This window comes from Proteus sp. G4380, from assembly GCF_963885725.1.
Classification (GTDB): domain Bacteria; phylum Pseudomonadota; class Gammaproteobacteria; order Enterobacterales; family Enterobacteriaceae; genus Proteus; species Proteus mirabilis.
Genome location: NZ_CAWPAV010000067.1, coordinates 1 through 41,539, shown reverse-complemented (window position 1 = coordinate 41,539; position 41,539 = coordinate 1). Strand labels below are relative to the sequence as shown.

Below are 41,539 nucleotides of genomic sequence, written 5' to 3'. Positions count from 1 at the left end.
CAAAATAAACAGAGACACACGGCTATTTTCTGTTAGTATACAGGCGGGTGCTTGGATCATTTTGGTTCAAGCATTTGCAAGGACCAAAAAGACGAAAGCCCCGAATTCTATTTACATAAAATTCGAGGCAGTCTCAAGTCCCAAACAACTTGATTCTGTCTCCTTTAACAAGGAGTGTCAAGAGAAATGACTAAGCTTGCCCTTATTGGGCTGATTACTGTATGTATTACAGTTTTGTGTTTTACTCTACTGAGACATGAAAGATTGTGCTCTTTTAATATCAGCAGCGGTAACACCCTAGTTCAAGCGAATTTATCTTGCGATAAATAGCTTTGTGGGGGAATTTTCCCCCACAATTTCTCGCCCAACGTTGTTGCGCCTTGTGTTCACAAGCACCCTACTTTAAATAATCATATCACTTACATTCAATACTAATGCTAGTGTTTTATATTAAAATTTCTCATAAATGCATATTAATGCAATGGTTGTTAGAGACAAATAGGTGAGCTAATAAATTATTGTCTATTCTATTTATAAGATGGTAAGAAAGAATAGGACGATAGCATTATGAAAATATCACATTTCTATCGATGGATAGTATTCATCATACTCACAATATTGGCTCTTTACTTTACTGTACTCGGAGGGTATTTAGTTTCATTAGCAGGATCGCCTTTTTATCTCTTTACCGGTGTCATGCTTCTTATTATTGCAGCTTGCTTTTTAAGTCGAAGGAAAAGCACCCTATTACTCTTTAACTTTCTATTTTTAATAACGATTGTCTGGAGTATCTGGGAGTCAGGATTTGATTTTTGGGCACTTGCCCCTCGCTTAGATATTATCTTTATTCTAGGCTTACTCCTTATTCCTTTCACACTCAATAATAATGTTTACACTTGTCGTACCAATAAAATTGGCTTATTCACACTATTAGCCACTACACTTATCATTATATTAGGTAGTTCACTAACCGATCCTCATGCCATTAATGGTCAATTTACACAACAACAACCCACCAACTCTATATCTCCTATCGGAGTAAATGATAATGACTGGCCCGCTTATGGCAGAACGCAAGCCGGAATACGCTATTCACCATTAACTCAAATCAACAGTGATAATGTTGATAAGTTAGTTGAGAAATGGACTTTTCATACCGGTGATGAAAAAAGAGCTAATGATGCCGTTGAGATAACCAACGAAGTTACGCCTATAAAAATTGAAGATAATCTCTTTCTATGTACACCTCACCAATATTTAATTAGCTTAGATCCCGCAACAGGTAAAGAGAAGTGGCGTTTTGATTCTAAATTGCAATATAACAAAAGCTTCCAGCATATGACTTGCCGAGGGGTTGCCTATTATAATCAAAATAATAGTGCCGAATTTGCCAAAAGCCTCGACGTTCGCCAACCAAGCATATCAGATGAATGTCCTGAAAAAGTCTTTCTTCCAGTCAATGATGGCCGCCTAATCGCAGTTAATGCGCAAACGGGTAATGCATGCCGTGATTTTGGTCAGAATGGAGAAATCAATCTGTTAGCTTCTATGCCTTATGCTTATTTGGGTGGATATAACCCAACATCTCCCCCAATCGTCACCGGTAATACTATTATCATTGGTGGCTCTGTTACTGATAACTTATCAACTCAAGAGCCTTCTGGTGTGATCCGTGGCTATGATGTTAATAGCGGAAAATTAATATGGGTATTTGATACTGGCGCAGAAGATCCCAATGCGATGCCAGGTAAAGAGACTCAATTTGTTCATAACTCCCCTAATGCATGGGCGCCTTTAGCTTATGATGCACAAACGGATGTGGTCTATATTCCGACAGGAGTAGGTACACCCGATATTTGGGGAGGCGATCGTCATCCATTAAAAGAGCGTTACGCTAATTCAGTTTTAGCACTAAAAGGGTCGACAGGCGAGCTATTGTGGCATTTCCAAACCACCCATCATGATTTATGGGATATGGATGTTCCTTCGCAACCATCACTGGTTGATATCAAAACTGATAAAAATGAAACAATACCTGCCATTTATATCGTCACGAAAACAGGGAATGTGTTTGTTCTTGATAGAAGAGACGGTACACCTATTGTTCCCGTAACAGAAAAACCGGTCCCTACTAGTGTCAAATATGGTCCACAAACACAAGGTGAGCATTACTCACCCACTCAGCCTTTTTCAGCACTTAATTTAGCACCAAAAAATAAGTTGCAAGGTTCAGATATGTGGGGTGGCACAATGGCAGACCAGCTGTTATGTCGTATCGCTTTCCATCAGTTAAATTATGAGGGAATTTATACACCGCCATCAGAAAACGGTACGCTTGTTTTTCCTGGTAACCTCGGTATTTTTGAATGGGGCGGTATTTCTGTTAATCAAGATAGACAAGTCGCGGTAATGAACTTTATTACCTTGCCTTTTATCTCAAAACTTTATTTAAAAGATCCTCAAGACAGTCAAGCAATTGACGCAGGCCACGGAGAGCAAGGTTTACAACCCATGACGGGAACACCTTATAGTGTTGATATTCATCCATTCTTATCACCACTAGGATTACCTTGTAAACAACCCCCTTGGGGATTTGTTGCTGGTGTTGATTTAACAAAAAATGAGCTTGTTTGGCAACAACGATTTGGCACCATTAGGGATAGTTTGCCTAATTTAGTGGAATTACCACCATTAAAAATTGGTGTTCCTGGGCTAGGAGGCGCTATCTCAACCGCAGGTAATGTGATGTTTGTTGCTGCTTCTCAGGATAATTATATTCGAGCATTTAATGTGACGAATGGCAAAATGTTATGGGAAGCACGATTACCCGCAGGTGGACAAGCAACGCCAATGACCTACTCTATTGGAGGCAAGCAATATGTGGTCATTATGGCCGGCGGACATGGTTCATTTGGTACTAAAATGGGCGATAGCTTAGTGGCCTATGGGTTACCTGATAATTTATAGCTTTAAGTTATCAACAATATCAGGCGATTGTTATTTTCAATCGCCTTTTTATTATTTGCTAACACTCACAACCTAGCTTAATCAACTAATACCCGTTGATTGGTTGCTCCCCATAAAATTGACATTTCGGTAAACAATGCACCACTGATATCTTCAATTTCTTCTGCGGTAATTTCGCTATTACCTTGTTTGCCAAAAAATACAACTTCATCACCTGGTTTGATATTGTTAAGACTGGTAATATCAACCATAACGGTATTCATTGATGTTTTTCCTAAAACAGGTACGCGTTGCCCAGCAATTAACGCATGCCCCGCATTACTAAAAACGCGACGGTAACCATCTGCATAACCTACAGGAATATTGGCTAGTACTGAGTCACGTTTTAATGTGTAAGTACGATCATAGCCAACCGTATTACCTTTAGGATAATAATTGATTGAAGCAATGTTGGATTTAAAGGTCATCACACGTTTATAGTCTGTACTCGCAATGGTATCACCATAAAAAATACCTCCCACACGTACCATATCCAGCCATGACTCAGGCACGGTAATTGTCGCAAAGGTATTTGCCATATGTAATGTGACATTGTTACGCTCTAATCCCATCACCTCTAACACTTGCTGAGATTGTTGCTTAAAACGAGCCAGATCTTCCCTTACTTTATTAGCATCTTCTTCGGGATAATGAGACATAATACCAACCACTTTTAGGTTAGCTAATTGAGAAATTTGTTTTGCTTTTTCAAGCCCAGATTTATTATCGACCTCTAAACCATTACGAGACATGCCACCTGAATTTAATGCTAAATGAATAGGAATGACTTTATTTTGTTGCTTGGCAATAGCATCTAATCTTTTTGCCATATCAAGATCACCAATTAACTCTTCTACGTTATAGTTGGTTGCCTGTGCCATTTCTTGTTCTGTCGCATTACGTACTCGCATTAAACGGCCTTTAAATCCTAAATCACGTACTTCTTTTAATTCTTGGTTATTTGTTACACCAATACATTGCACATTATTTTCTATCATAATTGGGGCAACTAACGATAAATCATGCCCATAAGCATCTCCTTTTAACACTGCACAAAGAGAGGATTGCTTACCTAATAATGATTGGACTTTTTTTACATTAAAGTCGAGTGCACTTCGTGAAATTTCAATCCATGAATTATTGACAATAGCAGGCTGAACTTGAGCCACTTGAGTTGCTGGTGGATTATAATTTACAGGCTGTTGGCAAGCAGTAATAACGAAAAGTGGTAATAACGCAAGATATCGAATAGCTAAAGACATCTTCTTTCTTCCTTAGTGATTATGATGTTAAACCTATTTTTATAATTAATTAGGCACAAAAATATACACATAGTGAATATTCACTTAGGATAATAGCATTATTATTCAGATAATAAATATAAAAATTCATCTCTGCATAAATGCCAATAAGAGAGAGGATTTAAATACACTATTTCTACCAAAAAAATGCCCGACGGGTTAAAAAGTCGGGCATTTATTAAAATTCCACTAATAAGTAATATCAACGTCGGTAGTATTAACGAACAATAATCCCTAATAGAATACCAATCACACCGAAGTCTGCATCACTAAATGTGGTATTGGCGATACCAATATCACCAAGTACAGGTAATAAAAATACGGGTAAGAAAGTAATCAATAAACCTTGAGCAAAAGCACCTAAAATAGCACCTCGGCGTCCCCCTGTGGCGTTACCAAATACGCCTGCAGTTGCCCCCACAAAGAAATGAGGTACCACCCCAGGTATAATCACAGTCCAATCTAAAGCATAAAGAATAAACATGCCAATGACACCCGCTGCAAAACTACTCAGAAAACCGACTAAAACGGCATTAGGTGCATAAGGAAATACCACGGGACAATCAAGCGCAGGTTTTGCATTGGGAACTAACTTATCAGAAATGCCTTTAAATGCAGGAACAATCTCTGCAATCACCATACGTACACCTTGTAGGATAATATAAACACCTGCCGCAAAGGTGATGGATTGCATTAAGGAGAACATAAACCAGTTTTTACCACCACTAACTTCACGAACAAAAGTGTCACCGGCAAATAAACACGTAATAATAAAAATTATGCCCATGGTGAAAGCGATCGCAACTGGCGTATCACGCAAAAAGAGTAAACTCTTAGGTACATTCATCTCTTCCGTTGAATGCGCTTTGTTGCCAAATTTACTACCAATAAAACCAGATACAACATAGGAGATAGTAGAGAAATGGCCTAATGCGACATCATCAGAGCCGGTGATCTTTTTCATATAAGGATGTGCAATGGCTGGGAAAAATACCATTGATACCCCAACAACTAATGAACCTACTGCAACTAATACCGCCCCTTCTAAACCCGCTGTTGCCAAAATCACCGCGACCATCATCGACATAAATAAAGTGTGGTGACCCGTTAAGAAAATATATTTCCACGGTGTTAAGCGTGCAATTAATATATTGATTAACATGGCAAAGAACATAATCAGTGCCATCTCTTTACCAAAGCTTTTTTGTGCAATAGAGACAATGGCTTCGTTATTAGGTACAACACCTTGAATGCCAAATGCATGTTGGAAAATCGTTGAGAAATCACCAAGCGAGTTAATGACTAAACCTGCCCCTGCACCTAAAATAACAAAACCCATAATGGTTTTAACGGTGCCCTTAATACATTCTGTCGCAGGTTTTTTCTGAGCAATTAAACCAATCAATGCGATTAAACCCACCAATATAGCAGGCTCTGAAAGCACATCGCTCATTAGAAAGCGGAAAAAGTCCATACTAGGCTCCTTATAGCGCGCCTAATTCACGTAATGCGGTCGAAAGTTTCTCTTTCATCGCGACTTTATCAATCATATTATCTAAAGAAACAATTTTGCCATTAACCGCTTGAGCATTAAGTTGTTCCGCAATATCACGAGTTCCCACATAAATATCACTCGGTGTCCCTTTTGCCGAACCTAAATCGACATGATCAACATCAGCATTGACGGCCAGATCTTTTAAAATACTTTTGATGCTCATTTCCATCATTAAGCTACTGCCTAAACCATTTCCACATACAACGGTAATTTTCATCATATTCCCCTTGGTTATTTAAAATTGAATTAATAGTGATTAATAACAGCCAATACTTCTGCCTTACTTTTTGCTTGCAACAAAGTGTCTATATCATCTTGGTTATCAAAAAGTTCAGCTAATTTCACAATGGCATTAATATGGCTATCGTTATCTGTTGCCGCTAAAACAATTAAAAGTTTCACCGGATCATTTTCATCAGCACCAAATTCCACCCCTTTTTCGATGATAGTTAATGCTAAAGAGAGCTGATTAACCCCTTCTTCAGGACGTGCATGAGGCATAGCAATACCTGGCCCTAATACATAATAAGGGCCTATTTGCTCGTGTGATTTATAAATCGCATCAACATAACGAGGCTCAATACAACCTTTGTCAATTAATGGCTGACAGGCGATTTTAATTGCTTCACGCCAATCTTTGACTTGTGGGATCACTTGTACCACATCCGGTGTTAATAATGTTTTAAGCATATTTATAACCTCAGTAAGGTGCTTTTTTGATCTCTGTATTAAGGATAATAATCACTAATGGTAGCGCTATCTAGATAGATTATGTGTAATTGTGATAGCGCTATCATTTTGATGAAATGTTAATTGCGAACAAGTGCAACAATTGACACTGTATTGTTTCTGCAGAGTGGGAAAATTTCAGGTAGGATCTGCGAATTAAAAATAAAGCCGAATAAATCTGATCACGATGATAAAAACACGTAAACGCCGAAATACAGGTCGCGTCACTTTACAAGAAGTTGCTAAACATGCCGGAGTCGGTTCAATGACCGTATCTCGCGCATTGCGTACGCCTGAATTAGTGTCGGATAAATTAAGAGAAAAAGTTAACCAAGCAGTGGCAGAGTTGGGATATATCCCCAATGCCTCAGCAGGGGCCTTAGCTTCCGCTCAAAGCCATATTATTGCTGTACTACTGCCCTCTTTTACTGATAAAGCCAGTGCTGATTTTATGCAATCATTGCAGCAGATCCTCAGCCGTCATCATTATCAAATATTAGTGGGATGTTATGAATATCAGCTCCATAAAGCAACTGATGTGATTAATATGCTATTACAGAGTAACCCTGCCGCATTAGTTGCCTTTGGCTCCCAATTAAGTGATGTACAGTTCTTACATATCAGTAATGCCAATGTGCCTGTTGTCAGTGTCGCGAGTCAATCTAATGAGCAATCTGCAATAAGTATTGATTGCGGTTATGAAAAAGCGGCATTTGATTTAACCCATTATTTAATTCAGCAAGGTAAACGTTGTGTCGGCTATGTTGGTGCGCTACAAGGACAACGTTTACACCACCAGCAAATTACCGGCTGGTCGCGTGCTTTATTAAAAAATTATTTAAATGCTGAGCAAAGTGTTACTACGCCCGACCCCGCTTCTATGGCATATGGTCGACAAGCATTAACAGAGATTTTATTACGTCAGCCCGAACTAGATGCCGTTATTTGTAGCCATGAGAGTATTGCTTTGGGAATGATGTTTGAGTGCCAACGAAGATTAATTAAAATTCCCCAAGATCTCGCTATCGCCTGCTTAGAAGGCTCTGAAAATAGCGCCCAAATAGCACCTTCCCTGACATCTATACATTTTAATTACCATAAAATAGGTAAAGAGGCAGGTAAGCACCTAATTGCACTATTGCAACATTTACGTGATGAGGTTGATAACGCTATGTTTGAAAATACCGTTATCAACTATGCTTATCGTTTAGAACTCGGACAAAGTACCCCTTAGTCAGTGGTTTCTTTTGTGTCCAAGCGAGTACTATTATTTCGCGTTAACCATAGAGAGAGTGCTTTAAGTGAATCAGGGGTAAATTCATCACAACGTTCCGTGATTTCTAAGGGAGTAAGCCAGCATACTTCCTCGATTTCTTCTGGCTGTAATGCAAATGGCCCATGTGATACACAACTAAATAAGCTTCCCCAAACGCGGCAACTCTCATCGTCATAATAGAATTGTCCATGTTCGGCAAAAGGAACCCCGGCAATACCTAGCTCTTCTTCTGCTTCACGACGTGCACTTTCGAGTGCATTTTCACCTTGTTGTACTACACCACCCGCGGTTGCATCTAACCAACCTGGATAGAAATCTTTTGTTTCAGTACGGCGTTGTGCCAAAATTTTTCCCATGCCATCGTGCACGACAATATAAGTTGCTCGGTGACGTAGGTTTTCTGCTCGCATTTGTTGACGTGTTGCTTGTGCAACAACTTCATTTTTTTCATCAACAATATCAACCCACTCGACCACTGCCGTATTTTCTTGTTCCATCCTCAACAAACCTTTTTTAATCGATGCTAAACGATCGTAATTTTTATCCTGAATATACCAAAATCACCATATTTCACCACTATAATAATCATAGGTAATTTGCTTTATTCATCTTGCGATTTTTTGCTTTTTATGATGTTACTAGGCAGACTGTAAAATATACGCTATTGAATATCACCTTATTGCGGAGGTTTTTATGATCGATCTTTATTATGCAAACACCCCGAATGGCCAAAAAATTACGCTTTTCCTCGAAGAAGTCGCCATGCCTTATACTTTGCATCATGTTGATATTGGCAAAGGTGATCAATTTAAACCCGAATTTTTAGCTATTTCACCCAATAATAAAATTCCTGCTATTGTCGATAATGCTCCCGCTGACGGTGGTGAGCCACTCTCTATTTTTGAATCAGGTGCTATTCTTATCTATTTAGCAGAAAAAAGTGGCAGATTACTTAGCCATGATCTGCGAGAAAAAATGACCCAACTGCAGTGGCTATTTTGGCAAGTGGGGGGATTTGGTCCTATGCTTGGACAAAATCATCACTTTACGCGTTACGCCCCTGAAAAAGTACCTTACGCAATCAATCGTTATACAAAAGAGACCGAGCGTTTATATCAGGTGTTAGAGAGCCGACTCGCTCAATCTCCTTATCTTGGTGGAAACGATTATAGCATTGCTGATATAGCCACCTATACTTGGGCTCGTTACCATGACACACACCATATTGATCTAGCAGATTATCCTGCGGTAGAAAAATGGCTAAATACAATAAGCCAACGTCCAGCAGCCAAAAAACTGTTTGGTTAGTGACTAATCTCACCTATCAGGATGATACAACCTTAATTAGGATAGAGTAATCAGGAGGATGGTGATGAATATACTTATCACAGGTGGAACCGGATTAATTGGCAGAGCACTTATCTGCCAACTCGCATTAGATAAACATAATATTACCGTACTTTCCCGTTCGCCACAGAAAGTCTACTCTCATTTCTGTAATGAAATGGCGTGTTGGACTCATTTAGATGATAAAGAAAACTTAAACCAATTTGATGCAGTGATTAATCTTGCTGGAGAACCAATTGCAGACAAACGCTGGACACCGGAGCAAAAACAAACGTTAGTTAATAGTCGATGCAAATTAACCCAAAAGCTGGTGGATTTAATAAAAGCCAGCGACTCTCCCCCTAGTGTTTTAATTTCTGGCTCTGCAGTGGGTTTTTATGGTGATCAAGGTGAAAATAATGTCACTGAAGAGACGCCACCTAAGGATGAATTTACTCATCAACTCTGTGCCAAATGGGAAAATATTGCACTCGATGCACAAACGCCATTAACACGGGTGTGTTTGCTACGTACTGGTATTGTACTCTCTACAAAAGGAGGGGCATTACCTAAAATGAGCCCGCCTTTTAAATTAGGTTTAGGGGGAAAATTAGGTAATGGTAAGCAATATATGCCATGGATACATATTGATGATATGGTCAATGCCATCGTATTTTTACTTAATAATAACAATACCCAAGGCGCCTTTAATCTGACAGCCCCTCATCCAGTACAAAATAAAGCATTTACCACGACTTTAGCTCACGTACTGAAACGCCCTGCATTTATGACGATTCCTGCCACAATATTAAAATTAATGATGGGAGAAAGTGCCACATTAGTTTTAGGTGGGCAACAAGCGTTTCCTAAGAAACTGCTCGATGCAGGATTCAGCTTTCGTTACCCACAACTGGAAGGCGCTTTAGAAGATATTATTCGCCATAAAAAATAGTCACTCGTCACACAGGGGATCAACGGGCAGGTTTATCCCCTTGCCAACGCTGAAAAAGATCATCCGGCAAGTCAATGTCAAATTGATCAAGCACTCGATTTACTGTCTGATTAACAATGTCATCGATCGTTTTAGGCTGAAAATAAAATGCAGGTACTGGTGGCATAATGATGGCACCAAGCTCAGCAGCTTGAGTCATTAAACGTAAGTGCCCTAAATGTAACGGTGTTTCGCGTACACATAGCACTAATTTACGTCCTTCTTTTAACACGACATCAGCGGCACGTGTCACTAACGTATCAGTATAGCTATGTACAATACCGGAGAGGCTTTTAATCGAACAAGGTAAAATAACCATACCATTGACCCGAAACGAGCCTGAAGAGATAGTCGCCCCTATATCTCGATCGTCATAAATAATATCAGCTAAAGCATGAATATCTTTGAGAGAATAATCCGTTTCTAATGAAATGGTACGACGCGCCGCTTGACTGATCACCAAGTGAGTTTCTACGGTTGGCACGGATTTAAGTATTTCTAATAAACGAATACCATAAATTGCGCCACTGGCACCTGTTAGCCCGACAATCAGCTTTTTCATTATAATCCTCAGAATATATATCTTTGTTAATCATTATGATGATTAACCCTCAAAAAACAAGCGCCGATGTAGTGTTACGCTAGCATCGACGCTTGATAAAGGTGGCTATTTTAACGGAAAATTAGCCTTCGTTATAGATTTCTAAGTTCTCAGCTTCATGTTGATCACGAATTTTATGTTCATCATCACGACGTAAATTTTCAAGGTAATCTAAATAGCCTTGATCAATATCTTTTGTGATATAGACACCATCAAATACAGAGCATTCGAATTGGTTGATATCTGGATTTTCTTCTTGAACAGCGGCAATTAAATCAGAGAGATCTTGAAAAATAAGTCCATCAGCACCAATCAGTTTACGTATTTCATCCACTTCACGCCCATGAGCAATTAATTCATTGGCATTAGGCATATCAATACCATAAACATTAGGGAAACGCACTTCTGGAGCGGCTGAGGCAAAATAAACTTTTTTAGCCCCCGCTTCTCTCGCTAACTCAACAATTTGCTCTGATGTTGTGCCACGTACGATGGAGTCATCGATAAGTAACACGTTTTTATCGCGAAATTCTGCACGGTTGGCATTTAGTTTACGACGTACTGATTTGCGACGCTCTTGCTGGCCGGGCATAATAAAAGTACGTCCAACATAACGATTCTTCACAAAACCTTGTCGATAAGGTTTATTTAAGATGTGGGCAATTTCTAATGCAATATCACAAGAAGTTTCAGGAATAGGGATCACCACATCTATTTGTAAATCTTCCCACTCTTTAGCAATTTTAGCGCCGAGCTTTTGCCCCATACGTAGACGGGCGTTATATACGGAAATTTTATCAATAAAAGAGTCTGGACGCGCAAAATAAACATACTCAAATAGACAAGGCACTAATTGCGGATTTTCAGCACATTGACGAGTAAACAGTTGTCCTTGCTCTGTGATATAAACAGCCTCACCAGGTGCTACATCACGCAAGAATTCAAATCCTAGTGTATCTAGAGCGACACTTTCAGACGCAACCATATACTCACTGCGTCCATCTTCTAAAGTACGTTTGCCTAACACTAAAGGACGAATGCCATAAGGATCACGAAAAGCTAATAAGCCGTGGCCGATGATCAAAGCAACGCAAGCATAAGCGCCACGTAATTTTTTATGCATAGCCGCAACAGCGGTAAAAATATTATCTGGCTCTAGCGGAAAATGATCGAAGCGATCTAATTCATACGCTAGCACATTGAGTAAAATTTCGGAGTCTGAGGTGGTATTGATATGTCGACGAGCAGTTTCAAATAATTGACGACGCAACAAATGCGCATTAGTTAAATTACCATTATGTGCAAGTGTGATCCCAAAAGGTGAGTTAACATAAAAAGGTTGCGCTTCTGATGCACTCGAACTGCCCGCGGTTGGATAACGTACATGTCCTATTCCGATAGTTCCTTTTAAACGCAACATATGACGCGTTTCAAAGACATCTTTCACCAGCCCATTTGCTTTGCGTAGACGAAAACCGTTATTCTCATCAATTGTTGCAATGCCTGCTGCATCTTGACCTCGGTGTTGTAACACCGTTAACGCATCATAAATCGATTGGTTTACTGGATTAACTCCAGCGATACCGACAATACCGCACATGAAAAGATCCTCATCAGCCAGACGGAGAGGTTACATTTTCTCCGACACGAAACTTGACGCATTTTGTAGGTAGTCAAAAAACCACCTAATAATATGGTTGAATTGAGGAATAAGCTCAGAACGTTGCCAATCGGCACTGTCTGCCATAGGAGTAAAAGCACCCAAGACAAAAAGTAACGCTGATACAATCAGCACACCTCTTAAAGCCCCGAAACAGATCCCCAACACACGATCTGTACCTGATAACCCTGTGCGTTGAACAAGAGAGCTAATCACATAATTAATCACCGCACCGACAATTAGCGTTGCAATAAACAGTGTGACAATCGCAATCCCGTTACGAACCAGCTCATCTTCAAACCGAGTAAAATAGACGGCTAGATAAGGATAAAACTGACTTGCAACAAAAAAACCACAACCCCAGGTGATAAGTGATAATGCTTCACGAACAAAGCCACGGATCAGGCTAACTAATGCAGAAAAACCGATAATGGCAATAATGGCGTAATCTATCCAGACCATAAATCTCTATCCAATAACGATGCCCCGCATTAATACGGTAGCATTCTAACAGAAAACGAAAACGTTTGCGTAACGCTAATTTTCGATAATTTTAAAATAATTTACGGCGACATGAAAAATCATAATCGCCGCAATAAGTTAACACCTTGTTACTTCACTCATCTGATGTCTCATCAACATAGTTATGGTTTATAGGCTCTTACTTCACCTTGCAGGCCTGTTAGCTCTTTAAGGCGAGGTAACATCGCCTGTAACTCTGCTTTTGAGGCATTAGGCCCAATATAGATACGTGTCACTTTTCCTGAAACAGGGCGAGCAGGCACGGTATATACTGGATAACCGGAGAGGTGCATTTTTGCAATAATTTCTTCAACCTTCGCCGCATTTTTCAAGGCACCTAACTGCACAACCCAAGCCTCACCTTTCGGCGCGGTTGTTTCTGATACCGCCGGTGGCGGAGTAGTTGGTGGCTCTACAGGCGGATTAACCACTTTAGGTGGCTCAACAACCGGTGTTGATGGTGCTACTTGAGGCTCCGATACTTCAGGAGTAGAAACTTGAGGCTGTTCAACCCCCGTTACCGCTTCAGAGATCATCGCCTCAGAAGCACCCTCTGATGGCGTTGACGGTGTCGTGGTTTGCTCAATCGGCGCTATTGATTCAATATCTTGCTCATCACCGGGTTTGGGGACTAAAGGAATAGAGGCAAATTGGTCTTCGTTATATTTCTTATCGCCGTCAAATAATGTAGGAAGAAAAATAACCCCTACCGCCACAAGAACAACGGCTCCGACTAAGCGATTTTGAAATTTACTTGCCACTCGCACTCTCCTTTTCCAATAGTTCCATTACATGAGCAACGGTATGGAATGATCCACATACAACCACAATATCATTTTTTTGCGCCTCAGATATTGCTTGTTGCCATGCTTGCTCGACACTATCAAATACTGCCGGATAGTCGAGGTGCTGAGCTAATACCTGAGCTGAAGCACCACGAAACTCATTCAATGGTGCAACATACCACTGATCGGCTTGAGGGGATAAACACGCTAATGTACCCGCAATATCTTTATCACCCAGCATACCAACAACAATGCGCACTTTGGTATCAGAATAACGCGGTAATTGCGCCAGTTTTTCGGCTAAATATCCAGCAGCATGCGGATTATGAGCAACATCAAAAATAACTAATGGATGCTGCGAAATTATCTGAAAACGTCCCGGCAACTGAGCTTTACTCATTCCCTCAACAATACTTTGATGGGTGATCCCTTGGCTCACTTTATCGTCGCTTTTCAATAAGCAGCGTATCACTGCCATTGCCGTACCTGCGTTGGCTAAGGGAATATTGGGGATGGGAAGTTTTTCAAACTGCTTATCTGCACTACGCCAATGCCAGTGATCACCATCAATAGAAAATGACCAGTCAACACCACGACGAAATAATTTAGCCTGTTTCTGCTGCGCGACTTGTACAATAGAAAGTGGCATATCTGGCTCGCCTACAACAGCATAGTGATTTTTACGGAAGATACCGGCTTTTTCATGACCAATATGCTCTCTATCAGCCCCTAACCAATCGGTATGATCAAGGGCAATACTGGTGATAGCTGCAATATCGGCATCAACAATATTGGTTGCGTCTAAACGCCCCCCTAACCCAACTTCAAGAATAACCACATCAAGTTGAGCTTGTTGAAATAGTTTCAATGCGGCGAGTGTGCCGTATTCAAAAAAAGTCAGCGAAATATCGCCTCTGGTTTGCTCTATTTCAGCAAATACTTGACAAAAATCAGCTGGTGAAAGCTCTTTACCTTGAATGCGAACACGCTCGGTATAACGGACAAGATGAGGTGAACTATAAACCCCCACTTTCAATCCTGAAGCCATCAAAATTGACTCGAGCATATGGCAAGTGGTTCCTTTACCATTAGTACCCGATACAGTGATAACTTTAGGGGCAGGACGTAATACATTCAGTAATTGACCTACCTTGCCCACGCGCTCAAGTCCCATATCAATAGCACTTGAGTGTAAGTGTTCAAGATAAGAAAGCCACACCGACAAAGGCGATGTGGCTTGAGGAGCAGTTATGATATTAGACATCTTCTTTTTTATTCGTTTCGATGTTAATTTCTGGCTCATTGTCAGAAGATTCGATGTCATCAGCGATCATTTCTTCGCCTAGCAGTTCATCTTCGTCTTTCGCTAAATCATACTGAGTCAGCTTAGCCAGTAATTCAGCTAGCTCATCACGCATTTCAGGACGGCGAACTATCATATCTATCGCCCCTTTTTCTAGCAGGAATTCACTACGTTGGAAACCCGCGGGTAATTTCTCACGTACAGTTTGTTCAATAACACGTGGACCAGCAAAACCAATCAAGGCTTTCGGCTCAGCAACATTAATATCGCCTAACATTGCTAAACTTGCAGAAACCCCACCCATAGTAGGATCGGTCATCACTGAGATATAAGGTAAACCACGCTCTTGCATTTTAGCTAATGCGGCACTGGTTTTTGCCATTTGCATTAATGACATCAATGCTTCTTGCATACGTGCACCACCACTTGCAGAGAAGCAAATCAGTGGACAATTATCTTCTAATGCTTGTTCAACCGCACGAACAAAACGCGCACCCACAACAGACGCCATAGAGCCGCCCATAAATGCAAATTCAAAAGATGCGGCCACAACAGGCATTTCTTTTAACGTACCTTTCATCACCACTAGGGCATCTTTTTCATGGGTTTGTTTCTGAGCCGCAGCAATTCTGTCTTTATATTTTTTAGAGTCGCGGAATTTCAGAATATCTTTAGGCTCTAACTCACTGCCCAGCTCAGTCGTGCTTCCTGTATCAAGAAAAGTTTCTAAGCGACGGCGTGCTGAAATACGCATGTGATGATCACATTTGGGGCACACTTCTAAATTACGCTCTAATTCTGCGCGGTAAAGTACTTGCCCACAGCTATCACATTTTGTCCAAACCCCTTCTGGGATATTGGCTTTACGTGAACTCGTGATATTGCTTTTATTAAGAATTTTTTCAATCCAGCTCATTAACGGACCTTTTCGTCTGAATCTGACCTTCGCCAGTTTATACTCGTCATATTTTAAGTTGCAGCATGTTGACTGCGTTTAATTGCACAAGTCACCTACTTTGTCGGTGTGCTTTTCGTGCTGCATTCACTTATCGCCTAGCTACAACCCTAATTATTTAGAGCAGATTATTGTGAACATGTTAACTCACAATATACTGGCTATGTGGTTAGCAAAGTTTATGATGATACCGCTTACTGAATTTCAGCGCATCTCTTTATTATTGCTATTCTACGGCAAAAGCTAATGATAACTGCTCAAACCTCTTGGTTATCACTCTCTTTTTTGGCCTTTGCACTCGCTCTACGATGGCGTATCACCTCGATAACACCTGGTAAAATAGAAATAACAATAATGGCAACAATTAGCAATTTTAAGTTCTTTTGAACAATATCTAAGTCACCAAAAAAGTATCCAGCATAAGTAAATAGCAGTACCCATGCAATGGCACCCGTAACATTATAAAAAGCAAAATGACGATATGACATTTTGCCCATTCCTGCAACGAATGGCGCGAAAGTTCGGACAATCGGCACAAATCTTGCCAAAATTATCGCTTTACCACCATGTTTTTCATAGAAAGCATGGGTTTTATCTAAGTATTCTCGTTTAAAGATACGTGAATTGGGATTACTAAAGAGTTTTTCACCAAAAATGCGCCCAATAGAATAGTTAACCGCATCACCTAAAATCGCAGCGAAAAGCAGTAAGAGAACCATTAGGTGAACATTAACATCATTGGTATCTAACGCAGATAAAGCCCCCGCAACAAACAGTAACGAATCGCCCGGTAAGAATGGCGTGACAACAAGCCCCGTTTCACAAAAAATAATTAAAAATAGAATGGCATATACCCATGTACCATATTGAGCGACTAACTCGGCTAAATGGACATCAATGTGTAAAATAAAATCAATTAGAAATTTTATTAAATCAGCAAATTGCGTTAATAATTCCATAAATCCTCAGAAAACGGGGTAATTTTATGTTTAAAGTATTTAAAATGGGTTATCTGCTAAAAATAGCGGCCCCATTGCAGGTTTAGGAAGTTCGAAACGTTCAGGGTAATCAACCGAAACAAGATATAAACCATTTGCTTTTGCAGTTGCTGCTGCTTTAGTCCTATCTTTTAAGGCTAATAATTCAGCCATCCAAGTAATAGCCTGATTACCACAGCCAATTTCCAATAAACTCCCCACAATATTTCTTACCATATGATGGACAAAAGCATTGGCTTTTATATCTACCACCACATAATCACCATAGCGTGAAACATTCACATGCATCACATTACGCCAAGGTGTTCTAGATTGGCATTGTACGGCTCTAAACGAGGTAAAATCATTCTCGCCTAATAAACATTGGGCAGCTTGATGCATTCGTTGTGCATCTAGAGGGTAATGGAAATGCGTTACCCCTGAGGATAAAATAGCAGGACGATAGCGATGATTAAAAATCACATAACGATAACGTCTTGCGGTTGCGCTAAATCGAGCATGAAAATCATTCGCTACCGTTTTTACCCAACGAACGGCAATATCTTGTGGTAAATGGGTATTAACCCCCATCGTCCATGCCGCATCTTTGCGATGAGCCGTTGTCTCAAAGTGCACAACCTGCCCGGTTGCATGAACTCCGGCATCAGTTCTGCCGGCACAAAAAACAGAGATAGGCTCATTTGCTACTTGAGATAACGCTTTTTCTAACCGTTCTTGGACACTACGAACCTCATTTTGACGTTGCCAGCCATAATAGTGGCTACCGTCATATTCAATGCCTAGCGCTATCTTTAATGGTGTACTTTCTGCCACAATCGCAGGCTCACTGATTGACTGCGCTATCACATCAGCACTCTCTTGGTCGTTCATCAGTAAAACTGCTCCTGCACTAATTTTTCAGCCACTTCTACAGCCATTAATGCTCCGCCAAAACGCACGTTATCTGCAACAGACCAAAATTGTAACGCTTCAGGCACACCATAATCATTACGTAAGCAACCTAAGTTCAAGCTAACATTACCGGAGGCATCGGTGACTTGAGTTGGAAAATCATTTTCATCACTAATATTGAGGGAGTCATGTTCTTGTAATGTTTCCCGTGCTTCTTCACTTCCCATTGGACGTGATGTTTCCAACTGCACAGATTGTGCATGACCATAGAAAACAGGCGCTTGTAATGTGGTCACTGAGATAGGTAGTCCATCGTCTTGCAAGATTTTACGGATCTGATCAACCATTTGGCGCTCTTCTTGAATAGAGCCTTCATTATCAACTAACAATGGTAAAATATTAAATGCCAGTTGTTTATTAAAGCGACCAAGTTCTGGAGGAACACCGTTCAGTAAGCGCGCACTTTGCCCCGCTAATTCATCAACAGCTTGTTTACCAAAACGAGATACTGACATCAAATTTGTCACATTCAAGCGAGTTAAGCCTGCGGCTTCGGTTAATGGATAGATAGCGCGTAACAGTTGGCTTACCATGCTATCAGCAATAGCGATAATATTGCGGTTACGATACTCTGCCAGCATAGATGTATTCACCCCTGGTACAACTAAAGGTACATCCCACTCCATCGCAAATAAACCACTGCAATCAATAACAATACAACCTGAATCCGCTGCAAGTTGTGCGTATTGCGCACTAATCTCAACCGGCGCGGCAAAAAAAGCGAGTTGAATATCCGCCCATTCGATATTATGAATACCTTGTACTGCAACACTTTTACCCTTTACACGGATAGTTTTGCCAATACTGTCTTCACTGGCGATCGCCGTTAATTCGCCAATAGGAAAATCACGCTCTTGCAGAAGCTCTAAAATAGCTTCACCCACAGCACCTGTTGCGCCCACAAGCGCAATATTCCAACCCTCTCCCATAAAATATCCTCCAATACAGTAAAATGTTTAAATAATGTCACGTCTTATTTATGTGTTGCATTAAACCCAATAGCATTGAGTAAGCTCGCCGTTGTCGGGTTATCACATACCACCTGTAATGAAGACCATTCACGACGGACAGGGTAAAACTTACGTAGCTTATCAAACTCCCCTTTGATACCGGCAACTTTGCGCAATGGTGCATCATCACGACGTACATCATAGACAAGATGAATAAGCTGTTTGAGTAATGTTTGAGTTAATTCACCTTGTACAGAAATTGTGGAGATCAACGGTTTTGGTAACAGTGTTGATAATTCAACGTGTTGAGGTTGACCAATAAAATCACAATAAGCTTCATAAACCTGCGTTGTTCCTCTCGCCTTCCCTTCTAAGGTATAGCCGGCAATATGTGGTGTTGCGATATCAACTTTATTTAATAACTCAAGAGAAAGATCGGGTTCTGGCTCCCAAACATCTAGAACAACGCGTAACTTTTTACCTTGGTTTAAGGCTGATAATAATGCAGCATTATCAATAACCTCGCCACGGCTTGCATTAATTAAAATACGACCTTCAGGTAAAATATCGAGGTTGCTCTCATTAATTAAATGGTAACTGTTATAACGACCCGATTTATTTAGCGGTGTATGGAAAGTCAGGATATCTGCCTGCTTTAATAGCGTTTCTAAAGAATGAAATTGTTCATCATCCCCTCTGTCAGCTCTAGGCGGATCACAAAGTAGTACATTCACACCTAATGCGCGTAAGCGTTTTGCCAGTCTCCCTCCAACATTGCCAACCCCAACAATGCCAACGGTTTTATCTGTTAATTGAAATCCTTCTTGCTCAGCAAACACCATCAACGCAGAGAAGACATATTCAACAACAGCGATCGCATTACAACCTGGCGCAGATGAAAACGCTATTTTTTGTTGCTCTAGCCATGCTGTATCAACATGATCAAAACCTGCCGTTGCGGTGCCGACAAATTTTACCGGTTTGCCCGCTAATAGTGATGCATTGACTTTAGTAATCGATCTCACCATCAATGCATCAGTATCATCGAGCTCTTCAATAGGTAAAGGGCGACCCGGTACAGCTTTTACTTCGCCTAATTGGCAAAAAAGCTGCTGCGCATAAGGCATGTTTTCATCAACCAGAATTTTCACGGTGTTATCTCACTGATTTGTTTTTTATGTGTGTAAACAAAGGATCAAAAATAAAATTAAGCGGTCTATTTTGCCACTTATTCCAAGTAAAGCCTATTATTGACGATAAAAACTGACGCTATTTTAAGTAAATATATGAAAAGAAACCTTAACCATTGGGTAAGCGACGAAATCTTTCTGGTGTTGTTCCAGCAAATTGCTGAAACATGGCAATAAATGAGGATGATGAGCTATATCCAACATCAAAGGCCACATCATTAACACTTTTTCCTTGTTCTAACAAAGAGATAGCATGTAAAAAACGTAATCGCTTACGCCATTCACTAAAAGACATGCCTAACTCTTGCTGACAACGACGTGATAAGGTTCTTTCTGAGGTATAACGTTTTTTTGCCCATAATTCTAATGAGGTATTATCAGCAGGATTTTGCTCTAATGCTGCCAAAACGGGTGCTAACAGCTTATCTCTTGAGGAAGGTAAATAGGTATGGTGAATAGGAGATACTTTTAGTTGGTCTATTAACACTTGAGATAAACGTAGATCTTCTTTTGTTTGCGGTTTACAAACACCACGACGGAAGAAATCGGCAAAAATCGTCGAAAAAATAGGACTTAGTTGAATAAGACAGGGTTTATCCAATAAACCTTCACACCAACTGGGTGCAATATCTAGCACCTTAAAAGATAAGGTTTTTTTATTGTAGCTTGCGTGCCCTACTTTTTCAGGGATCCATACACTAAATTCAGGTGGCGCTAAAAAACGCTGCCCGCCAGCTTCTAAATCCATTACTCCAGAGATCACATAAAGCAATTGACCAAACTCATGTTGATGATAACGAAATTCAGTTTCTGCAAGCAATTGCTCATCACGAAAACGGACCGTATCTGGATCAGAGAGTAACCACTGCATCTCTTTTTGTTGTTCAATTGTCATCTTAATGTTGCTCTTTTATCGTTTTGTCTTTATTGGTCTATCGGTTGTCTGCTTTTCATTATATATATCTAATCAGACAGGCTTACAATAGCCATCTGGTTTAAAAATAGATGTGAGAATAATGAAAAGTATAATCTTCCCGCTGTTAGCGGTACTTATTTGGTCAATTAATGCGGTTGTCAATAAAGCGGCAACATCTGTGATAGATCCAGCCGCTATCTCATTTTATCGCTGGTTCTTAGCATTTTTACTGATGACGCCGTTTCTATTAGTCCCTGTTTGGCATCATCGTAAAACCGTAAAACAATATTGGTGGAAATTATTTATTCTCGGCGCATTAGGTATGGGGTTATATCAAAGTTTAGCTTACTATGCGGCTTATTATGTGACAGCAACCTTTATGGGAATATTGAATTCACTTATTCCATTATTAACCGTTATTATTAGTATTTTTGTACTGCGTGTCGTGCCTACTGTAGGGATTGCACTCGGAACTATTTTATCTATTAGTGGACTTGTCTGGTTAGTCAGCCACGGTGATCCTTCACAACTCCTTTCTCAAGGATTAGGACGTGGTGAATTAATGATGTTTATCGCATCAACTGCCTATGCATTTTACGGAGTACTTACCAAACGTTGGTCAATTCCTTTACCTAATTGGCAGTCTCTATATGTACAAATAGGTTTTGGTGTTTTATTACTAATACCTAATTTTCTTACCGCAGAAAGTATTGCATTAACAAAAGATAATGTTGGATTAGTTATTTTTGCAGGGGTTGGCGCCTCTATTTTAGCGCCTTATCTGTGGATCTTAGGTGTAATGAAATTAGGTGCAAATACAACCTCTATCTTTATGAATTTAATTCCTCTATTTACCGCAATGATCGCTGTAGCAGTGTTAGGTGAAGAGATGCACAGTTATCATTTTATTGGCGGAGGCGTTATTTTATTGGGAATATTCTTAGTACAAAAACTAAGAGCACCACTGAATTTCCGTCGTCAATCTGTCACAAAAAAAGCAGATTGTCAGCAGGAGATGTGAGTCAATGTCAGCTAGACTATAAATAAAAAAATACCGGCTAAGCAATTAGCCGGTCACTTTGCTCCCCTAGTTTTTATAAATAAAAACCAAGGCAAGAAAATCAAAGTATAAAATATAAAGTAATACAAGTATCCGTTGCAAACATTACCAACTTTTATATTAAATATCTCCTGCTTATTTAATATAAAATAATCCAGATCAATTTTTCCCCTCACCTTTTTAATGCTATCGATATTTTCATTAAGTTAACTATTTATAAAATAAAGGATTTAATCTATAAAATTAGTTTTTAATTAAATGATTGATTTAAAATCATAGTGAAAACAACTAATTTTAAACAATTAGATAGTTATTTTATCTATTGGTTCTGTATGATAAAAAAATGACAATCAATAAGATTGTGCTTTAATAATATTTACAGCATTTTTTTAACATAGTTTTCTAGAAAACCAAAAGGATCTTTATTTATTTTGCAGAACAAATTTATTTATACAAAAAATAAAAAAGCAGTCACTTATTATAAGCAACTGCCTTTATCATTTATACAAGGAAAACTAAGTATAACTAACTATTTCTTATACTTACTCATCACAAGTGAAGCATTAGTGCCACCGAAACCAAAGCTATTTGACATCACTGTATCTAGTTTTTGCTCTGTTGGTTTGGTAATGATATTCATACCATCCGCTTTATCATCAAGCTCTTCAATATTAATACTTGGTGCGATAAAACCATGCTCTAACATCAGTAGACTGTAAATGGCTTCATGAACACCTGCAGCCCCTAATGAGTGACCTGTCATTGCCTTAGTTGCAGAAATAGCCGGTGTTTTAGTTCCAAAAACTTCAGCAATCGCTTCAAGCTCTTTTAAATCACCCACAGGCGTCGATGTACCATGAGTATTGATATAATCAACATGATCAATACCTTGCATTGCCATTTGCATACAACGTACGGCACCTTCTCCCGATGGAGCAACCATGTCAGCACCATCAGATGTTGCACCATAGCCGACAATTTCAGCGTAGATATGCGCACCACGTGCTAATGCGTGCTCTAATTCTTCAACAACCACAATACCGCCACCACCAGCGATAACGAAACCATCACGGTTTTTATCATAGGTACGAGAAGCTTTGGCTGGTGTATCATTATATTTTGTTGAAAGTGCCCCCATAGCATCAAACTCACAGGTCATCTCCCAACTTAGCTCTTCACCACCACCGGCGAAAACCACATCTTGTTTACCTAATTGAATTAATTCAACCGCATGACCAATACAGTGTGCTGATGTTGAGCAAGCTGAACTAATTGAATAGTTAACACCTTTAATTTTAAACGGTGTAGCTAAACAAGCTGATACACCAGACGCCATTGCACGAGTTACCATATAAGGACCTACACCGCGTAGACCTTTAGCTCTCATGCCGTCCGAACCTTGTACTTGGTTACGAGGAGAACCACCACCGGAGCCGACAACTAAACCAGAACGAATGTTAGAAACTTGATCTTCTGTTAGACCTGAATCTTCAATCGCTTGTTGCATAGATAAATAGGCATAAACCGATGCATCACTCATAAAACGGCGGATTTTACGGTCAATAAGACCTTCAGTATCAAGCTTAACATTACCCCAAATGTGGCTACGTAGCCCCATCTCTTTAAATTCTTCTGAGAAAGTTATCCCGGAACGGCCTTCTTTTAAAGAGTCCAGCACTTCTTGCTGGTTATTACCAATGCTCGAAACAATACCCAGACCCGTGATCACTGCGCGCTTCATTTATACCTCTTTACAATAATAGTTGTAGCTGCGGGATTTCTGAATAGCACTTTAGCGTACACTTGTACGCTGAACAAGTCCGATCAGGATCTTTTTTACAAAAATGCAGATAATATGAAAAATCTCTGCGTACTCAAAAGGTGGAAGATGCTTAAGAACAGCGTTAAGATAGCCCATTATTTTTGGTAAAATACAGGTAGTTCCGTGAATAACACTGCTATAAATACCGCCTCTTTAAGTTGGAATGAACTTGGTACTCCGATTTCAAAACAGTTTGATGACATCTATTTTTCCAACCAAGATGGTCTTGAAGAAACTCGACATGTATTCCTACATGGAAATCATTTTCCATCTCGTTTTGGTACACATGTACGCTCTGAGTGTGTTATAGCAGAAACCGGATTTGGCACAGGATTAAACTTTTTAACACTGTGGCAAGCCTTCGAGCAATTTCGTCATCACTCACCTGATGCGTCATTAAAGCGTTTACATTATGTCAGTTTTGAAAAATTTCCTCTGACTAAAGCTGATTTGCAAACAGCCCATAGCCATTGGCCAGAACTAGCACAATATTCAACAGCGCTTTGTGCACAGTGGCCTTTACCTATTGCCGGTTGTCATCGGCTTATTCTTGCTAATGGCACGATAACGCTTGATTTATGGTTCGGTGATATCAATACATTACTGCCACAAACTCGCCAAGCTTTACATAATAAAGTTGATGCGTGGTTTCTTGACGGCTTTGCACCAAGTAAAAACCCACAAATGTGGAGTGAAACATTATTTCAAGCAATGGCAGACTCGATGCGTGAAAATGGCACTTTTGCCACCTTTACCGCAGCTGGGATAGTAAAACGAGGATTGCAACATGTTGGTTTTGAAATAAAGAAAATAAAAGGCTTTGGTCAAAAAAGAGAAATGTTAACAGGGGTATTTCCCCATCCTCCTGCCAATGCATTTGTTCCCTACTATGCCAGACCTTGTGCTACACAAACAAAAGATATCGCCATTATCGGTGGGGGGATCGCCAGTGCATTAACTGCGCTCGCCTGCTTAAAAAGAGGCGCCAAAGTCACGCTCTATTGTGAAGATACACATCCTGCGGCAAATGCCTCAGGCAATCGGCAAGGTGTGTTATATCCATTACTTAATGGTAAATCTGATGAGTTAGAACACTTTTTCACTAACGCTTTTTTATATGCCCGCCGTTATTATGATGAGTTAAACCATAAAGGCGTAAACTTTTCACATCAATGGTCTGGTGTTGCCCAAGTTATCTATAATGAAAAAGTACGCAAAAAAATAGCGCGAATAATCGAGCATTCCACACCTTTTTCTCAACTCGCTCATTATGTTCATCAAGATGAAATGAATTCACTTTGTGGATTAGCTATCAACCAAGATGGTCTTTTTTATCCTCAAGCAGGTTGGCTTTCTCCCACAGAGTTAACCACCAATGCATTAAAATACGCTCAACAACAAGGTCTCAAGCTACTCTTTGAACATCAAGTCACTCAATTAACCTCACAACAACAGCATTGGCAGTTAGAGGTGACTCACCAAGCAACAACGTATAAAACACAACATGATTGTGTTATTTTAGCTAATGGGCACCGTATTACTGATTTTATACAAAGTGAAAAACTGCCTATCAGTGCAGTAAGGGGTCAAGTTAGCCATATTTCAACGACACCTGATATCGCACAATTAAAAGCGGTGCTCTGCTATGATGGCTATTTTACGCCGGTTGATCCTCAAGATAATCTGCATTGTGTTGGGGCAAGCTTTCGTCGTGATCGACTAGATTTAAATGTTTCAATTGAAGAGCAACAAAATAATCAATGGCATCTCACACACTGTTTAGCACAATCACCTTGGGCACAGCAGGTAGATTTTAGTGATAACGATGCGCGTGTCGGGATCCGCTGTACAATAAGAGATCACCTTCCTTTATTAGGTGAAGTACCCGATTTTGAAAAATTAGTTGTCGCCTATACGCATTTAGATCGATTTAAGCGTAGAAAGCAAACACCTATTTTGGCGCCGAGTTATCATCAGCTTTATATTATTAGTGCATTAGGTTCACGTGGTTTATGCTCTGCACCTTTATCTGCGGAGATCTTAGCAAGCCAAATCTTTGATGAGCCATTTCCTGTAGAAGATAGTGTGTTAAATGCCTTACATCCTAATCGTTTCTGGGTAAGACCATTACTGCGCGGAAAAGCCATTGAATTAAAATCATAGGCTCAGTCACTGAAATTACGGTTGATATTTAAGTAACTATTGTTAATGGGTTACTTAAATATCTTTATAGCATTTAAATTATAGTATTTAAATTTCACACTTCATCGCACAACGCATTTCTCTCGCAAATCCCCCATGCACTACTTCATTATCTAAAATTTGTTGTAAAGAATAGGGTATTTGATGCTCAAGTAAGATATAGAAACCTAAACGCTGATAATAGGGGGCATTCCAAGGGACATCGCGGAAAGTCGTTAACGTTACCGCATTAAATTGCTGTAATTTAGCTTCATTTTTTACTGTCTGGATCAGCAATTTACCAATCCCTTTATTTTGCCAATCTTGACTTACCGATAACTCATGAATAAATACACTTTCAGGTAATTGTTGCGTCATGATAAAACCAACGGGATGATTGTCATGATTAACAGCAACCCAGTGAGCATGTTGATGGATAAATTGAATATGCGCCTCAACACTTTGTACGCCACTTTCGCTGATCCAACTTAATTCTTTTATGCTACTAAATAACTTTCCTGCCGATTGTTCAATCTTCGGTAGTTGGTTGGCATCAGCCAATTGAGTTGGCCGAATAGTGATCTCATGAGTGGCAATTTTATTTGATGCGTTGGTCATAAATAATCTCTTTTATAACTTGCTATTTGCTTATTAAGAGTATCAATTACCTATAAAAAAACCATCCATAAGGATGGCTTTTTATCCGTTCTACCAAAAATTTAATCTCTAGGTAAGATCCCATAAGATTGATATTGGCTCGCTTGATGAATAAAAGAATTATAGTATTTATTATCTTCAACAGAGTTTTTTACTGCTCTTTCACTATCGGCTTTTGATAGCTTATTTATTGCTTCATGTAATGGTGTTTTAAGCTGTTTATGGATATTAGGATCATTACTTTCTTTAATTTGATCAAGCAATGCAACCCAATTTTCTGCCTCTGCTTGAATATCAGGATCAGTAAATTGTGGTTGAGGTAAACTGTAGTCTAACGCTAGATTAACAGTATCGTTATACTCATCTTGAGGGGAAAGTGGTTTTAGATCTTGACCATAATCAGTCATAATATATTGGATTAATTCAGGTTTATCAAAACATTTGGTTTTGATGTTCCCCATTTCGTTTTTATTATGGCTTTTAATTTCACTGGGGAAAGGTTCACCTAACGTATAAGTACATTTAAATACATTGCCATCAATCAAGGTAGCATTCGTGCTTTGTAATGGCATTTCTAACTGATAGCCATTAATAACCACTTTATATTCTGTTGGTTTAAAGCGATCTCCCTTACCTTGTACAGCATAGACTTCAGATAAACGGTAATACATAAAATTATCAGGATTTAAAATTCCACCATTGTTGTTTTCATACACCATAAAAGTGGATTTATTACCTGCACTATCTTGTAAACTATGTTCGCCCGGTGAGAGTGTTAAATAACCACTTTTACCCGGCTCAACCTGATATGTTTTATCATCAACAACAAAGCTCATGCTTTTTTCACTGGGATTACTGTAATAAAACTTATCTTTTTTATTATCTAAATCAAGTTGATCACAGGCAGATAAAACCAATACCGTGCTAGCAATAAGGCTTATTTTAAAGAAATTTTTCATCGTATTGTTATCCTTATCATAAATATTTTATGCAAATCATTTGCATCCCGAGAAACATTCCTAAAAAACATTTAAAAGTAATTTGGCAGAAATGGCAAGGAGTAACAAAAGATAGCACTATTATGCTTTAATCAATGAAAGAGACATCGACTTTGAAAAATCAAATAAAAACAATTGATAAATAGTAAGGAGAATTTTTGTATAAAATCCTTTCTTTTTCAAGCTCAACTGTCTTAAACAAGGTTTTCGATGTGGTTAATCGTTAGCAATCAAAGAAAAACAACCGATAGTATCGGTTGTTCTCAATATAGGTTATTTATACTAATTAATCGAGTTAACTAAATCATGCCACGTCGATAAAACCAATATTTGATCAGGAGGAGAAAGCTCTCCTGCTTTGATAGCTTTTTGAATGCTCTCTTCTACACGGGATTTTAATGCTGATAATTGCGTATTGTTTTCTTGCTCAAGCTCCGCAATCGCTAAAGTGATGTGGCCTTGTAAATATCCACCAGCAAATAATTCATCATCCGTAGCATGTTCAACACGGCTATCAATTTTATCTAATAAGTACGTTTCATACTCAGAAAGCATTATTTATCCTCAATATATAATGTTGCTATCAGATTTAAGTCACTCGATGTTTCAATAGCAACCTTATTACCTCAGGCTTTATTGGTTTACTAAAACCTGCGCAGTGGATAGACGAGGATAGTATCTCGTCATCCTTAATTAACGAGGGGATTTTCCTGATAAGGAAATTGCTCCGGCGTTAACTCAGGTGTATTGTAAAACAAATGTAACGCATTAATAAATAGCTGTGCACGTGGCGGGATATTTTTATCGCGCAAATAAGCTAATACTTGCTCTCTCACCTTGTTTCTAAACTGGTAACGGTCTGGCTCAAAATCCCCGTCTAAATTATCGCAACTCACGTTAAATGGATAATTGGCTGCTTGGCAGAATAACCAGTCAAGAGCTTGAGGCTTGATTTCAACTCGTTCAAACTGCTCTTGAGTCACTTGATCTCGCCCATCAGGACAATACCAATAACCATAATCAACCTGCTGACGACGCGCATCCCCAGCAATACACCAATGCGATATTTCATGTAATGCACTCGCGTAAAATCCATGTGCGAAAATGATTTGGTGATAAGGTATCTCTTCACTCTTAGGCAAATAAATTGGCTCGTTATCACCTTTAACTAAACGTGTTTGGTAACTATCGCTAAAACATTGATTAAAAATATCAATTAACTGCTGATAATGATGTGCTGACATTTAAAAATTATCTTTCCTAATTAAAAAGTGCAGAAAACCAAAGTGCAATAGTATCACCATGATTGTCATGAATGAGTTTGATGCTCATCAAAAAGGAGATAATGACCAGCATTGGTCTAATTAATTTTTGTCCTTTGGTTAACACCAACCCTGCACCTAAGCGAGCACCAATAAACTGCCCGCATAACATAACTAAACCTATGGTCCAAATTACCTGTCCACCAAGAATAAAAAATAGCAAAGAGCCAAAATTAGAGGTGAAATTGAGTAATTTAGCATGTGCCGTCGCCTTTGAGAGATTATAACCAAGTAACATGACATAACCTAAAGCGAAAAAAGATCCTGTTCCAGGACCAAAAACACCATCATAAAAGCCAATACCACCGCCAATAATAACCCCGAAAGTATAATAGCCAAGACGTTGCTTACTATCCTTAGCCCCGATAGATGGTGTTAATAAAAAATAGAGACCGATTGCGATAGTAAGAACAGGCAGCGCTTGTTTTAGTAATTCAGGATTAATAAATTGTACTAACATCGCACCAGAAACAGCACCAATAAAAGTCATAAAAATGGCAAAGCGCTGTGCTTTTAAATCAATGACGCGACGACGAATAAAATAGAGTGTGGCTGAAAAAGAACCGCCCACTGATTGAAGCTTATTTGTTGCCAACGCTTGTACGGGTGATATCCCCGCAGAGAGCAAGGCAGGAATAGTGATCAACCCACCACCGCCAGCAATAGAGTCAATAAAGCCTGCTAATACAGCAACAAAAAAGAGTAGAAGGTAGATGCCATCTGAAAATAGCCAATCCATTTATCTATCCGAATTATCAGAAATGAGGGGGCGTGTGTTACTGATTTATTTGACTATTTTAAATAAAAACAGTAACACTATCTGAGCATAGAATAATAAGGCGCTCACACCTTTAAAAACTCATAGCAAACTTACTACAGATTATTCGCTGTATTATTGATGTAAGCTAAGATCACCATTGCATTAATGGAGGAATAACATCACCACATTGACCCCGTTGACGTAACGCATGATCAAGTAACACAATAGCCATCATAGCTTCTGCAATAGGAACAGCTCGGATACCGACACACGGATCATGTCGCCCTTTGGTGATCATATCGACTTCTTCACCTTGTCGATTAAGTGTCTTACCAGCAATAGTAATACTTGAAGTTGGCTTTAAAGCAATGTGTGCAATAATAGGTTGACCACTACTAATGCCACCTAATACGCCCCCCGCGTGATTACTGCTAAAACCTTCTTTGGTAATTTCATCGCGGTTTTCAGTCCCTTTTAAGGTCACCACATCAAAACCATCTCCGATTTCAACGCCTTTTACTGCGTTGATGCTCATTAACGCATGAGCCAAATCGGCATCAAGTCTATCAAAAACGGGTTCGCCTAATCCTGCAGGTACACCTTCTGCAACCACGGTAACTTTGGCACCTATAGAATTACCCTCTTTTTTTAGCGCTCGCATATATTCATCAAGGGCATCTAGGCGAGAAGGATCTGGGCAAAAGAATGGGTTGGTTTCTACAATTGACCAATCAACTAACTCACAACTAATCGGCCCTAATTGAGATAAGTAACCTTTTACTTCAATACCAAATTTTTGTTTAAGGTATTTTTTGGCAATAGCACCCGCTGCGACACGCATGGCGGTTTCTCGAGCAGAAGAGCGTCCCCCGCCACGATAATCACGTAAACCATATTTCTGTTCATAGGTGTAGTCTGCATGCCCTGGGCGGAATACATCTTTAATTTCGCTATAATCTTGAGAGCGCTGATCCGTATTTTCTATTAATAATCCAATACTGGTTCCCGTTGTTACACCATTAAAAACACCCGATAAAATACGCACTTGATCAGGCTCTCTACGTTGTGTGGTATAACGTGAAGTTCCCGGTTTACGTCTATCTAAATCAACTTGTAGATCCGCTTGCGTTAAAGGTAATCCGGGAGGAACACCATCCACAATGCAACCTAACGCTGTGCCATGAGACTCACCAAAAGTGGTTACTCTAAATAATTGCCCGATACTGTTTCCCGCCATCCCTCAATTCCTATCTTATGACTGACTGTGTGATGTTATTAATATGTTATTTGCAACCATAACAATCTACCGTTTCATCACATTGACATCAACGTTTATCGCTAGCAAAGCTATCTGAAAATTCGACAAGTTGCTCACGCGTTAACATAAAGACACCAATGCCTCCCTTTTCAAACTCAAGCCAAGTAAAAGGAACTTCAGGAAATTGTTCGATAAGATGCACCATGCTATTACCTACTTCGCAGACAAGAATGCCTTTTTCGCTTAAATAATCAGGTGCTTTTAGTAAAATTTGTCTGGTGATATCTAAGCCATCCACACCAGAAGCCAATGCAAGTTCGGGTTCAATATGGTATTCATCAGGCAAGTCACCCATATCTTCAGCATCAACGTAAGGTGGATTCGTCACGATAATATCGTATGGTGTAGGAACAATTGCCTCAAAGAGATCAGATTGCATTGGATAAACACGATGAATTAAACCATGATTTTCAATATTAAACTCGGCAACTTCTAACGCATCAGCTGAAATATCGACGGCATCGACTTCTGCTTCTTGAAATTCATGGGCGCAAGCAATAGCAATACATCCACTGCCAGTACATAAATCAAGGATACGGGTTGGCTCTTGCCCAATCAGTCCAGCAAAATGGTTATTAATCAATTCACCAATGGGAGAACGAGGGATCAAGACACGTTCATCAACATAAAATTCATGTCCACAAAACCACGCTCGATGCGTTAAATAAGGCACAGGAATTTTTTGTTCAATACGAACCTCAATAAGTTGAATGATTTCCATTTTTTCAGAGGTTGTAAGTTTGGTTGATAAAAGAGCATCAGGAATATCTAAAGGAAGAGCCAGTGTAGGTAGAACAAGCTGTAACGCTTCATCCCATGCGTTATCCGTACCATGACCATAATAAATATCTGATGAATTAAACTGACTCATAGCCCAACGTAACATATCTAAGATCGTGCTTAAATCAGCTACGGCTTCTTCTTTTGCTGTGATATCCAAAACTGTTGTCCTCTGACGGATCTGACGAAATAGAAAGTCTGTAGTTTGCCATGAAGATCGTGATAAATCAGCGTTAGATAATAAAAAAAGACAATATTATTAAATTCATCTCGTTTTATCTTTATGACGAAACAAATTCAATATTAGCCAGATAAACCAAATCAATCACACAAAAACCATACAATCAACTAACAAAAAACAAAAAACCAGAACAAATAATTATATTTATCACTTTAACTAGTAATTATAAGAAATCGATCCATACTTATTTACATGTGATTTATTATTGAACTGAACAGTCAGTAATATCAATAACATCTTGTTCTGCAATTAGTTGTTCTGTTTACGATGTTGTTCTCTCAATAATACTTTTTCGATTTATTAGGAGATGAAAATGAGCAGTAAAAAACTAACCCCTACTGAAGTTAATGATGCACATAAACTCCAAACCCGTCCTCTATCTACCCCTACAGATTTAGCACCTAAAGCAACAAAAGAAGTTAGTGCAGCGATGAATGCTATTCTTGCGGATGTGTTTGCTTTATATTTAAAAACAAAGAACTTCCACTGGCATGTGAGCGGTCCTCATTTTCGTGACTATCATCTAATGTTAGATGAACAAGGTGATCAGCTCTTTGCCATGACAGATCCTATTGCCGAGCGTGTACGTAAAATTGGTGGCATGACATTACGCTCTATAGGCCAGATTTCAAAAATGCAACGTATTAAAGATAATGATGCAGAATTCGTTGAGCCTTTAGATATGTTAGCCGAGCTATGTCAAGATAATCAATTACTTGCAGCAGAACTGCGAAAAGCACATGTTGTCTGTGATGAAAATAACGATATCTCTACCGCAAGCTTAATTGAAAATTGGATCGATGAAACAGAGCGTCGTACTTGGTTCTTATTTGAAGCTTGTCGACGTGCAGAAACATCAGGGCACTAATTAATCTATTTGCTAGCTATGTGACTATTTTGGCAGGGATCCCCCCTGCCTTTTTTGTTTCATCTATTTAACAATAGTTTTTTATCTCCCCTTATATTTAAGGTACTATTATTTATAGATATAGATGATAGCAATGATGAAGAACGCTAAAAATGAACAAAAAATTCATATTACCTCCTTCAGAAATAGAATTATTTCAGGAGATGATAAAAGGCACCAAAAAGCTCCCACAAGATAAAATACGCCACCAAACACCGCGAAAAAAAGTGACTCATTATCCAACAGAGCGATTACAGCAAGAGCAAATAGATGCTTCTTACTATTTCTCCGATGAGTTTCAACCTAACTTGGCAACAGAAGGCCCGATGCGTTATTTAAGAGAAGGGGCAAATGCGTACGAGCTAAAAAAATTGCGTCGTGGTGATTATGTACCAGAGTTTTTTTTAGATTTACATGGATTAACACAATTAATCGCCAAACAAGAAATTGGTGCCTTAATCGCGGCCTGTAGAAGAGAGCATGTGTATTGTGCCTGTATTATGCATGGGCATGGTAAACATATTTTAAAACAGCAAACCCCTCTTTGGTTAGCTCAACACCCTGATATTATTGCTTTTCATCAAGCACCAAAAGAGTGGGGAGGTGATGCTGCACTATTGCTGTTAGTCGAAAATGATGATATTGCGCGTCGTTAACATCACCGAATAAATCAGAACAATATAAATAACATATAGACTTTATTCGGTAGTTTGTTTTAAGTTTGCTGGGGAGACTTGCCACAGCAATTTCCCCGAGCCTGTTGATAAATCAAAATTAACACAAGCAATCGTTGAGGTAGAAAACATCGGAGCACTCACTGTTGGACAAAGCTCTGCCACGACATACCCCACTAAAGGTAGATGTGATATAACTAGAATATTGTGATATCCCACTTCCCCTAATGCCCTTAAATAATGTGCAATATGATCAGGATTACCCCCAGGAATAAGCCCTTCATCGGTTTCTATCTTAGCGGGTAATACTAAGCCTTGTTGCACAACATTCAGTGTTTGTTGTGCCCGCAAATAAGGACTAACTAAAACATAATCAATACTATGCTCTTGCTGTGTCATCCAATTCGCCATGGTTAATGATTCATATTCACCACGCTCTGTTAAAGATCGTAGTGCATCACTAGGCGCATCAAAAGTAGCCTCACCGTGGCGCATAATAAAAATTTGCATAATCAATATAAACCTATTTTGTTGTTATCATTTCTAAGGGGATCAATACATAAAGCAAGTAAGAATAACAAATATCTAGTTTTGACCAAAACCCCCTAACAAATAATACGCTATTTTATCCAGTAAATTTGCTCTATTTGGTATATTTTAACACCAAAAAATTATATTTAATCTCTTATTAAAACAAACTGTCTTTAGAATATACCATTGGCGTTTATTATCCCCCAAAAACACTTTTCACTCAGCTATCATTAACATTTATGAGCCGATTTTTCATTAATAATAACACCTTGTTTAATCAGCGCTTAATTTAGCGAAAAACACCGTAACCCCTCGCCCAATGAGTGAACTGCATCTCAATTATATAGGTACAAAAAAAGGCGCATAAGCGCCTTAATCATCCTTTCTACTCATTGCATTATAGAATAGATAGCTAGCTATAGAATCGTTCATTTAACTTGGCCATTGCTGCTAATCGCTCACATGGCTGGAACTTTTCACCGTATTTTTCAGTTAATTGATTAAGCTTATCGACTATTTTTGTTGTTCCCATACTATCTATATACCGGAATGGTCCACCAAAGAAGGGAGGAAAACCAATACCGAAAACAGCACCAATATCACCATCCCTAGGTTGTTGAATAATGTTTTCATCTAAACAACGAACAGCTTCATTAAGCATAAGCAATAAACAACGTTCGGTTATTTCTGAAGCCGATAACTGATTTTTAGGTTTAACCTGTAATAAGCGATAAATCATCGGGTCTGCACGCTTTTTATTTTTTCCTAAAGAGAAAGGTAAGGCATGCTGATTATAGAGATAAAAACCACGACCGTTTTTACGCCCTTTTCTGTCATCCGCAATAATCGCATCCACCGCAGGAGGAGATGCAAAACGCTCACCAAACTCATTGACTAAAATAGGCGTTATTTTAGTACCAATATCAATTCCCACTTCATCTAAAAGTTGAATGGGGCCGACTGGAAAGCCAAATTGAACTAATGCTTTGTCAATATTCTCTATCGTTTCCCCTTCAACCAAACAGGTTAAGGCTTCACTAATATAAGGGGCGAGAATTCGATTGACATAAAAACCGGGTTTATCTCCTACCACAATGGCAACTTTGCCTTGTTTTTTAGCAAAAGCAACGGTTGTGGCGATTGTCTTAGCATCCGTTTTTTCATGAGGGATCACTTCAACTAAGGGCATTTTTTCAACGGGACTAAAATAGTGCAGCCCAATTATTTTTTCTGGATATTGTGCTTTTTCAGCAATTTTATGGATAGGAAGAGAAGAAGTATTTGAAGCAAAGATGATCTTGCCTTCACCTAAGGCTTCAATATCAGCCACCATTTTTTGCTTTAAAGCCAAATCTTCAAAAACAGCTTCGACAATAAGGTCAGTTTGATGGAAACCGCTATAATCCAATGTCCCTGATAATAACCCCATTTGTCTTTGGCGTTCACGAGCAGAGAGCCGTTTTTTCTTGACCTTAGTTGATAACGCTTTCCAACTATAGTTAAGTGCCTGCGCAATACCTTTATCACTAATATCCTTAATTCTAACGGGTAAATTACCTTTTGTTGCTGTCACAAAAGCAATACCGCCCCCCATTACCCCCCCACCTAAAATACCTATATGGTGTAAGTTATCTGGCTTTGCAGATGATCCTGTTTCATTTTTCAATGCTGTTGAGGCAAAAAAGAGATGCCGTAATGCAGATGAAACCGGGGTCATGGCTAATTCACCAAACGCATTAGCTTCTTCTTTAAAACCTGTTTGAATATCTTTCTCTAAGCCTCGTTCAATAACATGAAGAATACGCTCTGCCGCTGGGTAATGACCTTTGGTTTTAGCTAAAGTGCGCTTTTTAGCTTGATCAAAGAGGATATTCCTTCCTAATGTGGTATTTGCCCAAAAACGCTCCATAATAGTCTGTTTTTTAGCAGCTTTTTTAGCTGTTAAAATCCATTGGGCTGCAACATCTAATAAAATAGCTTGTGGCACAACGTCATCGACTAAGCCAAGCTTGAAAGCCCGTTTGGCATTAATTTGTCGCCCAGTTAAGATCATATCTAAGGCGGTCGTAACCCCTATTAAACGTGGTAATCTTTGGGTTCCCCCCGAACCTGGTAGTAATCCTAATTGAACTTCCGGAAGGCCTAAACGTGTTTTACTGTTATCGGAGCAAATTCGCCCATGGCAGGCTAATGCTAGTTCTAATCCTCCACCTAAACAGGCGCCATTGATGGCTGCGACGACAGGCAAAGGATAATTTTCTAATTGAGTAAAAAGATCTTGTCCTGCTTTTGCTAATGCGGTGGCCTCTTCTTTGGTTTTGCAATCTGCAATCATTGATATATCAGCACCAGCAATAAAATTATCAGGTTTACCTGAGGTGATAATTAATCCTTTTACACCTGAATGTTGCTGAGCCTGTTTTAATACATTTTGAAACTGTTCAACAAAAGCAGCTTTCAGTGTATTGACCTTTTCATCTACAACATTAATGGTGATAATTCCTACCTTATCGGGACGTACTGAAAACTGGAATACCGGTGATTTCTCAGATGAGGTTTGTATCCTTTGTTGAGTCGCCATTATTCCACCTCCAAAATCATCGCTGCACCCAATCCGCCCGCAGCACAAGCTGTTGTTAAACCAAAGCCACCACCTCGGCGTTTCAGTTCATGTAATGTTTGAGTCACCATTCTCGCCCCTGTTGCAGCAAAGGGGTGTCCATAAGCAATAGAGCCACCAAGAACATTGAATTTATCCATATCAACTTCACCTATTGCTTTTGACAGTCCGAGTTGCTCTTGAGCAAATTTATCACTTGCAAATAAGGTTAAGTTACTCAACGTTTGAGCCGCGAAAGCTTCATGCATATCTATTAGTGTTAAATCACTCAAAGTAAGACCGGCTCTTGATAGTGCTAACGGAGTCGCATAAGAAGGCCCCAGCAACATATCTTTCCAGACATCAATGGCGGTAAAAGCATAGCTACGCAGATAACCTAAAGGTTGATAGCCTAAACTTTTGGCAACAGACTCTTTCATCATTAGCACAGCAGCAGCACCATCCGTAAGGGGCGTACTATTAGCCGCTGTCACACTACCGTGGCGCCTATCAAAGGCAGGCTTCAGTTTTGCGTAAGAATCAAGTACAGAATTTTTGCGGATATTATTATCTTGATGAAAACCTGATTTATAAGGTGGGAAAAATGCCGTCATAACTTCGTCATTTAATTTTCCCATTTCCCACGCTTTGGCCGCTAATTGATGAGAGCGATGCGCTAATTCATCTTGCGCAACTCTTGAAATATGATAAGTCTTAGCCATCTGCTCAGCAGTATCCCCCATACGCAATCCTGTGGAATACTCAGCCACTGCGGGTGCAACGGGTAGCAGATCACCAAAGCGTAGTTGACTTAAATAACTAAGCCGTTGCCCTAATGTTTTCGCTTTACTTAAACTGAGTAAGACATCGGCTAATTTTTTACTCACGCCAATCGGTAATACAGAAGATGAATCTGCGCCACCAGCAATACCCACTGAAACGTGACCTGCCAACATACTTTCAGCCACATTAGCAATAGCCTGAAAACTCGTTGCACAAGCACGGGTTACACTATAAGCATCTGTTTTTACACTTAGCCCTGCGCCAAGTACAATTTCGCGGGCAATATTCGGTGCGGCAGGCATTTGTACTACTTGACCAAACACCAGTTGATCAATAATTTCAGGAGGAATTTCATTACGGATCACTAATTCTTGTACAACCGAGCGCCCCAGCTCAACCGCAGGGATCCCCCGATAAGCGGTTGCTTGTTTAGCAAATGGGAGACGCAATCCACTGACAATCGCAACACGATCTTTTATGGTACTGCTCGCTGATGACTTCATAACGACTCCTGACAAAATGAATTCCTAACACCAAAGAGGTCTGACCTGATTAATAGAGTTAACAAAATTTTCACTTATCAGAAACATCATTTTATAAGAAGTGGGAGTTAGCGCTCATTATTTCATTCAATTAGCTGTAACTCGAAGAAAACAATAAAAGGAAGGAATAAATAATGATAAAAAATAAAAAAGGCTACTGAATTTCAATAGCCTTGAAGAAGTTTAATTTCAAAGGATTAACGTAATCCTAATTGGAAGATCAGATTTTCTGCTTCACAAGAGAAAGTAAAATCAGCGGTTAATTGAACGCCACCTTCAACATCAGCAAATTGATGTTTAATTTGGCAAGGTTCAGATGCAGTGGCATTAGCTTTAGCTGTTAGCTCATTTAACATCGCTTCAGCTTGAGCCTTATCGGCAAAAACGTGCTGATAAGATGCGGTACAATTTTTGTTGTCGATAATAGTACCAACATCAACACAACAACAAGCAGCTGTTTCTTCTGCATTACAACGATTAATTGCGTCTGCCATTTTAGTCTCCCAACAAAAGAAGTGTTAATTATCTATCATAATAGCAAAAAAATAAAATAACCTGCGTTAGCTCAAATTAACCTACAATTTTACAAAAAAAATTGATTTTACTGTTTGTTTAATAAACAAAACCATCTTTATTGGCATTTAATGTAAAATTAATGTTAACTAAATCCCAAATTTTAAATCAAATTGGAAATATATATAAAACAAACTTGCAACATTACCACTATTCATCTTTATACTTAAGCAACTGGTCTGATTTGTCATAACGACAACCGCACCTAAAATCCAGCGCTTCTAATCAGAAGTTACTTATTTAAAAAAATTATGAGGGTTTAGGTCATGAACCGTAAAAACCTGTTTACTCGCACAGCTCTCGCTGCCATTGTAGGAACACTTTCCTCTTATGCAAGCGCTGCCGGTTTTCAGTTAAATGAATATTCAACTTCAGCACTAGGTCGTGCTTTTTCAGGAGAAGGCGTTATTGCAGATGATGCGAGTGTAGGTAGTCGAAACCCTGCCGCATTGACCATGTTTGATCGTCCTGAGTTTTCCGTTGGTGCTATCCATATTAATCCCAGTGTTGATATTAAAGGTAAATCTCCACTCTCTGGCGCCAGCACTAATGCCGGCGATATCGCCCCAAGTGCTTTAGTCCCCAATATTCACTTTGTTGCGCCTATCAACGATAAATGGGCAATTGGTGCATCAGGTACTACTAACTTTGGTTTAGCTACCGACTTTAAAAAAGATTACCCAGCAGGTTTAATTGGCGGAAAAACTGATTTAAAAACCATGAACTTAAATTTAAGTGCAGGTTATCGAGTTAATAAACAATTTAGTGTCGGTTTAGGCTTAAATGCGCTCTATGCTGATGCTGAAATTACCCGCCATGTAGGTGAAGCCGGTAAGCTATTGGGTGGTGCCTTATCTCAACATCCAGATCCTGACTATCAGGGATTAGGCCGTTATTTATCAGGCTTATCGCCAAGTGATCGTTTTGCACAATTAAAAGGGGATGCTTGGGGCTTTGGCTGGAACGCCGGTTTATTATATGAGTTTGATGAAGATAACCGTATCAGCTTCACTTATCGCTCTAAAGTAAAAGTGAAATTTAAAGATGGTGATTATCAAAGTGATATCCGCTCATTACCCGCACTAGAAGGTATGGGAGTGATTGGTACTAATGGAGACACCATCAAAGGTAAATTAGACCTTAACCTACCGGAGATTTGGGAATTTGCCGCTTACCACCGTGTCGCCCCTAAATGGGCTGTCCATTATAATTTAGCTTATACCAGTTGGAGTGAGTTTAAAGAGTTAAGAGCAACACGTAAAAGTGATGGTCAACAACTCTTCAACAAAGAAGAAGGCTTCCGTGATGCATGGCGTATTGCATTAGGAACCACTTATTACCATGATGATAATTGGACATTCCGCACCGGTATTGCCTTTGATGATAGTCCTGTTCCTGCGGATAAACGCTCTATCTCGATCCCTGACCAAGATCGCTTCTGGTTAAGTGCAGGGGCAACCTACGCATTTAATAAAGATATGTCTGTGGATGTTGGTTTAGCCTATATGCACGGTAAGAAAGTGACGATTAAAGAGAAGCTATCTGAAAGCTTACCATTGCCGGCTTATGAATTTGAATCATCAGGTAAAGCATGGTTATACGGTATGAACTTTAACTATCGCTTCTAAGCTGATTTGCTACTTTAAATACAAAAAATGGTCTTAAAAAAGACCATTTTTTATTTAAACAACCAGATAAACAGATTAATCGATAGAATCTAAATCATCTTCAATCGCTTTTGCGTTTGGATTTTCACCTGTTTTCCCGCCATTAGCATCGAAATCATTTTTTTGGAAATAGGCTTCACGCATCATTAAATATGGATCAGATGAGTTTTGTAAAATTGCATCTGAATCTAATAATTGAGCTCGCGTTTCAATACCTTCAAGGGCCCATTTACCCGCAGACATCCAGAAAGTGAGGTAACTCAGTACTGGATAGGTGGCATCAGCCCAATCGCCCCCCTCTTCTCGCACTGTAAAGCTGCCATAGCCCGGTAATACCACATAAGGGCCATATCCCACACCATAATGCCCTAACGTACTACCAAACCTTACAGGAACTTCTTTTTCCATTGATTCTCTAGACATTCCTGCAACATCGATTAAACCACCAATACCAAATACGGTATTGATCCAAAAACGTCCGAAATGCTTAGCCCCTTTTTCAAAATCTCCACGTAAGATGCTATTTAGCATACTTGCTGGCTCTTCAAGGTTACCTAAGAAATTCGATAGTCCATTACGTGCTGGTGGTGGAACATAATCACGCCATACTACGGCTACAGGTCGTAATACGTAAGGATCTAAAACATAATAGTTAAAATTAAACATCTGGCGGTTAAACCCTTCCAAGGGATCAGAACGACTGTCACCATTGTTAGGTGTGCTTGCACATCCTGAAAGTAAAGCTACTAAAAGAGCAACACCGCACAGGCGATACTTCATAATGTTCTCCGCTAACTGTCCTATGATAATCAGAGCATAGGTCACTATTCATCATCTTTACATATAATACTGTCAATAGGCGATAAGTGATACTGTTATTCGTTTTTAATCTTATAAGAACATTCGGGATTTATTTTTATCCAATAGAGCTAACTATGCCCGATTGATAAAAATATTTGAGATTGTTTTTTATGCAAAACACCTATAGTTACATAGTTCAAAGAAGAAGTAATTCGCAATAATCAAGCTAAGAATTTTCTTACCTTAAAGTATCTATCTATATAAAAAATACGCTATTTTATTTGTTATTTTTATCCATTTTATATCAA

General features: G+C 39.3%; 39 protein-coding genes. 10 read left to right on the top strand and 29 right to left on the bottom strand.

Annotated features, from left to right (window positions below; genetic code table 11):
• Positions 1 to 186: 186 nt before the first annotated feature.
• Positions 187 to 330 (top strand): Hok/Gef family protein, encoded by a 144-nt coding sequence (locus AACU98_RS05880; RefSeq protein WP_004247166.1) that lies wholly within the window; start codon positions 187 to 189, stop codon positions 328 to 330.
• A 237-nt stretch (positions 331 to 567) separates the two neighbouring features.
• Positions 568 to 2,967 (top strand): membrane-bound PQQ-dependent dehydrogenase, glucose/quinate/shikimate family, encoded by a 2,400-nt coding sequence (locus AACU98_RS05875; protein ID WP_004250691.1) that lies wholly within the window; start codon positions 568 to 570, stop codon positions 2,965 to 2,967.
• 77 nt (positions 2,968 to 3,044) lie between these two features.
• Here the strand turns inward: AACU98_RS05875 and alr are convergent, their stop codons facing one another.
• From alr to AACU98_RS05855, 4 genes are all read right to left on the bottom strand, one after another.
• Positions 3,045 to 4,268, bottom strand: a complete 1,224-nt coding sequence (gene alr / locus AACU98_RS05870; RefSeq protein WP_017827867.1) for an alanine racemase — start codon at positions 4,266 to 4,268, stop codon at positions 3,045 to 3,047.
• Positions 4,269 to 4,524: 256 nt separating this feature from the next.
• Complete coding sequence (locus AACU98_RS05865; protein WP_004243721.1) at positions 4,525 to 5,781, bottom strand: PTS ascorbate transporter subunit IIC; 1,257 nt, start codon at positions 5,779 to 5,781, stop codon at positions 4,525 to 4,527.
• Between the two features lie 10 nt (positions 5,782 to 5,791).
• Complete coding sequence (locus AACU98_RS05860; RefSeq protein WP_012368108.1) at positions 5,792 to 6,079, bottom strand: PTS sugar transporter subunit IIB; 288 nt, start codon at positions 6,077 to 6,079, stop codon at positions 5,792 to 5,794.
• Positions 6,080 to 6,108: 29 nt separating this feature from the next.
• Complete coding sequence (locus tag AACU98_RS05855; protein WP_004243724.1) at positions 6,109 to 6,552, bottom strand: PTS sugar transporter subunit IIA; 444 nt, start codon at positions 6,550 to 6,552, stop codon at positions 6,109 to 6,111.
• Between the two features lie 226 nt (positions 6,553 to 6,778).
• On the opposite strand from AACU98_RS05855, the gene AACU98_RS05850 reads away from it, so the two are divergent.
• Positions 6,779 to 7,825: a LacI family DNA-binding transcriptional regulator gene (locus AACU98_RS05850; protein WP_004243725.1), complete on the top strand. Its 1,047-nt coding sequence runs from the start codon at positions 6,779 to 6,781 to the stop codon at positions 7,823 to 7,825.
• Here the strand turns inward: AACU98_RS05850 and yfcD are convergent.
• Complete coding sequence (yfcD, locus tag AACU98_RS05845) at positions 7,822 to 8,364, bottom strand: NUDIX hydrolase YfcD (protein WP_004243726.1); 543 nt, start codon at positions 8,362 to 8,364, stop codon at positions 7,822 to 7,824. The two genes, AACU98_RS05850 and yfcD, sit on opposite strands and share 4 nt — an antisense overlap.
• A gap of 196 nt (positions 8,365 to 8,560) precedes the next feature.
• Between yfcD and AACU98_RS05840 the strand changes: the two genes are divergently transcribed.
• Positions 8,561 to 9,175 (top strand): glutathione binding-like protein, encoded by a 615-nt coding sequence (locus AACU98_RS05840; RefSeq protein WP_004248396.1) that lies wholly within the window; start codon positions 8,561 to 8,563, stop codon positions 9,173 to 9,175.
• A 64-nt stretch (positions 9,176 to 9,239) separates the two neighbouring features.
• Positions 9,240 to 10,145 (top strand): TIGR01777 family oxidoreductase, encoded by a 906-nt coding sequence (locus AACU98_RS05835; RefSeq protein WP_017627983.1) that lies wholly within the window; start codon positions 9,240 to 9,242, stop codon positions 10,143 to 10,145.
• A 19-nt stretch (positions 10,146 to 10,164) separates the two neighbouring features.
• On the opposite strand, the gene AACU98_RS05830 is transcribed toward AACU98_RS05835, so the two are convergent.
• The 11 genes from AACU98_RS05830 to AACU98_RS05780 form a co-directional block, all read right to left on the bottom strand.
• Entirely contained in the window at positions 10,165 to 10,746 is a 582-nt protein-coding gene (locus AACU98_RS05830; RefSeq protein ID WP_004243729.1) for a UbiX family flavin prenyltransferase, read from the bottom strand.
• 121 nt (positions 10,747 to 10,867) lie between these two features.
• On the bottom strand, positions 10,868 to 12,385 hold the full coding sequence (purF, locus tag AACU98_RS05825; RefSeq protein ID WP_004243730.1) for an amidophosphoribosyltransferase: 1,518 nt from the start codon (positions 12,383 to 12,385) through the stop codon (positions 10,868 to 10,870).
• 30 nt (positions 12,386 to 12,415) lie between these two features.
• A complete protein-coding gene (gene cvpA, locus AACU98_RS05820) occupies positions 12,416 to 12,907 on the bottom strand; it encodes a colicin V production protein (RefSeq protein ID WP_004243731.1) in 492 nt (163 codons plus the stop codon).
• Between the two features lie 182 nt (positions 12,908 to 13,089).
• Positions 13,090 to 13,728: a cell division protein DedD gene (gene dedD, locus AACU98_RS05815; protein WP_004243732.1), complete on the bottom strand. Its 639-nt coding sequence runs from the start codon at positions 13,726 to 13,728 to the stop codon at positions 13,090 to 13,092.
• Positions 13,718 to 15,016: a bifunctional tetrahydrofolate synthase/dihydrofolate synthase gene (gene folC, locus AACU98_RS05810; protein WP_161735682.1), complete on the bottom strand. Its 1,299-nt coding sequence runs from the start codon at positions 15,014 to 15,016 to the stop codon at positions 13,718 to 13,720. The genes dedD and folC overlap by 11 nt, the downstream gene beginning before the upstream one ends.
• Entirely contained in the window at positions 15,009 to 15,971 is a 963-nt protein-coding gene (accD, locus tag AACU98_RS05805; protein ID WP_004243734.1) for an acetyl-CoA carboxylase, carboxyltransferase subunit beta, read from the bottom strand. Before accD ends, folC begins: the two co-directional genes overlap by 8 nt.
• A gap of 296 nt (positions 15,972 to 16,267) precedes the next feature.
• The gene (locus AACU98_RS05800; RefSeq protein WP_004243735.1) at positions 16,268 to 16,969 is read right to left on the bottom strand and encodes a DedA family protein; all 702 of its coding nucleotides are present in this window, start codon (positions 16,967 to 16,969) and stop codon (positions 16,268 to 16,270) included.
• 39 nt (positions 16,970 to 17,008) lie between these two features.
• Entirely contained in the window at positions 17,009 to 17,878 is an 870-nt protein-coding gene (gene truA, locus AACU98_RS05795) for a tRNA pseudouridine(38-40) synthase TruA (protein ID WP_004243736.1), read from the bottom strand.
• Positions 17,878 to 18,888: an aspartate-semialdehyde dehydrogenase gene (locus AACU98_RS05790; RefSeq protein WP_004243737.1), complete on the bottom strand. Its 1,011-nt coding sequence runs from the start codon at positions 18,886 to 18,888 to the stop codon at positions 17,878 to 17,880. Before AACU98_RS05790 ends, truA begins: the two co-directional genes overlap by 1 nt.
• A gap of 44 nt (positions 18,889 to 18,932) precedes the next feature.
• Positions 18,933 to 20,060 (bottom strand): 4-phosphoerythronate dehydrogenase PdxB, encoded by a 1,128-nt coding sequence (gene pdxB, locus AACU98_RS05785; RefSeq protein WP_004243739.1) that lies wholly within the window; start codon positions 20,058 to 20,060, stop codon positions 18,933 to 18,935.
• A 148-nt stretch (positions 20,061 to 20,208) separates the two neighbouring features.
• Positions 20,209 to 20,994 carry an AraC family transcriptional regulator gene (locus AACU98_RS05780; protein ID WP_049199614.1) on the bottom strand — a complete coding sequence of 262 codons (786 nt, stop codon included), beginning with the start codon at positions 20,992 to 20,994 and terminating at the stop codon, positions 20,209 to 20,211.
• Between the two features lie 121 nt (positions 20,995 to 21,115).
• Here AACU98_RS05780 and AACU98_RS05775 point away from each other — a divergent pair, with 121 nt between their 5' ends.
• Complete coding sequence (locus AACU98_RS05775) at positions 21,116 to 22,036, top strand: DMT family transporter (RefSeq protein WP_004243742.1); 921 nt, start codon at positions 21,116 to 21,118, stop codon at positions 22,034 to 22,036.
• A gap of 568 nt (positions 22,037 to 22,604) precedes the next feature.
• Here the strand turns inward: AACU98_RS05775 and fabB are convergent.
• A complete protein-coding gene (gene fabB / locus AACU98_RS05770; RefSeq protein WP_004243743.1) occupies positions 22,605 to 23,816 on the bottom strand; it encodes a beta-ketoacyl-ACP synthase I in 1,212 nt (403 codons plus the stop codon).
• A 204-nt stretch (positions 23,817 to 24,020) separates the two neighbouring features.
• Between fabB and mnmC the strand changes: the two genes are divergently transcribed.
• The gene (gene mnmC / locus AACU98_RS05765) at positions 24,021 to 26,060 is read left to right on the top strand and encodes a bifunctional tRNA (5-methylaminomethyl-2-thiouridine)(34)-methyltransferase MnmD/FAD-dependent 5-carboxymethylaminomethyl-2-thiouridine(34) oxidoreductase MnmC (protein ID WP_155289945.1); all 2,040 of its coding nucleotides are present in this window, start codon (positions 24,021 to 24,023) and stop codon (positions 26,058 to 26,060) included.
• Positions 26,061 to 26,147: 87 nt separating this feature from the next.
• Here mnmC and AACU98_RS05760 read toward each other — a convergent pair whose 3' ends face one another.
• The 7 genes from AACU98_RS05760 to prmB all read right to left on the bottom strand — a co-directional run bounded on the left by AACU98_RS05760 (position 26,148) and on the right by prmB (position 32,019).
• Positions 26,148 to 26,696 (bottom strand): GNAT family N-acetyltransferase, encoded by a 549-nt coding sequence (locus AACU98_RS05760; RefSeq protein ID WP_161735680.1) that lies wholly within the window; start codon positions 26,694 to 26,696, stop codon positions 26,148 to 26,150.
• Between the two features lie 101 nt (positions 26,697 to 26,797).
• On the bottom strand, positions 26,798 to 27,694 hold the full coding sequence (locus tag AACU98_RS05755) for a hypothetical protein (protein ID WP_004243747.1): 897 nt from the start codon (positions 27,692 to 27,694) through the stop codon (positions 26,798 to 26,800).
• Between the two features lie 321 nt (positions 27,695 to 28,015).
• On the bottom strand, positions 28,016 to 28,288 hold the full coding sequence (locus AACU98_RS05750; RefSeq protein WP_004243748.1) for a YfcL family protein: 273 nt from the start codon (positions 28,286 to 28,288) through the stop codon (positions 28,016 to 28,018).
• A gap of 134 nt (positions 28,289 to 28,422) precedes the next feature.
• Positions 28,423 to 28,977, bottom strand: a complete 555-nt coding sequence (locus AACU98_RS05745; RefSeq protein WP_004243749.1) for an elongation factor P hydroxylase — start codon at positions 28,975 to 28,977, stop codon at positions 28,423 to 28,425.
• Positions 28,978 to 28,993: 16 nt separating this feature from the next.
• Complete coding sequence (locus AACU98_RS05740; RefSeq protein WP_004243750.1) at positions 28,994 to 29,794, bottom strand: sulfite exporter TauE/SafE family protein; 801 nt, start codon at positions 29,792 to 29,794, stop codon at positions 28,994 to 28,996.
• A 172-nt stretch (positions 29,795 to 29,966) separates the two neighbouring features.
• Complete coding sequence (gene aroC, locus AACU98_RS05735) at positions 29,967 to 31,052, bottom strand: chorismate synthase (protein WP_004243753.1); 1,086 nt, start codon at positions 31,050 to 31,052, stop codon at positions 29,967 to 29,969.
• A gap of 88 nt (positions 31,053 to 31,140) precedes the next feature.
• Positions 31,141 to 32,019 (bottom strand): 50S ribosomal protein L3 N(5)-glutamine methyltransferase, encoded by an 879-nt coding sequence (gene prmB, locus AACU98_RS05730; protein WP_046334445.1) that lies wholly within the window; start codon positions 32,017 to 32,019, stop codon positions 31,141 to 31,143.
• Between the two features lie 448 nt (positions 32,020 to 32,467).
• On the opposite strand from prmB, the gene AACU98_RS05725 reads away from it, so the two are divergent.
• A complete protein-coding gene (locus AACU98_RS05725) occupies positions 32,468 to 33,022 on the top strand; it encodes a Dps family protein (protein WP_049208153.1) in 555 nt (184 codons plus the stop codon).
• Positions 33,023 to 33,174: 152 nt separating this feature from the next.
• Positions 33,175 to 33,717, top strand: coding sequence for an endonuclease SmrB (smrB, locus tag AACU98_RS05720; protein WP_004243759.1), 543 nt, complete (start codon positions 33,175 to 33,177; stop codon positions 33,715 to 33,717).
• Between the two features lie 42 nt (positions 33,718 to 33,759).
• Here smrB and sixA read toward each other — a convergent pair whose 3' ends face one another.
• From sixA to AACU98_RS05700, 4 genes are all read right to left on the bottom strand, one after another.
• Entirely contained in the window at positions 33,760 to 34,245 is a 486-nt protein-coding gene (gene sixA / locus AACU98_RS05715; RefSeq protein WP_161735678.1) for a phosphohistidine phosphatase SixA, read from the bottom strand.
• A 433-nt stretch (positions 34,246 to 34,678) separates the two neighbouring features.
• The gene (gene fadJ / locus AACU98_RS05710; protein ID WP_161735676.1) at positions 34,679 to 36,847 is read right to left on the bottom strand and encodes a fatty acid oxidation complex subunit alpha FadJ; all 2,169 of its coding nucleotides are present in this window, start codon (positions 36,845 to 36,847) and stop codon (positions 34,679 to 34,681) included.
• Entirely contained in the window at positions 36,847 to 38,151 is a 1,305-nt protein-coding gene (gene fadI / locus AACU98_RS05705) for an acetyl-CoA C-acyltransferase FadI (RefSeq protein WP_004243765.1), read from the bottom strand. Before fadI ends, fadJ begins: the two co-directional genes overlap by 1 nt.
• Positions 38,152 to 38,387: 236 nt before the next feature.
• Positions 38,388 to 38,684: a YfcZ/YiiS family protein gene (locus tag AACU98_RS05700; RefSeq protein ID WP_004243769.1), complete on the bottom strand. Its 297-nt coding sequence runs from the start codon at positions 38,682 to 38,684 to the stop codon at positions 38,388 to 38,390.
• A 345-nt stretch (positions 38,685 to 39,029) separates the two neighbouring features.
• Between AACU98_RS05700 and fadL the strand changes: the two genes are divergently transcribed.
• Positions 39,030 to 40,391, top strand: a complete 1,362-nt coding sequence (fadL, locus tag AACU98_RS05695) for a long-chain fatty acid transporter FadL (RefSeq protein ID WP_161735673.1) — start codon at positions 39,030 to 39,032, stop codon at positions 40,389 to 40,391.
• 75 nt (positions 40,392 to 40,466) lie between these two features.
• Here fadL and mlaA read toward each other — a convergent pair whose 3' ends face one another.
• Positions 40,467 to 41,210, bottom strand: a complete 744-nt coding sequence (gene mlaA, locus AACU98_RS05690) for a phospholipid-binding lipoprotein MlaA (RefSeq protein ID WP_004248410.1) — start codon at positions 41,208 to 41,210, stop codon at positions 40,467 to 40,469.
• Positions 41,211 to 41,539: the final 329 nt, after the last annotated feature.

Excerpts from the sequence above, each read along its gene's own strand:
- AACU98_RS05775 (WP_004243742.1), top strand. The coding sequence starts at position 21,116 with ATGAAAAGTATAATCTTCCCGCTGTTAGCGGTACTTATTTGGTCAATT.
- fadL (WP_161735673.1), top strand. The coding sequence starts at position 39,030 with ATGAACCGTAAAAACCTGTTTACTCGCACAGCTCTCGCTGCCATTGTA.
- AACU98_RS05830 (WP_004243729.1), bottom strand. The coding sequence starts at position 10,746 with ATGAAAAAGCTGATTGTCGGGCTAACAGGTGCCAGTGGCGCAATTTAT.
- yfcD (WP_004243726.1), bottom strand. The coding sequence starts at position 8,364 with ATGGAACAAGAAAATACGGCAGTGGTCGAGTGGGTTGATATTGTTGAT.
- AACU98_RS05835 (WP_017627983.1), top strand. The coding sequence starts at position 9,240 with ATGAATATACTTATCACAGGTGGAACCGGATTAATTGGCAGAGCACTT.
- AACU98_RS05760 (WP_161735680.1), bottom strand. The coding sequence starts at position 26,696 with ATGACCAACGCATCAAATAAAATTGCCACTCATGAGATCACTATTCGG.
- AACU98_RS05755 (WP_004243747.1), bottom strand. The coding sequence starts at position 27,694 with ATGAAAAATTTCTTTAAAATAAGCCTTATTGCTAGCACGGTATTGGTT.
- prmB (WP_046334445.1), bottom strand. The coding sequence starts at position 32,019 with ATGTTACGTTGGGCTATGAGTCAGTTTAATTCATCAGATATTTATTAT.
- AACU98_RS05745 (WP_004243749.1), bottom strand. The coding sequence starts at position 28,977 with ATGTCAGCACATCATTATCAGCAGTTAATTGATATTTTTAATCAATGT.
- AACU98_RS05740 (WP_004243750.1), bottom strand. The coding sequence starts at position 29,794 with ATGGATTGGCTATTTTCAGATGGCATCTACCTTCTACTCTTTTTTGTT.
- AACU98_RS05855 (WP_004243724.1), bottom strand. The coding sequence starts at position 6,552 with ATGCTTAAAACATTATTAACACCGGATGTGGTACAAGTGATCCCACAA.
- fadJ (WP_161735676.1), bottom strand. The coding sequence starts at position 36,847 with ATGGCGACTCAACAAAGGATACAAACCTCATCTGAGAAATCACCGGTA.
- AACU98_RS05750 (WP_004243748.1), bottom strand. The coding sequence starts at position 28,288 with ATGCTTTCTGAGTATGAAACGTACTTATTAGATAAAATTGATAGCCGT.
- AACU98_RS05880 (WP_004247166.1), top strand. The coding sequence starts at position 187 with ATGACTAAGCTTGCCCTTATTGGGCTGATTACTGTATGTATTACAGTT.
- cvpA (WP_004243731.1), bottom strand. The coding sequence starts at position 12,907 with ATGGTCTGGATAGATTACGCCATTATTGCCATTATCGGTTTTTCTGCA.
- folC (WP_161735682.1), bottom strand. The coding sequence starts at position 15,016 with ATGTCTAATATCATAACTGCTCCTCAAGCCACATCGCCTTTGTCGGTG.
- smrB (WP_004243759.1), top strand. The coding sequence starts at position 33,175 with ATGAACAAAAAATTCATATTACCTCCTTCAGAAATAGAATTATTTCAG.
- AACU98_RS05865 (WP_004243721.1), bottom strand. The coding sequence starts at position 5,781 with ATGGACTTTTTCCGCTTTCTAATGAGCGATGTGCTTTCAGAGCCTGCT.
- sixA (WP_161735678.1), bottom strand. The coding sequence starts at position 34,245 with ATGCAAATTTTTATTATGCGCCACGGTGAGGCTACTTTTGATGCGCCT.
- AACU98_RS05860 (WP_012368108.1), bottom strand. The coding sequence starts at position 6,079 with ATGAAAATTACCGTTGTATGTGGAAATGGTTTAGGCAGTAGCTTAATG.
- alr (WP_017827867.1), bottom strand. The coding sequence starts at position 4,268 with ATGTCTTTAGCTATTCGATATCTTGCGTTATTACCACTTTTCGTTATT.
- purF (WP_004243730.1), bottom strand. The coding sequence starts at position 12,385 with ATGTGCGGTATTGTCGGTATCGCTGGAGTTAATCCAGTAAACCAATCG.
- AACU98_RS05790 (WP_004243737.1), bottom strand. The coding sequence starts at position 18,888 with ATGGGAGAGGGTTGGAATATTGCGCTTGTGGGCGCAACAGGTGCTGTG.
- mlaA (WP_004248410.1), bottom strand. The coding sequence starts at position 41,210 with ATGAAGTATCGCCTGTGCGGTGTTGCTCTTTTAGTAGCTTTACTTTCA.
- accD (WP_004243734.1), bottom strand. The coding sequence starts at position 15,971 with ATGAGCTGGATTGAAAAAATTCTTAATAAAAGCAATATCACGAGTTCA.
- AACU98_RS05725 (WP_049208153.1), top strand. The coding sequence starts at position 32,468 with ATGAGCAGTAAAAAACTAACCCCTACTGAAGTTAATGATGCACATAAA.
- AACU98_RS05875 (WP_004250691.1), top strand. The coding sequence starts at position 568 with ATGAAAATATCACATTTCTATCGATGGATAGTATTCATCATACTCACA.
- AACU98_RS05850 (WP_004243725.1), top strand. The coding sequence starts at position 6,779 with ATGATAAAAACACGTAAACGCCGAAATACAGGTCGCGTCACTTTACAA.
- truA (WP_004243736.1), bottom strand. The coding sequence starts at position 17,878 with ATGAACGACCAAGAGAGTGCTGATGTGATAGCGCAGTCAATCAGTGAG.
- aroC (WP_004243753.1), bottom strand. The coding sequence starts at position 31,052 with ATGGCGGGAAACAGTATCGGGCAATTATTTAGAGTAACCACTTTTGGT.
- fadI (WP_004243765.1), bottom strand. The coding sequence starts at position 38,151 with ATGAAGTCATCAGCGAGCAGTACCATAAAAGATCGTGTTGCGATTGTC.
- AACU98_RS05780 (WP_049199614.1), bottom strand. The coding sequence starts at position 20,994 with ATGACAATTGAACAACAAAAAGAGATGCAGTGGTTACTCTCTGATCCA.
- AACU98_RS05800 (WP_004243735.1), bottom strand. The coding sequence starts at position 16,969 with ATGGAATTATTAACGCAATTTGCTGATTTAATAAAATTTCTAATTGAT.
- AACU98_RS05700 (WP_004243769.1), bottom strand. The coding sequence starts at position 38,684 with ATGGCAGACGCAATTAATCGTTGTAATGCAGAAGAAACAGCTGCTTGT.
- AACU98_RS05840 (WP_004248396.1), top strand. The coding sequence starts at position 8,561 with ATGATCGATCTTTATTATGCAAACACCCCGAATGGCCAAAAAATTACG.
- fabB (WP_004243743.1), bottom strand. The coding sequence starts at position 23,816 with ATGAAGCGCGCAGTGATCACGGGTCTGGGTATTGTTTCGAGCATTGGT.